This window comes from Mesorhizobium carmichaelinearum, from assembly GCF_900199455.1.
Taxonomy (GTDB): domain Bacteria; phylum Pseudomonadota; class Alphaproteobacteria; order Rhizobiales; family Rhizobiaceae; genus Mesorhizobium; species Mesorhizobium carmichaelinearum.
Map to the genome: position 1 here is coordinate 1 of NZ_FZQR01000016.1, position 54,298 is coordinate 54,298.

The following is a 54,298-nucleotide window of genomic DNA, read 5'->3' on the forward strand; positions in this document are numbered from 1 at the left end:
TGATGCCTGGCGACAACATCACGGTCGATGTCGAGCTGATCGTGCCGATCGCCATGGAAGAGAAGCTGCGCTTCGCCATCCGTGAAGGCGGCCGCACCGTCGGTGCCGGCATCGTCGTCACCATCAAAGAGTAATTTGGACTTAAACCGATCTGTCGCGGGCGCGGAAGTTGCCCGCGCCGCGCCAGAACAAGGAAGTGACGCATGAACGGACAGAATATCCGCATCCGCCTGAAGGCGTTTGATCACCGCGTGCTCGACGCCTCGACGAAGGAAATCGTGTCGACCGCCAAGCGCACCGGCGCAAACGTCCGCGGCCCCATTCCGCTGCCGACGCGGATCGAAAAGTTCACGGTGAACCGGTCGCCCCACGTCGACAAGAAGAGCCGCGAGCAGTTCGAGATGCGCACGCACAAGCGTCTGCTCGACATCGTCGATCCGACCCCGCAGACCGTCGATGCTTTGATGAAGCTCGATCTGGCCGCCGGCGTCGACGTCGAGATCAAGCTCTAAGGGAATGAGAGCGCGGTAAGGGGCGGTGCCCCTGGCCCGGAACTCTAAAGGAATTGAACCGATGCGTTCAGGTGTGATTGCAAAGAAGGTGGGAATGACCCGCATCTACAACGATGCCGGGGAACATGTTCCCGTCACCGTTCTCCAGATGGAGAACTGCCAGGTCGTGGCGCAGCGCACGCAGGAGAAGAATGGCTACACTGCTGTTCAGCTCGGCGTTGGCCTCGCCAAGGTGAAGAACACGTCGAAGGCGTTGCGCGGCCATTTCGCGACCGCTTCCGTCGAGCCGAAGGCGAAGGTCGCCGAGTTCCGCGTCTCCGCCGACAACATGATCGATGTCGGCGCCGAGATCACCGTCGAGCACTTCGTCGCCGGCCAGAAGGTCGATGTGACGGGCACGACGATCGGCAAGGGCTTCCAGGGCGTCATCAAGCGTCACCACATGGGTGGTGGCCGCGCGACGCACGGTAACTCGGTCTCGCACCGTACGCACGGTTCGACCGGCCAGCGCCAGGACCCCGGCAAGGTGTTCAAGGGCAAGAAGATGGCCGGCCACATGGGCGACACCCGCGTGACGACGCAGAATGTCGAGATCGTCTCGACCGATGCCGACCGCGGCCTGATCCTGATCCGCGGAGCGGTTCCCGGATCGAAGGGCGCCTGGATCCTGGTCCGCGATGCGGCCAAGGTGGCACTGCCGGCCAATGCGCCGAAGCCCGCCGCGATCCGCGCCGTTGCTAAGAACGAGGCTCCGGCCACAGAGGGAGCGGAATAATGGATCTCAAGATCACAACGCTTGGCGGCAAGGACGCCGGCAAGGTGAAACTCTCCGAGGAGATTTTCGGCCTTGATCCGCGCGAGGACATCCTGCAGCGCGTCGTGCGCTGGCAGCTTGCCAAGAAGCAGCAGGGCACGCACAAGGCCAAGGGCCGCGCCGAAATCGCGCGCACCGGCGCCAAGATGTACAAGCAGAAGGGTACGGGCCGCGCCCGTCACCATTCGGCACGCGCTCCGCAGTTCCGCGGCGGCGGCAAGGCTCACGGCCCGGTCGTTCGCAGCCACGAGCACGACCTGCCGAAGAAGGTGCGCGCTCTGGGCTTGAAGCATGCTCTCTCGGCCAAGGCCAAGAGCGCGTCGATCATCATCATCGACGAGCTGAAGCTGACCGAGGCCAAGACCAAGGCGCTGATCGCGAATTTCGCGACGCTGGGCCTGAGCAACGCCCTGGTGATCGGTGGCGCCGAGCTTGACAAGAACTTCAAGCTGGCCGCGACCAACATTCCGAACATCGACGTGCTGCCCATCCAGGGCATCAACGTCTACGACATTCTGCGCCGCGGCACGCTGGTCCTTTCGAAGGCCGCCGTCGAGGCTCTCGAGGAGCGCTTTAAATGACCGACCTTCGTCACTACGACGTGATCGTCAGCCCGGCGATCACCGAAAAGTCGACCATGGCTTCCGAGCAGAACCAGGTCGTCTTCAACGTCGCCAAGAAGGCGTCGAAGCCGGAAATCAAGGCCGCCGTCGAAGCGCTGTTCGGCGTCAAGGTGATGGCCGTGAACACGCTTGTCCGCAAGGGCAAGATCAAGCGCTTCCGCGGCACGATCGGCCGCCAGAGCGACGTCAAGAAGGCGATTGTGACGCTGGCCGACGGCCAGTCGATCGACGTCGCGACGGGTCTCTGAGCAAGGCCGCGAGGACAGAACAATGGCACTGAAAAAATTCAACCCGGTAACGCCGAGCACCCGCCAGCTGGTCATCGTCGACCGCTCGGGCCTCTACAAGGGCAAGCCCGTCAAGGGCCTGACCGAGGGCCTGACCAAGTCGGGCGGCCGCAACAATTACGGCCGCATCACCGCCCGCTTCATCGGCGGTGGTCACAAGCGTTCGTACCGCATCATCGACTTCAAGCGCCGTAAGTTCGACGTCGTCGGCACGGTCGAGCGCATTGAATACGATCCGAACCGCACCGCCTTCATCGCGCTGATCAAGTACGACGATGGCGAGCTGTCCTACATCATCGCCCCGCAGCGTCTTGCCGCCGGCGACAAGATCGTGGCTGGCGAAGCGGTCGACGTGAAGCCGGGCAATGCGATGCCGCTGGCATCGATGCCGGTCGGCACGATCGTCCACAACATCGAGCTGAAGCCGGGCAAGGGTGGTCAGGTTGCCCGTTCGGCTGGCGGCTACGCCCAGCTCGTCGGTCGCGACCAGGGCATGGCGATCCTGCGCCTCAACTCGGGCGAGCAGCGGGTCGTTCACGGCTCCTGCATGGCCACCGTCGGTGCCGTGTCGAACCCCGACCACGGCAACATCAACGACGGCAAGGCCGGCCGCACGGTGTGGCGTGGCAAGCGCCCGCACAATCGCGGCGTGACCATGAACCCGGTCGACCATCCGCACGGCGGTGGTGAAGGCCGCACCTCCGGTGGCCGTCATCCGGTCAGCCCGTGGGGCAAGCCGACCAAGGGCAAGAAGACGCGGTCCAACAAGGCGACCGACAAGTTCATCCTGCGCTCGCGCCATCAGCGCAAGAGCTAAGAAGAGGTAACGCCAAGTGACTCGTTCTATTTGGAAAGGCCCCTTCATCGACGGCTACCTTCTCAAGAAGGTGGACAAGGTTCGTGAAGGTGGTCGCAATGAGGTGATCAAGATGTGGAGCCGTCGCTCCACCATCCTGCCGCAGTTCGTCGGCTTCACCTTCGGTGTCTACAACGGCCAGAAGCATGTTCCCGTCTCGGTGAACGAGGACATGGTCGGTCATAAGTTCGGTGAATTCGCTCCGACCCGGACCTATTACGGTCACGGCGCGGATAAGAAGGCGAAGAGGAAATAATCATGGGCAAGGCCAAAGCTCCGCGCAGGCTTGCTGATAACGAAGCGCGCGCCGTATTGCGCACGATCCGTATCAGCCCGCAGAAGCTGAACCTCGTTGCCGCGCTGATCCGCGGCAAGAAGGTCGCGACAGCGCTTTCCGATCTCGAATTCTCGGCCAAGCGGATTTCCGGCACGGTCAAGAAGACGCTGGAATCGGCGATCGCCAACGCGGAAAACAACCACGACCTCGATGTCGATGCGCTGGTGGTGGCGGAAGCCTATGTCGGCAAGTCGATTGTCATGAAGCGGTTCCACGCTCGTGGCCGTGGTCGCGCCAGCCGTATCGAGAAGCCGTTCTCGCACCTCACGATCGTCGTTCGTGAAGTCGAAGAAAAAGGGGAGGCCGCATAATGGGCCAGAAAGTCAATCCGATCGGTCTTCGCCTCGGCATCAACCGCACCTGGGATTCGCGCTGGTTCGCGAACACCGGCGAGTACGGCAAGCTGCTGCATGAGGACATCAAGATCCGCAAGTATCTTGAGAAGGAACTCAAGCAGGCCGCGATCTCCAAGGTCGTGATCGAGCGCCCGCACAAGAAGTGCCGCGTCACCATCCATGCCGCGCGCCCGGGTCTGATCATCGGCAAGAAGGGCGCCGACATCGAGAAGCTTCGCAAGAAGCTGATGGAGATGACGAAGTCCGAGACGCACCTCAACATCGTTGAAGTGCGCAAGCCGGAAATCGACGCGACCCTGGTCGCCCAGTCGATCGCCCAGCAGCTCGAGCGCCGTATCGCGTTCCGCCGCGCCATGAAGCGCGCCGTGCAGTCGGCGATGCGCCTCGGTGCCGAAGGCATCCGCATCAACTGCTCGGGCCGTCTCGGCGGCGCCGAAATCGCCCGCATGGAGTGGTACCGCGAAGGTCGCGTGCCGCTGCACACGCTGCGCGCCGATGTCGACTACGGCACGGCCGAGGCGAATACGGCGTACGGCATCTGCGGCGTCAAGGTCTGGGTATTCAAGGGCGAGATCCTCGAGCACGATCCGATGGCTTCGGAACGTCGCGCGACCGAGGGTGATGCTGCGCATGGCGGTGGTGGTGATCGCGAACGCGGTCGTCGTCGCGAAAACGCCTGAGACATTTAGGAATTTGGAGTTAGAACGATGCTGCAGCCAAAGCGCACAAAGTTCCGCAAGCAGTTCAAGGGCCGTATCCATGGTACCGCAAAGGGCGGCACCAACCTGGATTTCGGTGGTTTCGGGCTGAAGGCGCTTGAGCCGAACCGCGTCACAGCGCGTGAGATCGAGGCGGCCCGCCGCGCGATCACTCGCGAAATGAAGCGCGCTGGCCGCGTCTGGATCCGTATTTTCCCGGATCTGCCGGTCACGTCGAAGCCGACCGAAGTCCGCATGGGCAAGGGCAAGGGTGCCGTCGACTACTGGGCGGCGCGCGTCAAGCCGGGCCGCATCATGTTCGAGATCGACGGCGTCAGTGAAGAAACCGCCCGTGAGGCGCTGCGTCTCGGCGCGGCCAAGCTCTCGGTCAGGACGCGCTTCGTACAGCGCATCGCAGAATAAGGACGGGCTGATCATGAAAGCCGAAGACATCCGGACCAAGACCCAGGACCAGCTGACCGACGATTTGGCCAGCCTGAAGAAGGAGCAGTTCAACCTGCGCTTCCAGAAGGCCACCGGCCAGCTCGAGAAGACCGCGCGCGTGAGGCAGGTCCGTAAGGACATTGCGCGTATCAAGACCATCGCTGCGGAAAAGTCCGCGGCCAAGAAGGCTTAAGGACGAAAACCATGCCAAAGCGCATTCTGCAGGGCACCGTCGTCAGCGACAAGAACGAGAAGACGGTTGTCGTCAAGGTCGAACGGCGCTTCACGCATCCCGTGATGAAGAAGACCGTGCGCATGACCAAGAAGTACAAGGCGCACGACGAGAACAACGCCCACAAGGTTGGCGATCAGGTGTTCATCCAGGAATCGAAGCCGATTTCCAAGGACAAGCGCTGGATCGTCGTGTCTTCGGACCAGGCGTAAAACAACGAATTTTGGACAGACCGGGGAGGGGTGAAAAACCCGTCCCGCTAGAAAAGAAGAAGGCGGCCAGTCATGATTCAGATGCAAACAAACCTCGACGTGGCGGATAATTCCGGCGCGCGTCGTGTCATGTGCATCAAGGTGCTGGGCGGCTCGAAGCGGAAATACGCTTCCGTGGGCGACATCATCGTGGTGTCCATCAAGGAAGCCATTCCGCGCGGCCGCGTTAAGAAGGGCGATGTGATGAAGGCGGTCGTGGTTCGCACGGCCAAGGACATCCGCCGCCCGGACGGCAGCGTGATCCGTTTCGACAAGAACGCGGCCGTTCTCGTCGACAACAAGAAAGAGCCGATCGGCACGCGTATCTTCGGACCGGTTCCGCGCGAACTCCGCGCCAAGAACCACATGAAGATCATCTCGCTCGCGCCTGAAGTGCTGTAAGGAGCCGGACCAATGCAAAAGATTAGAAAAGGCGACAAGGTCGTCGTGCTGGCCGGCAAGGACAAGGGCCGTTCGGGCGAAGTCCTCTCGGTTCAGCCGAAGGATGACACCGCGCTGGTGCGCGGCGTCAACATGATCCGTCGTCACCAGAAGCAGTCCCAGTCCCAAGAGGGCGGGATCATCACCAAGGAAGCGCCGATCCAGCTGTCGAACATCGCGCTGGCCGACCCCAAGGATGGCAAGCCGACCCGCGTCGGTTTCATCTTCCAGAAGGACGGCAAGAAGGTGCGCGTCGCCAAGCGCTCGGGAGAAGTCATCAATGGCTAAGGCTCAAAGCAAGCAGGCGACTGCCACCAACACGCCGCGTCTGAAGCAGGTCTACAACGAGACCATCCGCAAGGCGCTGCAGGAGCAGTTCGGCTACGCAAACGACATGCAGGTTCCGCGCCTCGACAAGATCGTGCTGAACATGGGTGTTGGCGAAGCGACCGCCGATTCCAAGAAGCCCTCGGTTGCCGCCGAGGACCTGGCGATGATCGCCGGCCAGAAGGCCGTCGTCACCCGCGCCCGCAATTCGATCGCTGGCTTCAAGGTCCGCGAGAACATGCCGATCGGCGCCAAGGTCACGCTGCGCAAGGAACGTATGTACGAGTTCCTCGACCGCCTCGTGAACATCGCGCTGCCGCGCGTCCGCGACTTCCGCGGACTGAACCCCAAGAGCTTCGATGGCCGTGGCAATTACGCCATGGGCATCAAGGAGCACATCGTGTTCCCGGAGATCAACTACGACAAGGTTGATCAGATCTGGGGCATGGACGTCATCGTTTGTACGACTGCGAAGACGGACGACGAAGCCCGGGCATTGCTCAAGGCTTTCAACTTCCCCTTCCGCCAGTAACGGCAGCGAGAAAAGGAAAAATCTGAAATGGCAAAGACCAGCTCAGTCGAGAAGAACAACAGGCGCCGCAAGCTTGCCGACCAGTACGGTCCCAAGCGCGCTGCCCTGAAGGCGATCATCATGGATCAGTCAAAGCCGATGGAGGAGCGCTTCCGCGCTCAGCTCAAGCTTGCTGCCATGCCGCGCAACTCGGCCAAGATCCGCATCCGCAACCGCTGCGAAGTCACCGGCCGTCCGCGTGCCTACTATCGCAAGCTCAAAGTATCGCGCATCGCGCTTCGTGATCTCGGCAACAACGGCCAGATCCCGGGCCTGGTCAAGTCGAGCTGGTAAGGAGGACATAACATGTCATTGAGCGATCCTCTCGGCGATATGCTGACCCGCATCCGCAACGCCTACGGCCGCAAGAAGTCGAGTGTCTCGACGCCGGCCTCGCGTCTGCGCACCCGCGTCCTCGACGTGCTGAAGGCTGAAGGCTATATCCGCGACTACAGCCAGACCGACTTCGACAACGGCAAGTCCGAAATCGAAATCGAGCTGAAGTATTTCGACGGTGCGCCGGTCGTGCGCGAAATCGCCCGCGTCTCGAAGCCGGGCCGCCGCGTTTACGTTTCGGCCAAGTCGATCCCGCACGTCGCCAACGGCCTCGGCATCGCCATCCTTTCGACGCCGAAGGGCGTGATGGCCGATCACGAAGCCCGCGAACAGAACGTCGGCGGCGAGATCCTCTGCCAGATCTTCTGATCTGGCAGCTGACCGCAAATTGGAATCCGGTCTTCGGATCGTTCCGAAGACAGAGACCTGAAACAAGAGAAGTGACGAGGACAACAAAATGTCTCGTATTGGAAAGAAACCCGTTTCGCTGCCGCAGGGCGTGACCGCGACCGTCAACGGCCAGACCGTGACGGCGAAGGGCCCCAAGGGCGAGCTGAAGTTCGTGGTGAACGACGAAGTCCTGGTCAAGATGGAAGGCAGCGAGATCGCTGTCGAGCCGCGCGACCAGACCAAGACCGCTCGCTCGAAGTGGGGCATGTCGCGCACGCAGATCGTCAACATCCTGCAGGGCGTCAAGGACGGTTTCGAGAAGAAGCTCGAGATCACCGGCGTCGGCTATCGCGCCGCACTTCAGGGCAAGAACCTGCAGTTGGCACTTGGCTTCAGCCATGACGTCGTTTACGAGACGCCGGCCGGCATCACCATCACCGTGCCGAAGCCGACCGAGATCACCGTTGCCGGCATCGACAAGCAGCAGGTTGGCCAGGTGGCTGCCGAGATCCGCGAGTACCGCGGCCCCGAGCCTTACAAGGGCAAGGGCGTCCGCTACGCTGGCGAGAAGATCGTCCGCAAGGAAGGCAAGAAGAAGTAGTGGGCTTGGCCCCGAAAGTTTCAGACTTTTCGGAAAGGGCCAAACCAAAGGATGTAACGCCGCGGGGAGCGGTCGCGGGAGGCGCTTTCGCCTACCGCATATGGCGGCCCCCGTTTTTTGAAGGCAAGGAACTATCATGGCTAGCAAAGAATCCATCCAGCGCCGTGCGCAGCGCGTCCGCCGCCAGATCAAGAAGGTCGCCGGCGACCGTCCGCGTCTGTCGGTCCACCGCACGTCGAAGAACATCTACGTCCAGGTCATCGACGACGCCAAGGGTCACACCATCGTTGCAGCCTCGACGCTCGAGAAGGACCTCAAGGGTTCGCTCAAGACCGGCGCCGACACCGCGGCCGCTGCTGCGATCGGCAAGCTGATCGCCGAGCGCGCCACCAAGGCCGGCGTCAAGGAAGTCGTCTTCGATCGCGGCGCCTACATCTATCACGGCCGCGTCAAGGCGCTGGCAGAAGCCGCCCGCGAAGGCGGTCTTAGTTTCTAAAAAACTTTCGCCCCCGGTGACCCACAGAGGCGCCGGATCTCATCATCAACCGTGCTTCCGGAAAAAAACAAGGAACAGGATATGGCACAGGAACGTAGGGAAGGCGGCCGCGGCCGCGAGCGTGAAGAGCGCGATGACGGCATGGTGGACAAGCTGGTCCACATCAACCGCGTCGCCAAGGTCGTCAAGGGTGGCCGCCGCTTCGGTTTCGCCGCACTCGTCGTCGTCGGCGACCAGAAGGGCCGCGTCGGCTTCGGTCATGGCAAGGCACGCGAAGTGCCGGAAGCCATCCGCAAGGCAACCGAATCGGCAAAGCGCGACATGATCTTCGTGCCGCTGCGCTCGGGCCGTACGCTGCATCACGACGTCGAGGGACGTTGGGGCGCCGGACGCGTTCTGCTGCGCGCTGCCAAGCAGGGTACCGGCATCATCGCCGGCGGCCCGATGCGCGCTGTCTTCGAGACGCTCGGCATGCATGACGTGGTTGCCAAGTCGATGGGTTCGTCGAACCCGTACAACATGGTTCGCGCCACCTTCGACGCGCTGAAGAGCCAGATGCATCCCAAGGATGTGGCTGCCGCTCGCGGCATCAAGTATTCGACCCTTCAGGCCCGCCGCGGCACCGCCGTTGCGGCTGAAGAATAGTCGATCTGACCAGGGATTTTGACCATGGCCAAGAAAGCAACCAAGACCATCACCGTTGAGCAGATCGGTTCGCCGATCCGCCGTCCGAAGGAACAGCGCGCGACGCTGGTCGGCCTCGGCCTCAACAAGATGCACAAGCAGCGCACCCTGGAAGATACGCCTTCCGTGCGTGGCATGATCGCCGCCGTTCAGCATCTCGTCCGCGTCGTGGACGAGGGCTGAGCCAAAGCGCAGGAGAACCCAGATGAAACTCAACGATCTGCGTGACAAGGACGGCGCGACGCATTCCAAGAAGCGTCTCGGCCGTGGCATCGGTTCCGGCTCGGGCAAGACCGCCGGTCGCGGCGTCAAGGGCCAGAAGGCGCGCTCCGGCGTTGCCATCAACGGCTTCGAGGGTGGCCAGATGCCGCTCTACCGGCGTCTGCCGAAGCGTGGCTTCAACAACATCTTCGCCAAGAGCTTCGTTGTCGTGTCGCTGGCCCGCATCCAGGAAGCCGTCGATGCCAAGAAGCTCGACGCCAAGGCAACCGTGACGGCCGAGGCGCTTGTCGCCGCCGGCGTCATCCGCCGCGTCAAGGATGGCGTGCGCGTGCTGTCCGATGGCGAACTCAAGGCTAAGCTTGCCTTCGACGTGGCCGGCGCTTCCAAGGCCGCGATCGAGAAGATCGAAAAGGCCGGTGGCTCGGTCAAGTTGCCGGAAAAGGCAGCTGCCGAGTAACGGCAATTTGAAGCGCGATCGGCAAGAGTGGGATCCCGTTTTTGCTCACGATTGCGCTTTGATCTGCTCAATTAAGCGGCCGCGTCAACGCGGCCGCTTGCATGTTTAGAGCCCGGAGCTTATCTCGTGAGCTTCGGTGAAACGCACCGCCTGACCTCACGGGCCATCAAGCGTTACCAAGCGGAGAATCAGGCATGGCTTCGGCTGCTGAACAACTAGCCTCGAATCTGAATTTCTCGGCCTTCGCCAAGGCGGAGGACCTGAAGAAACGCATCTGGTTCACCATTGGCGCGCTGCTCGTCTACCGCCTCGGCACCTACATCCCGCTTCCCGGAATCAACCCCGACGCCTTCGCCCAGGCCTTCTCCTCGCAGAGCAAGGGCGTGCTCGGCATGTTCAACATGTTTGCCGGCGGCGCCGTGCAGCGCATGGCGATCTTTGCGCTTGGCATCATGCCTTACATCTCCGCCTCCATCATCATGCAGCTGATGACTTCGGTCATCCCGTCGCTGGAAGCGCTGAAGAAGGAAGGCGAACAGGGCCGCAAGGTCATCAACCAGTACACGCGCTACGGCACCGTGCTGCTGGCACTGGTGCAGGCCTACGGCATTTCGGTCGGGCTAGAAAACGGCAACGGCATCGTCAGCGATCCCGGCATGTTCTTCCGCATCTCCACCGTCGTCACGCTGGTCGGTGGCACCATGTTCCTGATGTGGCTTGGCGAGCAGATCACCGCGCGCGGCATCGGCAACGGCATTTCGCTGATCATCTTCTCCGGCATCGTCGCCGGCCTGCCGCATGCCATTTCCGGCACGCTGGAACTCGGCCGCACCGGCGCCCTGTCGACCGGCCTGATCCTGGCGATCATCGTGCTCGCCATCGTCGTCATCGCGCTCATCGTGTTCTTCGAGCGCGCCCAGCGCCGCCTGCTGATCCAGTATCCGAAGCGCCAGGTCGGCAACCGCATGTTCCAGGGCGACACTTCGCATCTGCCGCTGAAGCTCAACACGTCGGGCGTCATCCCGCCGATCTTCGCGTCGTCGCTGCTCCTGCTGCCGGCCACCGTCGCCGGCTTCTCGCAGACGACCAACATGCCGGCCTGGGCGAGCACCATCCTGGCCTCGCTTGGCCACGGCCAGCCGCTCTACATGCTGTTTTATGCGGCGATGATCGTGTTCTTCGCCTTCTTCTACACAGCGATTGTCTTCAACCCGAAGGACACCGCCGACCAGCTCAAGAAGCATTCGGGCTTCATTCCGGGCTATCGTCCGGGCGAGCGCACCGCCGATTACATCGATTACGTTCTCACCCGCATCACCGTCATCGGCGCCATCTATCTGGTGCTGGTGTGCCTGCTGCCGGAGTTCCTGATCTCGGCGACTGGCGTACCATTCTACCTTGGTGGCACATCGCTTCTGATCGTGGTCAGTGTCACGCTCGATACGGTTGCGCAGATTCAGGGCCACCTGATCGCGCACCAGTATGAAGGCCTGATCAAGAAGTCGAAGCTGCGCGGGGGGAAGAAAGCCAGATGAGGTTGATATTGCTTGGGCCGCCAGGGGCGGGCAAGGGGACACAAGCACAAAGACTGGTAGACAAATACGGCATACCCCAGCTTTCAACGGGCGACATGCTGCGTGCAGCCGTTCAGGCCGGGTCCGAAGTCGGCAAGCGTGCCAAGGCGGTGATGGATGCTGGTGAGCTGGTGTCCGACGCCATCGTCAACGCCATCGTCGCCGAACGCATCGATCAGGCCGACTGCGCCAAGGGGTTCATCCTTGATGGCTACCCACGCACGCTGGTGCAGGCCGATGCGGTTGAATCGATGCTTTCGCAGCGTGGCATCGGCCTCGACACGGTCATCGAACTGGTCGTCGACGACAGGGCCCTGGTCGGCCGCATCGTCAAGCGCGCCGAGGATGCCAAGGCGGCCGGGCAGCCGGTGCGCAAGGACGACAATCCGGCGGTGTTCGAAGAGCGCCTGCGTGAGTACTACAAGAAGACCGCTCCGCTGACCGGCTACTACTACGCCAAGGGCAGGCTCAAGACGGTCGACGGCATGGCCAGCATCGACGCGGTGACTGCCGAGATCGAAGCCGTGCTGGAGGCGGCCGCCAAGGCGCGGTAACGGAATCTAAAGATTAGGCTTGACGGGAGCGGCCCGCTGCGGTATGGCGGCCCGTCTTCCTATCAGGTGCGAACTTTGCTTGTCCGCAAGGGCAAGGCAGTCGCTTTGAACTGGAAACTCCCGCAAGGGCCGGCCTCCACCGGACGCGGGGCAACTTTGACAGCGCCAGGCCTGCCTTGTTTGAAAGGTTGGTCGGCCCACATGGAGAAGGAAAGAACATGGCTCGTATAGCCGGCGTCAACATTCCGACCAACAAGCGCGTCGTCATCGCGCTTCAGTACATTCACGGCATTGGCAAGAAGTTCGCCCAGGAGATCGTCGACAAGGTCGGCATCCCGGCCGAGCGCCGCGTCAACCAGCTGACCGACGCGGAAGTGCTGCAGATCCGCGAGACCATCGACCGCGACTACCAGGTCGAAGGCGACCTGCGCCGCGAAGTGTCGATGAACATCAAGCGTCTCATGGACCTCGGCTGCTACCGCGGCCTGCGTCATCGCCGCTCGCTGCCGGTTCGCGGCCAGCGCACGCACACCAATGCACGCACCCGCAAGGGCCCGGCCAAGTCGATCGCCGGCAAGAAGAAGTAAGCGAGCGAATAGCGAGTAGCCATTAGCGAGTAGGGGTCCCCTATTCGCTATTCCCTACTCACTACTCGCTCTCAAAGGTGGAGCCGCTGGCATTACGGCGGTGTAGAGATCAACTGAAAGGACTATCATGGCCAAGGAAGCCGCTCGTGTTCGCCGTCGCGAACGCAAGAATATCTCGTCGGGCGTTGCCCACGTCAATTCGACTTTCAACAACACGATGATCACCATCACCGACGCGCAGGGCAATTCGATTGCCTGGTCGTCGGCCGGTGCCCAGGGCTTCAAGGGTTCGCGCAAGTCGACCCCGTTCGCCGCCCAGATGGCTGCCGAGGACGTTGCCAAGAAGGCCCAGGAACACGGCATGCGCATGCTCGAGGTCGAGGTCTGCGGACCTGGCTCGGGTCGTGAATCGGCGCTGCGCGCGCTGCAGGCGGCCGGCTTCACCATCACCTCGATCCGTGATGTGACACCGATCCCGCACAATGGCTGCCGCCCGCGCAAGAAGCGCCGCGTCTAAGAAATTACCGAACGCCGCGCGAACGCCCACAGGGGCGTTCCTCCGCGGTATTCCAGGTCGCCCGCCACGATTGGATGGTGGCGGGTCAACGGAAGGAAAGCATCATGATCCAGAAAAATTGGCAGGAACTGATCAAGCCGAACAAGATCGAGTTCTCGTCGAAGAAGAAGACGCTGACCACGCTAGTCGCCGAGCCGCTAGAGCGCGGCTTTGGCCTCACGCTGGGCAACGCGCTGCGCCGCGTGCTTCTGTCTTCGCTGCGCGGTGCGGCTGTCACCGCCGTGCAGATCGACGGCGTTCTGCATGAATTCTCGTCCATCGCCGGCGTGCGCGAGGACGTGACCGACATCGTCCTCAACATCAAGGAAATCGCCATCCGCATGGAAGGCGATGGCCCTAAGCGCATGGTCGTTCGCAAGCAGGGCCCGGGTGCGGTTCTTGCCGGCGACATCCAGACGGTTGGCGATGTCGAGATCCTCAACCCCGACCACGTCATCTGCACGCTGGACGAAGGCGCTGAAATCCGCATGGAATTCACCGTCGACACCGGCAAGGGCTACGTGCCGGCCGAGCGCAACCGCGCCGAGGACGCGCCGATCGGCCTGATCCCGGTCGACAGCCTCTATTCGCCGGTCAAGAAGGTCTCCTACAAGGTCGAAAACACCCGCGAGGGCCAGGTTCTCGACTATGACAAGCTGACCATGACCATCGAGACCGACGGTTCGATCTCGGGCGAGGACGCGGTGGCTTTCGCCGCCCGCATCCTGCAGGACCAGCTTGGCCTGTTCGTCAACTTCGACGAGCCGCAGAAGGAAGTCGCGGCGGAAGCCGTCACCGAGCTCGCCTTCAACCCGGCGCTGCTCAAGAAGGTCGACGAGCTCGAGCTTTCCGTGCGTTCGGCCAACTGCCTGAAGAACGACAACATCGTCTACATCGGCGATCTCATCCAGAAGACCGAAGCCGAGATGCTGCGCACCCCGAACTTCGGCCGCAAGTCGCTGAACGAGATCAAGGAAGTGCTCGCGGCGATGGGCCTGCACCTCGGCATGGAAGTGCCGGACTGGCCGCCGGAAAACATCGAAGACCTCGCCAAGCGTTACGAAGATCAATATTGAGCATGAATTCCAAGGATCGGCGGCGTGGGCCGCTCGATCCGACGGTCATGCAGAAAACCATCAGAGGCCGCGGCCTCTTGAGTAACTGAAGAAGGAAAAGAGCCATGCGCCACGGTTTCAAAGGCCGTCGCTTCGCCCGAAGCATTAGCCATCGCAAGTCGATGTTCGCCAACCTCGCCGTGTCGCTGCTCGAGCACGAGCAGATCGTCACCACCCTGCCGAAGGCGAAGGACCTGCGTCCGATCGTCGAGAAGCTGGTGACGCTCGGCAAGCGCGGCGACCTGCACGCCCGCCGTCAGGTGATCGCGCAGATCGGCAATGAAGGCGTCGTCAAGCGTCTGTTCGACACCATCGCCCCGCGCTACGCCACCCGCAATGGCGGCTATCTGCGCATCATGAAGGCAGGCTTCCGTCACGGCGACAACGCCGCGATGGCCGTCATCGAGTTCGTCGATCGCGACACGGATGCCAAGGGCGCCGCCGACCGCGCTCGCCTCGAAGCCGGAGGCACCGAAGCGGACGCCGCAGCCGCATAAGGCTCGGTCTTCCCAGAATGAATCGAAGGGGCCTGCGGGCCCCTTTTTCTTGTTCTGCGTGCGCCAAAGCGTCTCCAAAACGATCGGCAGGCGCGAAAATAATCGGATTTCAGCGGCTTAGCCTTTCATTTTGCACAATCGTCGGGACAATGCCCCCGAACTTGCCTTGGAGGATTCGCGAATGCGCGCCAAAAGACTGTCCCTTGTCCTGCTCTGCGCCTTCATGGTGTTCGCAGCCGCACCGGCAGTCCGCCAGGCGCTGGCCGAGGACGCCGCAAAGCCAGCCGATCCGGGCCTTTCGGACGTGCTGACCGATCTGTTGCATGGCGTTGAAGGCGAGAATTCCACCTCGGGGCCAGACAAGCGCGTGCCCTTCGGTCGCGAGGAGGTGCAGCTTTCGTTCGCGCCGCTGGTCAAGCAGACCGCGCCGGCCGTGGTCAACGTCTATGCCTCGCAGACGGCCAAGGTCACATCGCCTTTTGAAGGCGATCCGTTCTTCGAGGAGTTTTTCGGCCGCGCCCAGCCGCGCGCGCAGTCCTCGCTCGGCTCGGGCGTGCTCGTCGATCCGAGCGGTGTCATCGTCACCAATTTCCACGTCATCAAGGATGCCGACGAGGTCAAGGTGGCAACCGCCGACGGCCGCGAATTCACCAGTAAGGTGATGCTGAAGGACGAGACTCTCGATCTCGCCGTGCTCAAGATCGAATCCGACAAGCCGTTCCCGGTCATCGCCATCGGCGATTCCGACGCGCTCGAGGTCGGCGACCTGGTGCTGGCCATCGGCAACCCATTCGGCGTCGGCCAGACCACCACCAGCGGCATCGTTTCGGCACTCGCCCGCAGCCACATCGGCGTCTCGGATTCGGGCTATTTCATCCAGACCGACGCCGCCATCAATCCCGGCAATTCCGGCGGCGCGCTGATCAACATGGGCGGCCAGCTGGTCGGCATCAACACCGCCATCTACAGCCGCAGCGGCGGCTCGATCGGCATCGGCTTTGCCATCCCGGCCAACATGGTGCGGGCTTTCGCCGATGCCGCCAAGGCCGGCCTCGACTTCTTCGAACGGCCCTATATCGGCGCCGAGTTCGAGGCGGTGACGCCGCAGATCGCCGAATCGCTCGGCATGGAGAAGCCGACCGGGGCGCTGGTTTCTTCGGTTGAAGCAACGGGACCCGCGGGCAAGGCCGGGCTGAAGGCTGGTGATGTCGTCCTGCAGATCAACGGCAAGCCCGTCGAGAGCATCGAGGCGCTGGACTATCGCATGGCGACGCTGTCGATCGGCACCAAGGCCAATTTCGCAATCCTGACGAAAGGCAAGCAAGCGGCCATGGACATCGCGCTGGAGCGCGCGCCGGAGGGGGCGAAAGCCTCGGAAGTGACGCTGCATGGCCGCAGCCCGTTCTCGGGCGCCAAAGTCGCGGAATTGTCGCCGCGGCTTGCCCAGAAGCTTGGCCTGCGCACCGACCTCAAGGGCGTGACGGTGATCGATATCAACCGCGATTCGCCGGCCGCCGATTTCGGCTTCCAGCCGGGCGATATCGTGCGCGAGGTCAATGGCACCACCATCGACACCGCCGCAACGCTGGCGCAGGTAGCCCAGCAGGACACGCGCTGGTGGCGCTTTACCGTCGAGCGCGGCGGGCAGATACTGCGCCAGGTGTTGCGTTACTGAGTTCGATCTGAAGGGATCGCGCTCCAAACCAAAAGAAGTGCATGGCCGATCTGTTCAGCGTCGATGAACCGGAAAAAGCGCCGCCCGGGCGGCCGCTGGCCGACAGGCTGCGGCCGAAGAATCTTGGCGAAGTCGTCGGCCAGGAGCATCTGACCGGCCCCGATGGCGCGCTGACCCGGCTGATCGGGTCCGGCTCGCTCGGTTCGATGATTTTTTGGGGCCCGCCGGGCACCGGCAAGACCACTGTGGCGAGGCTGCTCGCCGGCGAAACAAGCCTTGCCTTCGAGCAGATATCGGCGGTGTTTTCCGGCGTCGCCGACCTCAAGAAAGTGTTCGAGACGGCCAAGCTGCGCCGCGCCAACGGTCGCCAGACCCTGCTTTTCGTCGACGAGATCCATCGCTTCAACCGTGCCCAGCAGGATTCCTTTCTCCCGGTCATGGAAGATGGAACGGTGGTTCTGGTCGGCGCCACGACCGAAAACCCGTCCTTCGAGCTCAACGCGGCCTTGTTGTCGCGCGCGCGCGTCATGGTCTTTCATTCGCTCGGTGAGGAGAGCATCGCCAAGCTGATGGTGCGGGCGGAGGACACGGAGGGTAGGGCGCTGCCGCTCGACGACGAGGCGCGGGCGATGCTGATCCGCATGAGCGATGGCGACGGCCGCGCATCGCTGACGCTCGCCGAGGAAGTCTGGCGTGCCGCCAAGCCCGGCGAGGTCTTCGATCCCGAAGGGCTGCAGCGCATCGTCCAGCGCCGTGCGCCGATCTACGACAAGGGCCAGGACGGCCACTACAATCTGATCTCGGCGCTGCACAAATCGGTGCGCGGCTCCGATCCCGATGCCGCGCTCTACTATCTCGCGCGCATGTTCGATGCCGGCGAGGATCCGCTCTATCTCGGTCGCCGGCTGGTGCGCATGGCGATGGAGGACATCGGCCTTGCCGATCCGCAGGCGCTGGTCGTCGCCAATGCCGCCAAGGACGCCTACGACTATCTGGGCTCGCCGGAGGGCGAACTGGCCTTTGCCGAGGCCACCGTCTATCTCGCCACCGCGCCCAAATCCAATGCCGTCTACACCGCCTTCAAGGCAGCCACACAGGCAGCCAAGCAGCATGGCTCGCTGCTGCCGCCAAAGCATATCCTCAACGCGCCGACCAAGCTGATGAAGGAAGAGGATTACGGCGCCGGCTATCGCTACGATCATGACGAGCCCGACGCTTTTTCCGGCCAGGACTATTTTCCGGAAAAGATGGGCCGGCAGACCTTCTATGATCCGCCTGAGCGTGGCTTCGAGCGCGATATCCGGAAGCGGCTCGATTATTGGGCGAAGCTGCGCAAAGAGCGGGAATAGCTGATTTGCGTCGGCCGGTGGTCGTCACGCTGCGAAACGAGGCTTCGCGTTGGGGTATTTCCGCCTCGGTTGTTCTCCACACGCTGCCCGCCGCGACGCTGGCGCTTATGCCGCTGCCAAAGCGGCCGAAGCGGCTGGAAGAGGAGCGGGTGTCGGTCGCCATTCTGACGCCACAGCAGTTCGAGGCCGCGACAAGGCCACCGCCGGCGCCAGCATCGCCTTCGGCACCCGAGGCACAAACGCCGGCGCCGGCACGAACATCAACACCAACACCATCGCCGAGTACTCCTCCAGCTCAACCGCCCACCGCGCCGGCCATGATCCGGCCGACCGAAATGCTATCGGCCAAGACGCTTGCCGATCCGCGCAGCCGGCAGGCGCGCGCCGATCTCGCGACCTTCGCCTCCGATGAGCGCATGGTGCAATTGTGCAATCTCAAGGCCATGGACCAGATCCGGCGATGGCGCGCGGATTTTCAGCCGGAACGCGTCGTGCCCTACGCAACGGCCGAAGAGAAGATCAGCGGCACCACGATCGCCGCCGATGGCGCGGCTTTCCGCAGTCGCAAAAACTGGTATAGTCTGAAGTTCAACTGCCAGCTCGCACGAGACGGCGAAAGCGTCATCGGTTTTGAGTTCCTGGTCGGCGATCCCGTGGCCAGGGAGAAATGGGACGAGTTCGGCTTGCCAGCGGTGCATTGACCCCAGCGATGCATTGGCCGAGGTCTGGCAAATTCCACCAGGCAGCTGCGGGCCACGACGTCGTGGCGTTGTGCGGCGACCCAAAAAACCTTATCAAGGCGCACGGCCGGGCGGTGGTCGTTGCCGTGATTTGGCACACTCATTCGCAACAGGATCGCGCTCCGCGCGTGGAAAAATGACAAAAACCCTTCGCAAATCCCTTCGCAAATTCGCCATCGCCATCCCGCTTCTCGCCCTTGGCTTCTACTTCATCCCCATCCTGACGACGATCTTTATCGTCTGCGGCCTGATCGACGTGCTGCGCAACGACAGGAAGGATCTGTCGCTGTTCTCAGGCTATTTCCTCGGCAACGGTCTTTTCACCTGGCTGCTGTCGCCCTTCAACCTTCTGGTCGATCTGCTCTGCTACAGGAACCCCGGCGTGTGGAAGCTGGAACAGTTTCCGGAGGACTATCAGCGCGAGGTCAATGAGGTCCTGGACATCTTCAAGGCGCGCAAGGACGAGATCATCGCCGACATCGACGCCAATTTCGGCGCCGGCCGGCGCGGCATGTATGTCTACCAGTGGTATGGCAAGCACAGGATCGACAACGTCGCCGAGTTCAACAAGGATTTCAAATACATCAAGACCATCGCCGTATCGGTCTTCAGCAAGCGCGAATCGACCTCCTGGCATTTCGGCCCGCTGCGGCTCAGCCTGCGCATCCTCTACAATCTGATCCCGGTGAAAGCCGAAATCTTCGTCGAATGCGGCAACGTCAAGAACTACTGGTACGACAACCCGCAGTTCATTTTCGACGACACGCTGCTGCACCGCTCGGTCAATGAATATGACGGCCGCCGCTACTGCGTGTTCATGGACATTATCAGGCCGTCCCCGTTCCCGAGGTTAATCGCCGGCATGCTCGCGGTTGTCTCCGTCAGCGTCGAGCGCATCAATTCGATGTTCTACAAGAACTGGAAGATGATCGGCTCGACCAAGCCGAAAAAGGTCGAAACCACCTGATCTGAAAGCTTCGCGGCGCTGCTGGCAGCGTTCTGGCGCGCTTTTAGCGGTCGGTCGCCTCCCGCAAATGCTGTTGGACCATTGTCTTATAGCGCCAACAGTCGCTGATCCCCTACAACTCGATGCAGCGGATATATCTGAACGGATATAGCGCTGCTTGAGTTGGAAGCGCCTTGGGAGGATGAGGTGAGCGGACAGCCGGCCCATCATGCCGATATCGTCCAGGCGGCCATTGCCACCAGCGATGCCGCCCGATCGGCGTTGGTTGCCTCCTGGAGGCGCTCGCTCACGGTGCATGGGCTGGATCCTGGCCAACGACAGGCGCCTCGTCGGCTGACCGAAGGCGAGTTCAGGCTGGCGCGGCAGCGGGTCGAGCAGCTGCTGCGGGCTGCGAATGCGAGCCTAGATCGTCTCTATCTTGCGGTCGGCGGCATTGGCTGTTGCGTCCTGCTTGCTGATCGCGACGGTATCCCGGTCGAACGCCGCGGGGCTTCCGCCGATGACGAGACCTTCGACGAATGGGGCCTGTGGACCGGGACAGTATGGAGTGAGGACTCCGAGGGCACCAACGGCATCGGCACATGCCTCGCCGACCAGCGCGCGCTGACCATCCACCGCGACCAGCACTTCTTTTCGAGCAACACGCTGCTCAGCTGCACCACGGCGCCGATTTACGACCACGTGGGCAATCTGGCTGCCGCGCTCGATGTCTCGTCGTGCCGGTCGGATCTGACCGAAGGCTTTGTCGGCCTGATCGCCATGGCGGTCGGTGATGCCGCTCGCCGCATCGAGGCCGAGAATTTTCGCCTGTCTTTTCCCAATGCCCGCATTCTGCTTGCCTCGGCGGCCGAGCGCAGCGCCGGCGCGTTGATTGCGGTCAACGGCGATGATCTGGTCGTCGGTGCGACCCGCTCGGCGCGGCAGAGCCTCGGCATCACGCAACAGGCTCTGGCCAGGGGGCTGCCCGCCGCCGACATCCTTGGTGACGTCGCCAAGGCCGCGGAGGAACTCGAGGAAGCGGAGCGCGGAGTAATCCAGCGGGCGATCGCGCGCGCCGATGGTAACGTCTCTGCCGCCGCGCACAATCTCGGCATTTCGCGAGCCACTCTGCATCGCAAGCTCGCCCGCTTCGGCATCCGCCGGCCACATTGAGTTTCGGCGTCAAACCTGTCGCAATCTTGCGACAGTCGGCCTTGGGTGGATGACTTGCCCGGGCCGACAAAGCCCGAGGCTGTCCGCAATCTCCCTGGCAGCGCAGTACATCCCGTACCGCTGTTTCCTGGGAGGAAGACGATGAACAAGGTGGAATTTTCCCGCACGGCCAAGGTTCCCTTCGCCAAGCGCTACGACAACTACATCGGCGGCAAATGGGTGGCGCCGCATTCAGGAAAGTATTTCGACAACACCTCGCCGGTGAACGGGAAGCCGCTTGGCGAAATCGCCCGTTCGGATGCGAACGACATCGAGGCGGCGCTTGATGCCGCGCACAAGGCCAAGGACGCCTGGGGCAGGACCAGCCCGGTTGCGCGCGCGTTGATCCTCAACCGTATCGCCGACCGCATGGAAGACAATCTCGACCTTCTGGCGCTCGCCGAGACCTGGGATAATGGCAAGCCGATCCGCGAGACGACCGCGGCCGACCTGCCGCTCGCCATCGACCATTTCCGCTATTTCGCTGGAGCCGTACGCAGCCAGGAAGGCGGCATCTCCGAGATCGACCACGACACCGTCGCCTATCATTTCCATGAGCCGCTTGGCGTCGTCGGCCAGATCATTCCCTGGAATTTCCCGCTGCTGATGGCGGTATGGAAACTGGCGCCGGCCCTTGCCGCCGGCAATTGCGTGGTGCTGAAGCCCGCCGAACAGACGCCCGCCACCATCATGCTGTGGGCGGACCTGATCGGCGACCTGTTGCCCGATGGCGTGCTCAACATCGTCAACGGCTTTGGTCTGGAGGCCGGCAAGCCGCTCGCTTCCTCGAACCGCATCGCCAAGATCGCCTTTACCGGTGAGACGACGACCGGTCGGCTGATCTCGCAATATGCCAGCCAAAACCTCATCCCGGTGACGCTCGAACTCGGCGGCAAGTCGCCCAACATCTTCTTCCAGGACGTGACATCGGAGGACGATGATTTCTTCGACAAGGCGATCGAAGGCTTCGTCATGTTCGCGCTCAACCAGGGCGAGGTCTGCACCTGCCCCAGCCGCGCGCTGGTGCATGAGAAGATCTATGACAAGTTCATGGAAAAGGCGCTGAAGCGCGTGAAGGCGATTGTCCAGGGCGATCCGCTCGACCCGGCAACCATGATCGGAGCACAGGCATCAAGCGAGCAGCTGGAAAAGATCCTCAGCTACTTCGATATCGGTCGCAAGGAAGGCGCCGAAGTGTTGGCCGGTGGCGAACAAAACCACCTGCCGGGCGATCTGGCCGGCGGCTACTACGTCAAGCCGACCGTGTTCAAGGGTCACAACAAGATGCGCATCTTCCAGGAGGAGATTTTCGGGCCGGTTGTCTCGGTGACGACCTTCAAGGATGACGACGAGGCATTGTCGATCGCCAACGACACGCTCTATGGCCTCGGTGCCGGTATCTGGAGCCGTGACGCGAATCGCTGCTATCGCTTCGGTCGCGCCATCCAGGCCGGCCGTGTCTGGACAAACTGCTACCACGCTTATCCCGCGCACGCGGCGTTCGGCGGCTACAAGCAGTCCGGCATCGGCCGCGAAAACCACAAGATGATGCTCGACCACTATCAGCAGACCAAGAACATGCTGGTCAGCTACAGCCCGAAGAAGCTCGGCTTCTTCTGATCGCCTCCCAAGGCAAGCGCATGGTCCTTTCCGAGGGATCATGCGCGCTCTGTTCATGCGGCCAGGCTGCCAGCCGCGCCTGAGGTTTCTTCATGGAGGACGGCATGCCAGACAAGGTTTCCCTGGGAAAGGTCTCGGCCACGCCGGAAGCCATCGCTTTCCTGGCGGAGATCATCGCCGATCACGGTCCGGTGCTTTTCCACCAGTCCGGCGGCTGTTGCGACGGCTCCTCGCCAATGTGCTACCCCCGCAGCGATTTCATCGTCGGCGACAATGACGTCATGCTGGGCGAGATCGGCGACACCCCGGTCTACATCAGCGCTTCGCAATATGAGGTGTGGAAGCACACCGACCTTCTCATCGATGTGGTGCCGGGCAGGGGTGGCATGTTCTCGCTCGACAATGGACGTGAGAGGCGGTTTCTGACACGTTCAACTATGTGTGCGATCCCATCGCCCTCGGCGTGAAGGGATTGACGACACCGCCTTCGCAGGGGCAGTAGACGGCGATGTTCAATCTGCTTCTCGTGGTCGTCGGCGGCGGCATCGGCGCCGGCATCCGCCATCTCACCAATATGGGCGCGCTGCGCCTCGTCGGCCCCAACTATCCCTGGGGCACGATGGCCATCAACATTGTCGGCTCCCTTGCCATGGGCCTGTTCATCGCCATACTGGCGCGTCGCGGCGGATCGAACGAAGTCAGGCTGTTTGTCGCCACCGGCATCTTTGGCGGCTTCACGACGTTCTCCGCCTTTTCGCTCGATTTCGCGACACTGTGGGAGCGGGGAGCCACGCTGCCGGCGTTCGGATATGCGCTGGCCAGTGTCATTGGCGCCATCATCGCCCTGTTTCTGGGACTTTGGCTCGCAAGAAGCCTGCCTTAATGCTATTGCCGCGCCAAGCGCAGGCCGAGCCCTGCTTTGGAAACGGATAAGCGAAGACAATATGGCAGGCGTTGAACAGATCACGGTGGAGGCCGGCGAGGCGGGCATGCGGCTCGATCGTTGGTTCAAAACCCATTTCCCGGGCCTTGGTTTCGGCCATTTGCAGAAGCTGCTGCGCTCCGGCCAGATCCGCGTCGATGGCGGCCGCGTCAAGGCCGACAGCCGTGTCGAGCCTGGCCAGGTGGTGCGCATCCCGCCACTCGAGGTCGACAAGAAGGGCGAGAGCGCGCTGACCGGCCATTCGATCCGCAACCAGGGCGATGCCGACGTTCTGGCAAAAATGCTGATCCATGAGGATCCGAATGTTTTCGTCTTCAACAAGCCCGCGGGTTTGGCGGTGCAGGGTGGCTCGGGCGTCACGCGCAATGTCGACGACATGCTGGAAGCCTGGCGCAACCAGAAGGGCGAGAAGCCACGGCTGGTCCACCGGCTCGACCGCGACACGTCGGGCGTGCTGGTCGTCGCCCGCACCCGGCTCGCGGCAATGAAGCTTTCCGAAGCGTTCCGCGCCCGCGAGACCAAGAAAACCTATTGGGCGCTGGTCAAGGGCGTGCCGCCAAAGCGCGAGGACAAGATCTCGACCTGGCTGATCAAGGAGCCGACCGAGGACGGCGACCGTGTGCGGGTGGCTGCGCATGGTGAAAAAGGCGCCGATCACGCCGTATCCTACTACCGCATCATCGAGCAGGCGGCGCAGACCATGACCTGGCTGGAGATGGAGCCTTATACGGGCCGCACCCACCAGCTTCGCGTCCATGCCGCCTATATCGGCTGCCCGATCATCGGCGACCCGAAATATTTCGAGGCCGACACCAACTGGGATTTCCCGGGCGGCATTCAAAACCGCCTGCATCTGCATGCGCGCCGCATCATCATTCCGCACCCGGACAAGGGCGTCATCGACGTCACCGCACCGATGCCGCCGCATATGCGCCAGAGCTGGAACCTGATCGGCTTCGACGACGCCAGCGCGGAGGATTGAGCTTGAGCGGCGCCACCGACGCGCTCGATCGGCGCGACGCAGTCGACATGGCCGCCGCCGCCATCATGGTCGGCCTGACCTTTTCCTGGAGCCTGAACTACGTCGCCGCCAAAATCTCCTACGCCGGCTACGACCCTGTCTTCCTGTCGATCGCGCGCTCGATCATCGGCGGCTTCTGCGTCTTCCTCTGGTGCCGCTGGCGCGGCATCGCGCTGTTCACGCGCGATGGCACATTGCTGGCCGGCATAGCCGTCGGCGTGCTTTTCGGCATCGAGTTCCTCTGCCTCTATGTCGGCCTGGAGCACACGACCGTTGCCCGCAACACGCTGCTGCTCAACACCATGCCGTTCTGGATGCTGATTGGCGGGCACTTCCTGCTTGGCGAACAAATCACCATGCTCAAGTTCCTTGGCCTGCTGCTGGCCTTCGCCGGCCTTGCCACCGTCTTTTCCGACAAGCTTGGCGGCGGGGACATGCTGTTCGGCGATCTGCTCAGTCTCGGCTCCGGATTTTTTTGGGCTTGGACCAATATCCTCATCAAGCGGTCGAAACTGGTCGAGGCGAGCGCGGAGAAACTGCTGCTCTATCAGCTCGCCGGCGCGGCGATCGTCGGCATATTGGTGCTGCCTCTCGCCGGGCCGCCAGTACGTGACCCGTCCTTGTTGCCGACATTGGCGCTGCTTTTCCAGGCGATCTACATCGTCGCCTTCACCTATGTCCTGTGGTTCTGGCTGCTGCGCCGCTATCCAGCCTCCGGCCTGTCCAGCTTCACCTTCCTGTCGCCGGTTTTCGGCGTTTTGTGCGGCGCGATCATCTTGAACGAGCCGCTGACCATTCGCATTTTTCTGGCACTTGGCTTGATTGCGGCGGGGCTGATCATGGTCAACCGGCAGGCACGCAAGCTGACACCGGTGTGAGAGAGACTTTTCATGCGTGACATCCTCAAAGACCTCGAAGCCGGAAAATATCTTTCCGATCCGGATCCGGTGCGCCGCGCCCAGATCCAGATGAAGACGCCGCTGCCCAAGCGCTTCTACAAGACCGCTTCGGTTGCGCCGGTGGAGGAAGGTTTCGCCGTGCATCTCGACGGCAAGCCGGTGCGCACGCCGGGCAAGGCGCTGCTGGCGCTGCCGACCGAGGCGGCTGCAGCGCTGGTTGCCGACGAATTCGCCGAGCAGGGCGAGACGATCAATCCGGTGACGATGCCGGTGATGCGCCTGGTCAACACCGCCATCGACGGCGTTGCCAGCGATCCGCAGGCGGTGCTGGAGGACATACTGCGTTTTGCCTCGTCCGATCTGCTCTGCTACCGCACTGATGCGCCAGAAGGGCTGGTCGACCGGCAAAACGAGCAGTGGGATCCGGTCATCGATTGGGCGCGTGCCACACTCGGAGCCCGCTTCAACCTTGCCGAGGGGATCATCCATGTCGAGCAGCCGCGCGAGACGATCGCCATTCTTGGCAGTCATCTTGCTCAGCGCGCCGAGCCGCTGCGGCTGGCCGCCATCCACCTCATGACCTCGCTGACCGGTTCGGCGCTGCTGGCGCTGGCCGTCGATTTCGGCGAGCTCGACGTAGAGGCCGCCTGGGCGGCCGGCCATGTCGACGAGGACTGGCAGATCGAGCATTGGGGACAGGACGCCGAAGCGCTCGCGCGCCGCGCCGCCCGCAAACGCGACATGATGGCTGCCGTCGGCCTTCTCGAAGCGCTCAAGGCCTGATCTCAGGTCCTTACCGCAGCGCACCTAATACCAAAGTCATAATCCCATCGTCGCTCTGCCGTTGGCGGGCGCTTTCTGTCATTTTTTCCGCGATGGCTGTCGTGAGTCCGTGTTCGGAGGAGAACGCTGACACCGCCACGCGGCATCGAGGACAAGGGTCTCACGGGAGGACAACTCAATGGCAATGGCATCGACCGCCGGCGGAACGAGCCGCGGCATGACGCGGGAAGAGAAGAAGGTCATCTTCGCTTCCTCGCTCGGCACCGTTTTCGAATGGTATGATTTCTATCTCTACGGCTCACTGGCGGCCTTCATCGGTTCGACCTTTTTCAGCCCGGCCATTCCCGAGGCGACGCGCAACATCTTCGCGCTGCTGGCCTTCGCTGCCGGCTTCCTTGTCCGCCCGTTCGGGGCGCTGTTGTTCGGTCGCATTGGCGATCTTGTCGGCCGCAAATACACATTCCTCGTCACCATGACGATCATGGGCCTGTCGACCTTCCTGGTCGGTCTGCTGCCCGGCTATGCGACCTTGGGCATCGCCGCTCCGGTGATCTTGATCGGCCTGCGCATGCTGCAGGGCCTGGCGCTCGGCGGCGAATACGGTGGTGCGGCGACCTATGTTGCCGAGCACGCACCCGATGATCGCCGCGGCTTCTACACGTCCTGGATCCAGACGACGGCGACGCTCGGCCTGTTCCTGTCGCTGATCGTCATCCTGATTGTCCAAGGGTCGTTGAGCAAGGAAACCTACGCCAATTGGGGCTGGCGCATTCCTTTCATCGTCTCTTTCCTGCTGCTCGCCGTTTCGATCTGGATCCGGTTGTCTCTCTCGGAGTCCCCGACCTTCCAGAAGATGAAGGACGAAGGGAAGGGCTCCAAGGCGCCGCTCTCGGAAGCCTTTGGCCAGTGGAAGAACGCCAAGATCGCCCTGCTGGCATTGCTCGGCCTCACCGCCGGTCAGGCCGTCGTCTGGTACAATGGCCAATTCTACGCACTGTTCTTCCTGCAGAACGTGCTGAAGGTCGACGCGCAGTCCGTCAACATCATGATCGCCGCCGCGCTGGCGCTTGGCTCGATCTTCTTCGTCGTGTTCGGCTGGCTGTCCGACAAGATCGGCCGCAAGCCGATCATCATGGCTGGCCTTGCGCTGGCCATCGTCTGCACCTTCCCGCTGTTCAAGGCATTGACCTGGGCCGCTAACCCGGCGCTCGCCAAGGCACAGCAGAGCACACGGGCAACGGTGACGGCAGCTCCTGGCGACTGCAAGTTCCAGTTCAATCCGGTCGGTACGGCGAAGTTCACGACGTCCTGCGACATCGCGACGTCATTCCTGACCAAGAACTCGGTCCCCTATGACGTGGTGTCGACCGCTGCGGCCGGAACGGCTGCGTCGGTCAAGATCGGTACGGAGACGGTGGCATCCTACGATGCGGTCGCCGCAGGCGATCAGGCCAAGGCCAAGGACGCTGCCTTCGTCAAGGCCGTCAACATGTCGCTGCAGGACGGCGGTTATCCGCTGAAGCGCGCGGCGATCAAGGTTGCCGATCAGAAGCTCGATGCCTTCATCGCAGCCAATCCGGAACTCAAGCTCGACGCCGCTGCCATCCGCGGCGGCGAAAAGGCAGCCGTGCCAACCGACCAGGCGGTCAAGGACAAGCTTCTGACCGCTGACGAGGCAGCGGGAGCGCCTGAGGTCACCGTCTACAACATACCGGGCGGCGGCGCCTTCGCCATGTTCGCTGATCCGGCGGCAGTGAACTGGCCGATGACGATCGGTATCCTGTTCATCCTGGTTCTGTTTGTGACCATGGTCTATGGGCCGATCGCGGCGATCCTGGTCGAGATGTTCCCGACCCGCATCCGCTACACCGGCATGTCGTTGCCCTATCACATCGGCAATGGCTGGTTCGGCGGCCTGCTGCCGGCGACCGTGTTCGCGCTCAGTGCCTACAAGGGCGATATCTATTATGGCCTTTGGTATCCGGTGGTGATCGCCGCGATCACGCTGGTTATTGGCATGATCTTCGTCAAAGACACGCTCGGAACCGATCTGCACGCTAAGCAGTAGCCGATCGGATCGGCGTGGAAATGAAAAGCCCGGCGTGAGTGATCACGCCGGGCTTTTTCGTGTGTGAAAACGATGCGGTAGGTTCAGCTTTTGCGCTGATTTTCTTCCTCGACGGCTGCTTCGTGATACCAGCCGTCAAAATCGGCGTGCGTGTAACGCAGCGAGGCGACCTCTGCCGCGAATTTCGCCTTCGCGCCTAAATTTGAGGCAGATTTGCGCGGTGCCAGAGGGAACATCAGAATTTTTGCCGACGGACGGGAGGGGACGACTTCCATGGGCGGTCTCCTTTCTTTTTCAGGAGCTTGTCGATTCAGCTTTCCTACAAGATAGGTCCTGCGATTCATTTAGGCAATATGCCTACGAAAAGATCAGTAATTGCCTAATATTTATGCATAATCCTGGTTTGACCGATATGGGCCCAGTGATGAGGCGGCTCAGCAAATTCGACGCGATATCACGGCCATTTTGCCGCACCCGCCGAAGCCGGAGTGGCACACGAATTGCATTTTAGGGATCGGCAGCGCCGGCTGCCGACGGCAGACGCATGTCGACGCCGTTTGGTGTTCGGTGAACAAGCAACGAGAGGCTAGAATGACGAAATATAAGCTCGAGTACATTTGGCTCGATGGTTACACCCCGGTTCCCAACCTTCGCGGCAAGACGCAGGTCAAGGAATTCGCCGAATTCCCGACGCTCGAAGAGCTGCCGCTGTGGGGCTTCGACGGTTCCTCCACGATGCAGGCCGAGGGCCACAGCTCCGATTGCGTGCTTAAGCCGGTCGCGGTTTATCCGGACCCGACCCGCACCAACGGCGTGCTGGTCATGTGCGAAGTCATGATGCCTGATGGTGTCACGCCGCACGCATCCAACAAGCGCGCCACTATCCTCGATGACGAGGGTGCGTGGTTCGGCTTCGAGCAGGAATATTTCTTCTACAAGGACGGCCGCCCGCTCGGCTTCCCGGAGAGCGGCTATCCCGCGCCGCAGGGCCCTTACTACACCGGCGTCGGCTACAAGAACGTTGGCGATGTCGCGCGCCAGATCGTCGAGGACCATCTCGACCTTTGCCTCGCCGCCGGCATCAACCATGAAGGCATCAACGCCGAAGTGGCCAAGGGCCAGTGGGAATTCCAGATTTTCGGCAAGGGCTCCAAGAAGGCCGCCGACCAGATGTGGATCGCCCGCTATCTGCTTCTGCGCCTCACGGAAAAGTACCGCATCGACATCGAGTTCCACTGCAAGCCGCTCGGCGATACCGACTGGAACGGCTCGGGCATGCATGCCAACTTCTCGACCGCCTATATGCGCGAAGTCGGCGGCAAGGCGTATTTCGAATCGCTGATGGCGCAGTTCGACAAGAACCTGATGGACCACATCGCCGTCTACGGCCCGGACAACGACAAGCGTCTGACCGGCAAGCATGAGACCGCACCGTGGAACAAGTTCAGCTACGGCATCGCCGACCGTGGTGCGTCGATCCGTGTGCCGCACTCCTTCATCAAGAATGACTACAAGGGTTATCTGGAAGACCGCCGCCCGAACTCGCAAGGCGACCCCTACCAGATCGCTTCGCAGATCCTGAAGACCATCTCGGAGGTTGCGACCGACGCGAAGGTCTCGGCCGCTGCCTGATTGTTTTCACGGCGGGCCACGAGACGGCTCGCTATTGAAGAAAGCAAAAAGCCCCGGCGGGAAAAACGCCGGGGCTTTTTGCATATGCTCGCGGGATCCGAATGCGCTGGCCGCTCTCAGCCGGAGACAACTCCACGAGCCTTCAGCGTTGCTAAAACCTTGGCATGCGGCAAAGCAGGGCTGCGGTTGCCGTCACGGCCGATCATGTCGCTGTTGGCGAGGAGCGCGTTGAGCACAGCCTCCTCGGTCGCCTGCACGACGGCCGTGTAGAAATCGTCCATGCGTCCCCATGGGATGAAGTCCATGTGGCTGTAGCTCTCTTCACTGGCCGGGCCTTTGGGAAAGCGGCCGTTGAGCGCATCGCGGTTTGCGGTCGAAAAGGCGAGAAAAATATCGCCGGAAAAATGCGAGCCGGTGGTGCCCGTCCGCGCCAAGCCGAGCGGCACACGCCGGGCCAGCGCCTTGCACTGGCCGGGCAGAAGTGGCGCGTCGGTGGCGACGATACCGATGCAGGAGCCGGCGCCCGTCGGGCCGCCGCGGAAATACGACTCCATCGGGTTGTCGTCCGCCAGCTGATCGCCGAGCGGTACGCCGGCGATGGTGAGTTCATGGCGCGAGCCGAAATTGGCCTGCAGGAAGACGCCGACCGTGTAGGAGCGATGGCCGTAGTCGACGATCCGCGAGGCGGTGCCGGAACCGCCCTTGAAGGCGTAGCAGTTCATGCCCGTGCCGCCGCCGACCGAGCCTTCCTCGATGTGCCCGCCCGCCGCATTGTCGATCGCGGCGATGGCGTGATCGACCGTGACATGCGAGCCATTGATGTCGTTGAGATAGCCATCCCAGGTTTCGGCCACCACCGGCAGCAGCCACTGGTTGGCGACATCGGGCTTGTGGCGCGCCACCCAGTCGATGATGCCGCGATGGCAAGGGCCGATCGCATGGGTGTTGGTGATCAGGATCGGCAGGCTGATGCTGCCGGCCTCCTCAATCCACGATGCGCCGGTCATCTCGCCATTGCCGTTGAAGGAGTGGTAGCCGGCCGCACAGGCGACACCGACGCCGTCATGGCCGAACGGCAGGATGGCCGTCACGCCGGTGCGCGCCGGCCCCTGTCCGAGGTTGAGCTTGCCTTCGCCTTGGATGATTGTGGAATATCCGACCAGGACACCGTCGACATCGGTGATGGCATTGGCGCGGCCGGGCGTGCCTTGCAGGGGAATGGCGAGCGCCCGGGCTCGTGCTTTGCCGGCTGGCGTGGTGGTCTGCGTCGGCAGTTGGTCCATGCTTGGGGTTCGCTCCGTTGATGTAAGCCGGCTCAGCGAAGGCTGCAGCCGGTGGCAAGCTCGGCATAGCTGGTCAGGATTGCCAGCGCCGAAGGCTGATCGACCGCGGGCACGACGTTGACGAGATGCAGCCCCAGGCCGTCCTCGAGCACCACCAGGCTGCGCGCGATCGTCTCGCTGCCCGCCGCCAGTTTGAAGATGCCGGTGGCGGCACCCGCTTCCAGGATGCCGACATAGATCGACACCTGCCGTTCGAACAAAGTGATGTGGCGGGCGGCGTAGCTCGCATCCGAGCGCGAATAGGCGCCGAGCTCGAGCAGCAGCCGGCAGAGCTGGTCGTCCGCGTCGGTCGGCAGCCCGCTTTCGATCATCGTCTTCAGCCGCAGCCGCGGATCGGCGGTCTCGGCGACCGACGCCGCGCGCAGTGTGCAGAACCGCTCGACGGCCTTGCGCTGCACATCGTCCAGCAGGTCCTTCAGGCCGGGATAGTAGTAGAGCAGGGCGCTCGAACTCATCCCTGCCTCATTGGCGACGTCGCGCAGCGTGACGCCGGCAAGGCCGCGCCTGGCGATCATCGATTCTGCCGCCGCGACCAGGGTGAGGCGGCGATCGGTCTGGGTTTTGGGTCGTCCCATTTCTGTTTCCTGAATTGGATTCAGTTTAAAACTGGCGTGCGAAATTTTGCAAGCACCAATGCGCCATATTTGTTGACGATATCTGACTCGATCGATAGGTTCCGCAGCGGAGGATAATTTTTATCTGATTAAAAAAAAGGGGGAGGACGATGTCTACAAACGAAGCAGCAACAGGGGCGGTCGACAAGGCCGCGCCAACCGCCAAGGGACTGGACCGGGCACTCAATGCGCTGGGCACGCTGATGATCGTGCTCTCGGCGGTGACGCCGGCATCCTCGGTGTTCATCATCGTGCCGGGTGTCATCGCGCTGGCCGGCACGGGCTCATTCCTGAGTTTCGTTATCGCTGCGGTCATCGGCCTGTTCATGGCCTTCGTCTATGCCGAACTGTCGTCGGCCTATCCGATGGCCGGCGGCGAATACACCATGATCGGTCGCACGCTTGGCCGCTTCTGGGGCTTTGTCACGCTGGTGCTGGTGTTCGTCTCGATCGTGCTGATCGTCGCTGTCATCGCGCTCGGCGTCGGCACCTATCTCGGCGTGCTCATTCCCAACCTCAGCCCGCAATGGGTCGGCGTGGTGACGATCGCGCTGGCCGGTACGGTCGCGGCCATGCGCATCAAGCTCAACGCCTTTGTCACCGGCATCTTTCTCGGCATCGAGATGCTGGCGCTGCTGATCCTGACCGGTCTCGGCTTTGCTCATGTCGAGCGGCCGCTCTCCAGCCTGTTCACATCGCCGCAATTGCTCGATGGTACCAACACGCTGGTCCCGGCCTCGGCCGGCATCATCCTTGCGGCCACCGCCGTTTCGCTCTTCGCCTATAATGGCTATGGCGCCGCCGCCTATTTCGGCGAGGAGACGCAGGACGCCAAACGCAATATCGGCAAGGTCGTGGTCTGGGCGCTGTTGATCACCGTCGCCGCCGAGCTCATTCCGCTGACCGCAGTGCTGCTCGGCTCCCCGGATCTGGTGGGCCTGCTAGCAGCGCCGCAGAAGATCGAGTACTTCCTCGAGGCGCGGGGCGGTCATGCGCTGACCGTGCTGATCAGCCTTGCCATCGCCGTCGCCATCTTCAACGCGGTCATCGCCATCATCCTGCAGGCGGCACGGCTGCTGTTCAGCTCCGGCCGCGACAAGACCTGGTTCGGTCCGATCAACGCCGCGGTCGCCTCTGTCCATGGCAGCTATGCGTCGCCGTGGATCGCCACCATCGTCGTGTCGGTGCTGGCAGCGGTCGCCTGTTTCATCGACATCAACCTGTTGCTGGTGGTCAGCGGCACGTCGCTGGTGGTGATCTACGCGCTTCTATGCGTGTCGGTGTTTGCCGGGCGCCGCAACGGCAGCACGGCCGGCGGACACTACCGCATGCCGTTGTTTCCAGTGCCGGCCATTCTGGCCTTCGTGGCGCTGGTCTATGTCGCCTATCAGAACCTGCTCGACGCCGCCTTCGGCCGCCCGAGCCTGATCGCCACGCTGCTGATCATGGTCGTCGCGGCGATCTATTATGTGCTGGTGCTCGCCAGGCGAACGGACTGGAATCTGCACGGCCCCGACGAGCTTGCCGGATAGGCGTCACCCTCCGACTCTTGTCCCTGCAAGAACCCCGGCTTCGGTCGGGGTTCTCTCTTTTTGCAGTGATGGCCTGACGGGACGAATACCCCCAAAAAAAGTCAGGTTGAAAAGGATCGAACAAATTCACCGGACGGGGAGGCTTTTGGCAGACGCTCGTCGTTACCACTGGTGTCGTGCGTTTCCGAGTTCGTTGAAAAAGCCCGGAAAACGGCCTGTTCCGGCTCATCCGTACACCAACGATCCTCTCTATAAGCCTCTGTTCATACATCGAAATCGGCGATTTATGCCTCCGGCCGGCGGCGTTGACAGATCACGCTGCGGCATGCGTATTCACGGGCCATGGGGTTACGCCAAAGCGATGCTGTTCGAACGGGGCGGGGTTTCTTGAACGACGGCATTGGCGGGGGCGCCGGACGAGCGGGCATTGCAGCCTGAGGCAGTGTGCCGCTCGCTCCTGGCGTTTTGTTGCGCTGGAAATGGCTGCGCGTTAGCCTTCCTTTGAAGCTTCTGCCGGGGCACTGGCCCGGGCAAGTCCGACCATCAAACAATCCTTAAGAACCAAAAGAGCTCGCCACGCTGTTGGGCGGCCACGCGATTCATCGCGAAGCGTTGAGACAGCAAAAAGCCCTTGAAGGGGAAATCCTTCAAGGGCTTTTCAACGCTATCCGAGGGGTTCTTACACCGAATAGTACATGTCGTATTCGACCGGATGCGGGGTCATTTCGAAGCGCATCACTTCGGCCATCTTCAGCTCGATGTAGCTGTCGATCTGGTCGTCGTCGAAGACGCCGCCGGCCTTCAGGAAGCCGCGGTCCTTGTCGAGGCTCTGCAGCGCTTCACGCAGCGAACCGCAGACGGTCGGGATCTTCTTCAGCTCCTTCGGCGGCAGGTCGTAGAGATCCTTGTCCATCGGCTGGCCGGGATGGATCTTGTTCTTGATGCCGTCGAGGCCGGCCATCAGCATGGCGGCGAAGGCGAGGTAGGGGTTCGCGCCCGGATCGGGGAAGCGGACCTCGACGCGCTTGGCCTTCGGCGACGAGCCGAACGGGATGCGGCAGGAGGCCGAGCGGTTGCGTGCCGAATAGGCGAGCAGCACCGGCGCTTCGTAGCCGGGCACCAGACGCTTGTAGGAGTTGGTCAGCGGGTTGGTGAAGGCGTTGATCGCCTTGGCGTGCTTGATGATGCCGCCGATGTAGAACAGGCAGCTTTCCGACAGGCCGGCATATTCATTGCCGGCGAAGGTTGGCTTGCCGCCCTTCCAGATCGACTGGTGGACGTGCATGCCCGAGCCATTGTCGCCGAAGATCGGCTTCGGCATGAAGGTGGCCGTCTTGCCGTAGGCGTTGGCGACCTGGTGCACGACATACTTGTAGATCAGCATCTTGTCGGCGTTGCGGACCAGCGTGTCGAACTTGATACCGAGCTCGTGCTGAGCGGCGGCGACCTCATGGTGATGCTTTTCGACACGCACGCCCATTTCGGCGAGCACGGTCAGCATCTCGGAGCGCATGTCCTGCGCGCTGTCGATCGGCGGCACCGGGAAATAGCCACCCTTGACACGCGGACGGTGACCGAGGTTGCCGGTCTCGTAGTCAGTGTCGTCATTCGACGGCAGTTCGGTGGAATCGAGCTTGAAGCCGGTGTTGTAGGGGTCGGCCTTGTACTTGACGTCATCGAACACGAAGAACTCGGCTTCCGGGCCGACGAAGATCTGGTCGCCGATGCCTTCGGCCTTCATGTAGGCCTCGGCCTTCTTGGCGGTGCCGCGCGGGTCGCGGTTGTAGGATTCGCCCGAAACCGGATCGAGGATGTCGCACAGGATGACCATGGTCGACTGGGCGAAGAACGGGTCCATGTGAACGGTATCCGGATCGGGCATCAGCACCATGTCGGACTCGTTGATGGCCTTCCAGCCGGCAATCGAAGAGCCGTCGAACATGACGCCATCGGCAAACATGTCTTCCTCGACCTCGACGACATCCATCGTTACGTGCTGCAGCTTGCCCTTCGGGTCGGTGAAGCGCAGGTCGACGAATTTCACGTCGTTGTCCTTGATCTGCTTCATGATGTCTTTGGCTGTCGTCATGTCATGTATCCCTGTTTGATGACGTTTTTTGATGGATGACGTTTCTTAGAGGATGGTCGCGTCAGACGGCGTCCATTCCGGTTTCGCCGGTGCGGATGCGCACGACTTCCTCGATATTGGAGACGAAGATCTTGCCGTCGCCGATACGGCCGGTCTGGGCCGCCTTGCGGATGGCCTCGATCGCGCCTTCGACCGCATCGTCGCCGAGCACGACCTCGATCTTCACCTTGGGCAGGAAATCGACGACATATTCGGCGCCACGGTAGAGTTCGGTATGGCCTTTCTGGCGTCCGAAGCCCTTGGCCTCGGTCACGGTGATGCCTTGCAGTCCGGCCTCCTGAAGCGCTTCCTTCACTTCGTCCAGCTTGAATGGCTTGATGATCGCTTCGATCTTTTTCATGTAAAAAGTGGCCTCCACTGCCAAAAAAACGGGTTGTGAGCCCCCGCTTGCGCCTCCATCAAGCACGAACTGTGCCAGATAGCTGGATTCGAAGCGGTTTCATACGATTTCCAAGTCACGTCGCGCCGAGGTGCAAATTCGCGTCATCCGATGCATCGGATGCGGCATGAGCTGCTGAAGCCTACACAGTGCCAGCACTTGCATCCGCATAATAATTGGGCAGATCGCCCATTGATTGTGCATCTTTGCGCCTTGATACCCTCCTGGCGACATGGCCGCAGCTGAGATGAACTCCTCTTCGTTTGCTTCGGCCCGAAAACTGGACAATGCTTGATCGAATGCGGATCGGCAATCCATGAGCGATGAACTTCTTACCTCCGCCGAAATGGGCGAGGCGGATCGACTGACCATTGCCGCCGGCCCGCTCGACGGCTATGGCCTGATGCGGCGAGCCGGCGAGGCGGTCGCTGCCGTCGTCCTGGCACGCTATCCCGCCGCTAGCCGTGTGCATGTGCTGTGCGGCCCTGGCAACAATGGCGGCGACGGCTATGTCGTGGCGCGCCTGCTGGCCGAGGCTGGCGTCAATGTCGCCGTCTGGGCGGAGGGCAAACAGAAGCCTGGAAGCGACGCGGCGCTGGCTTCCGAGGCCTGCAATCTGCCGGTCAACCATCTGAATGATTTTCATCCTACGGCAGGCGAGGTTGTCGTCGACGCGCTTTATGGCGCCGGACTTTCGAAGAACCTTTCTCCTTACGCTCAGGCGGCTTCGGGGATCAGCGGAGCGGAGAAAGTGCCAGTCGTGTCGATCGATCTGCCGTCGGGCGTGTCCGGTGACACCGGATTGACCAAGGCCTATTTCGAAGCCGCCGTGACGGTGACTTTTGTGCGGAAAAAGCATGGCCATCTGTTGATGCCCGGGCGCAGCCTGTGCGGCGAGATTATCGTTGCCGACATTGGCATACCGGATACGATCGTTGACCAGCTCAAGATCACGACGTTTGAGAACACGCCGGACCTCTGGCTGCGATGGCATTTCCCGAGAACGGCACTCGACACGCATAAATATAAACGTGGCCATGTCGGCGTCTTTTCCGGCGGACCATCGGCGACCGGTGCGGCGCGGCTGTCAGCGATGGCTGCCGCCAGAACAGGGGCAGGGGCAGTGACCGTGCTATCGCCCGCCAATGCCATGCAGGTCAACGCTACACACCTGACCTCAATCATGCTGCGCGCGGTAGATACGGTGGCTGACGCAGGCGAATTCATCGACGACAAGCGGCATACGGCGTTCGTTCTTGGCCCCGGATTCGGAGTCGGCGAGAAAGCCCGCAATTTTGCCTTGCGATTGCTCAAACAGGACAAAGCCTATGATTTCGAACGCATGGGCTTGTTTGGAGGCATTGTGCTCGACGCCGACGGTCTGACTTCGTTTCGCGACGCTCCAGATGCTCTCTTCGACGCGGCGCGCCGTGTCGGGGCGCCGTCATTGGTGCTGACACCCCATGAGGGCGAATTCGCTAGGCTTTTTCCCGACATTGCCGATGAGAAGAAGCAGTCAAAACTTGCCAAGGCGCGTGCGGCGGCGGCGCGCGCCAATGCCGTTGTTGTCTACAAGGGCGCCGACACAGTGATCGCGGCGCCGGACGGCCGAGCAGCGATTAACGCCAATGGAGCACCCTGGCTTGCTACAGCCGGCTCCGGCGACGTGCTGGCAGGCGTTCTTGCCGGATTGCTGGCACAAGGCATGCCGCCTTTCCAAGCCGCCAGCGCCGCGGTCTGGATCCACGCTGAAGCTGGCCGCCGGTTCGGACCAGGCTTGATTGCCGAGGATCTGCCGATGGCTCTGGTGCCTGTGCTGCGCGAATTGATCGAAAGCCAGCCGGACCTTCGATGAGACGCCTTGCTGTCCTTTTCACCGCGCTTGTCATAGCCGCATTGGTGGCAAGGTCGGCGAATGCCGCCGAGCAGCCTGTAACCATCGTCGACGATCCGGCGGTTCTCGCCGCGCTCGATGCCAAGGGCTTCGGCTTCGCCGGCATTTTCAGCGTCGATGGCGCGGACGATTTGAAAACGCTCTATGACAAGGCGCCGGCCTATCATGCGATCGTCGACACAGTGGCGGCCGATATTGCCGCGCTGCGGGCCGAGATGAAGGCCGGCGGGCGCACGCTCTACGAGGTGACCGACGCCAATGTCGGCCGCATCATGGATATGCGCTGGCTGAAGACGGAGGCGGCGCGCTTCCGACTGGTCGGCGTCGTCAACCGGCTCGACCGGCATGATTTTGCTGCCCTGGAAGGCGACAAGAGCTGCGGCGAGGTGCGTTTCATCTATCGCCTTGCCTACAGTTTCAAGAAGGGCGGCAAGGTCCTGGCCTCGCGGCTGCCGTTCAACTTCAACGCCGTCTACAGTGCGGCACCCGACGCCGATGGCGGCTGCGTCGGCGTTGCCGGACGCTGGACGCCGCAGCTGGATGAAAGCGTCGACGCCGGCTGGCTGACCGGCGGGCCGTTGGAGCGCGCCGGGCTCACCTTCAAGCAGCTTGAACTCAATGCGCAGGTGGTGCGCTTTCCCTCCGGTCAGGAGACCGAGTTCGGCGGGCAGGCGGCCTATCTCATGCGGATCTTCGGCATCGAAGGCGCTACCGTCAGCGAGAAGCCGCTGGAGAACACGCCGGACACAGCGCGGCTCTCGCAAGATGCGGCGCTGAAGAAAGAGCTCGCCGATTACGTCAGCGCCAATGTCGCGGCGGTCGATCTCGGCGTCTACGAAATCCCCGACGCATTCCTGGCGAAGAAGGTCATCTCGTGGTCGACCTTCGGCAGCGCAAGACAGGCCAACCATCCGTTTACGCAATTATTCCAATCCAAGGAATTCGCATCGCTCGATTATTCCACGCCGAAACTGCTGCGCACGCCGGAGGCGCTGGTCGAGCGGCTGGACAATGGCGCCTGCCAGGGCTGTCACCAGGCGGGGTCCACCGCCGGCTTCCACTTCATAGGCCTCGACGACAAGACGACATCGCCGCTCAACCGCATCGAGGTCGGCATCTCGCCGCATCTTCACGCCGAAATTCCCCGGCGCCAGGCCTGGCTGCGCGCAACGCAAGAGGCCAAGGAGCCGAACCGCTACCGGCCGCTGTCCTTCGCGCCGCCTGCGACATGGACCGATACCGGCGACGTCGATTACGCGCCGGCCGAGATGGCGATGCCATGCCTGATGCCGGACGACACCAAACGTTTTGGAGAGACCTGGCAGTGCGGCGGCGGCACGATCTGCACACCGCTGGCAACCGCATCGGGCGTGCGCACCACTCTGGCGCAATGTCTGCTGCCCAAGGACAGCCCAAAAATGTTCTCCGGCCATCCCTGTCTGACCGGGTCGATCGCCAGCAACGCGGCGCAGCCTTTCAACGACCGCTACAGCATCACGGGTCAGTTCGCGGCCTTTGCGCCGGATGTCTCGCGCACCGCCTACACCTGCCGGCCCCCGAAGATCGGCGTGCCGGCCGGCATTGCCTACCGCGCTTGCGACGACAAGGACCGCAGCTTTGCCGCCTTCAAGAAGGGCAAGCCGATGCCGAACGAGATTTGCGGGCTGGTCGGCGGCAAGAAATTCGACGTCTGCGTGGCGACCAACAATTTCGACCAGTGCCTCGGCGGCGCCGTCAATCGCGGCAACCGGCCGGCCTGCTCGGCCGATCACTTCTGCCGCGAGGACTATATGTGCCAGTCGCTGCCGCCGGACACGCCGGGTGCAGCCAAGGTCAAAGGCATCGGCTTCTGCTCGCCGACCTATTTCATCTTCCAGATGCGCATCGACAACCACGCAACGCCCTGGGCGAGCCCTACCAGCGCCACCATGGACGCGGGATTCGGCGCTGCGGAGGAGGAGTAGGCGTCTCGCGGGGTCGTCTGGAAGTATTACAACGGGATGTTGTCGTGCTTCTTCCAAGGGTTCTGCATGTCCTTGTTGCGCAGCATGCGCAGCGCCCGCGCAATACGCCGGCGGGTCGAGTGCGGCATGATCACCTCATCGACATAGCCGCGTTCGGCGGCGACGAAGGGCGACAGGAAGCGATCCTCGTAAGTCTTTGTATGGGCTGCGATCTTCTCCGCGTCGCCGATATCCTTGCGGTAGATGATTTCGACCGCGCCTCTCGCCCCCATCACCGCTATCTGCGCCGTCGGCCAGGCATAATTCATGTCGCCGCGCAGATGTTTCGACGCCATCACGTCATAGGCGCCACCATAGGCTTTTCTCGTGATGACGGTGATCTTCGGCACGGTCGCCTCGGCATAGGCGAACAAGAGCTTGGCTCCATGCTTGATCAGCCCGCCATACTCCTGCGCGGTGCCGGGCAGGAAGCCCGGCACATCGACGAAGGTGACGATCGGGATCGAAAAACAGTCGCAGAAGCGCACAAAGCGCGCCGCCTTGCGGCTGGCGTCGGAATCAAGCACGCCGGCCAGCACCATCGGCTGGTTGGCGACGAAGCCGACGGTGCGGCCTTCGACGCGTCCGAAGCCGGTGACGATGTTTTTAGCGAAGCTTTGCTGGATCTCGAAGAAGTCGCCTTCATCGGCGACCTTCAGGATCAACTCCTTGATGTCGTATGGCTTGTTGGCGTTGTCGGGGATCAGCCGGTCGAGCGACAAATCATGGTCGGTGACCGACTGGTAGCATTCGATCTCGGGAAGCTCCGACGTGTTCGAAGCGGGCAGCAGATCGACCAGCCGGCGCATCTGCAAGAGCGCCTCGACGTCATTGTCATAGGCGCCGTCCGCGATCGAGGATTTGGTCGTGTGCACCGAGGCGCCGCCGAGGCTTTCTGCGGTCACCGTCTCGTTGGTGACGGTCTTCACCACATCCGGTCCGGTGACGAACATGTAGGAGGTGTCGCGCACCATGAAGATGAAGTCGGTCATCGCAGGCGAATAGACGTCGCCGCCGGCGCACGGCCCCATGATCACGGAAATCTGCGGAATGACGCCGGAGGCCAGCACATTGCGCTGAAAGATTTCGGCATAACCGCCAAGCGCGGCCACGCCCTCCTGGATGCGTGCGCCGCCGGCATCGTAGAGTCCGATGATCGGCGCGCGGTTGCGCAGCGCCATCTCCTGGACCTTGATGACCTTTTCGGCATGGGCCTCCGACAGCGAGCCGCCGAACACGGTGAAATCCTTGGCGAAGAGATAGACCGGGCGGCCATTGACCGTGCCCCAGCCGGTGACGACGCCATCGCCGGCGATCTTGGTCTTCTCCATGCCGAAATCGGTCGAGCGATGCTCGACATACATGTCGAATTCTTCGAACGAGCCTTCGTCGAGAAACACCTCGATGCGTTCCCGCGCCGTCAGCTTGCCCTTCTTGTGCTGAGCGTCGATGCGCGCCTGGCCGCCGCCCATGCGGGCGATCTCGCGCCGGCGCTCGAGTTCCTTCAGCACGTCCTTCATCGCTCGGTCCCCAAAATAGAAGCTGCATTTGTGGTAATGATGCCCGTCGGGGAGCGCAAGCGTCGGCTTTTGGCTGGTTTTTGCTGCGCTGCAACATGCCGCCCCTTGCATTCCGGGGCGAAGTCAGCCATATGCAGCCCATAGGCGCTTGGGCCGGGAGATTCCGGCCTTCTCGACAAATGAGACTGGTTGCGTCTGTTTTCCCTCTTTCCGGCAAATCGGTAAGGCGGCGAAAAAGCCCCGTGGCATGACGCCTGCGGGCACGACAGCGCAGCCGAGTGGACGATACCGTCCGCCCGCCTTGTCGTTTCATATCAAATTTTTCGACGGCAGGTTGCGCCCTGCCGCCATTGATGTTTGCGGCCAAGAGGCCGCTTGAAAGAAGATTATTTTGACCAACGAAAACACATTGCCCGGCAACAACACCGCGGAACTCACCGGTTTCGCAGCGCTGGGAATTACGGGTGCGCTGCTCAAGGCCACCCACAATGCCGGCTTCACAGAACCGAAGCCAATCCAGATGCAGGCCATCCCGCCGCAGCTGGAAGGCCGTGACATTTTCGGCATCGCGCAGACGGGCTCCGGCAAGACTGCGGCCTTTGCGCTGCCGATCCTGTCGAAGATCATCGCGCTCGGCACCAAGCGGCGCGCCAAGACGGCCCGTGCACTCATCCTGGCACCGACGCGTGAACTTGCCGTGCAGATCGAAGACACCATCAAGATCCTCGCAAAAGGCCAGCATGTCTCGACCGCACTCGTGCTGGGCGGCGTCTCGCGCTTCAGCCAGGTGAAGAAGGTTGCTCCCGGCGTCGACATCCTGATTGCCACGCCCGGCCGCTTGACCGACCTGGTGCGCGAAGGCGACCTCATCCTCTCCGACACCAAATGGCTGGTGCTGGACGAGGGCGACCGCATGCTCGACATGGGCTTCATCAACGACGTCAAGCGCATCGCCAAGGCGACCGCGCCTGATCGCCAGACAGCCCTGTTCTCGGCCACCATGCCGGATGAGATCGCCGAACTGGCCAAGGGCCTCTTGAAGAACCCCGTCCGCATCGAAGTCTCGCCGCAAAGCACCGCGGCGGTCGAGATCGTGCAGGGTGTCGTCTTCGCCCGCACCAAGCAGAAGCGTCAGGTGCTGTCGACCATGCTCGCCGACGAGGCGATGAAGTCCGTCATCATCTTTTCGCGCACCAAGCATGGCGCCGACCGGGTGACCAAGGACCTCGAACGCGACGGCTTCAAGGCCGCCGTCATTCACGGCAACAAGTCGCAGAACGCCCGTCAGAAGGCACTGAACGATTTCCGTGAGGGCTCGGTGCGCATTCTCGTCGCGACCGATATCGCGGCGCGCGGTATCGACGTTCCCGGCATCAGCCATGTCGTGAATTTCGACCTGCCGGACGAAGCCGAGAGCTACGTCCACCGCATCGGCCGCACCGGCCGCAACGGCATGGACGGCATCGCGATCACGCTTTGCGATCCTTCGGAAAACAGCAAGCTGCGCCAGGTCGAGCGCATCATCCGCACCAAGCTGCCGATCGTTGCCGACCATCTCGGCAGCCCCGATCCGCAGCGCAATCCGGCTGAAAAGAACGAGCGCTTCGAGCCCGCCAACGATCGCAACGACCGCAATGGCCGTCGCGACGGCAGGCGTCCGGGCGGCGAAAACAAGGGCAACGGCTTCGGCAAGAAGCGCTTCGGCGACAAGCCGGCCTTTGCCGGCGAGCGCAAGCCGGAAGGCGCAAAACCCTTCAAGGGCAACAACAAGCGCCGCTTCGGCGGCAAGCGTCCGGCGGCGCGCGCTGCCTAACTAAGCCTCGTGGCGGTCGGCCAAGCCTTGGCGCTTGGCTGGTTGCATGACTGACAGAGAAGAGGGCGGTTGAAGCGATGCTTCGGCCGCCCTTTTTGTCTCCGAACCTTACTTCGTCACCGCCTCGACCCAGACAGCAATCCGTTGCGCCAGGAAAGCCGTGGTCGACGGCGACAGCGCGTCGCCGGCGATGACGTGATTGTCGGGATCGCCTGTGCTTTCGATCGGGACCAGTTCATGGGCGCCACCCCAGCGTCCGGCGATCTCACGCGTGCGGTCAGGCCGCACCACTTTGTCCATATCCGAGAAGATGAATAGGGCAGGGATATCAGCCTTCTCCACCGGCGCACCATAGGCGAGTTCTGTCAGTGCCTGCATCGGCAGCGTAGCGGCAACCGGATATTTGGTGGTCCAGAATTTTTCGTGCAGCGCGTTTCGCGGCGCGAAGCTGCGCTCCTTGCCGATGACCAGTTCGGCGATCTGCTTGCCCCATGGCATGGTCAGGAGCTCGGCGCCGGATGCCTTCACGCCGAAATTGGGCGAGATGAACGTAATGGCCGCCACCCCGTCCGATGCGCCCGGCTGCGTTGCCGCCCACGCAGCCAGCGAGCCGCCGGTCGAGGTCGAGATGACGATCACCTTGTCGCCGATCGCCCGGCCGATGGCGAGCGCTTCCTCATAGTCGTTGATCCAGGCATTGATGCTGCCTTGCGCCATCGCCGCGCCGTCCTGCCCGTGACCGGTAAGGCGGGTGTAGAAGAGGTTGGCGTCGAGCTGGTCGGCCACGTCGTCGGGCAGGGGGCGGACCTCGCCCTTTGAAGCCGAGAAGCCGTGGATGTAGACGATCGACAGCGGCGTCTTGGTATGCACCAGAGGGTTGGCCCAGACGATCTCCTTCTCCAGCCCATCGCGGATACCAGGTACGGCGGCTTCCACCCTTGCCACATACGCCTGCGGATCGTCACCAATGACGGAAGGATCGAAGCGGATCGTGGTGTCGACGGGAACGCGTGGACCGAAGACGAAAGCCAGAGCAAGAACGGCGATCAGGCCCAGCACAGCAAGCACGATTCGTCGCCCCATTGCAGACTCCACGCAACAAAAACAAACCTATGGTGGTGGCCATGAACAGGCAACGGCCGTCCAGGCAACCACACCACCAATCCTGTGGGCATCCTATTTGTTGGGGGGCTTGCGCTCGTAATGCAGCGGCCTTGCCTTCCAGCTGGTCGTCAAGATGATCACCCACCGGGTGATCGGCCTGGGCAACAGGCTGAGAAATTTCAGAGGCCAGCTCGTGCGGTAGGGAAAGGTGACTTCGAAGCCACCGGATTTGATCGCCTTCACCATGCGGCGCGTCGCCCGGCTGACCGGCATCAGGCCCGGCATTGGCAGCATGTTCTTTTCGGTCAGCGGCGTGTCGACAAAACCGGGGTTTATCACCTGGACGCGGATGTTCATCTTGTCGAAGTCATATTTCAGCGACTCGGCGAGGATGTTGATCGCCGCCTTGGTTCCACCATAGGCGGCCGTGGTCGGCCAGCCGAAATAGGCGGTGACCGATCCGACGAGCACGACATGGCCGCGCGATCGCACGCGCATATGCTCCACGACCGGCACCAGCCCGTTGATGATGCCGAAATAGTTGACCTCGAAGGACTTGCGAAAGTCGCTAACGACGAGAGCCTCTCCAGGCGTCGAGATGTAGTTCCCGGCATTGAAGACGGCGAGCACGATCGGGCCGAGCTCCTTCTCGATCGCGGCGACCGTTCTTGCCATGCGCGGCTCGTCGGTGACATCGCAGGGAAAGGCGGTGACGCTGCCCGGCATCTGCGCGGTCTCGACGATAAGCGTGTCGATCGGATCGTCGTCCAGTGCCGTTACCGCCACCGCGTAGCCCCGGGATGCCAGATCCCTGGCCAGCGAGCGGCCAATGCCGCTGCTGCCGCCCGTGACCCAGGCGACGCCGTGTTTCGGATCGGCCCGATAGAGTGTCATGCTGCGCCCTGCCGAGTTGTTGGTGCCTTGCTCTAGCGGTCAGGAAATCGAATGAAAAGAGTGCTTTTCGACGTCGAGTGCAAATGAACTGTGCGACATCGAGCCCGGCCTGGAGGGTGCACATGCACCGCAGTGCCTGAAATGCGACTGGACCAGACGAATTCTTGCCTTGAAACCGAAGCTTCGGGTTTCTAGGGTTTCGGCGCACGCACACAAGGAATCCTGAATGCCCCGTTCTGTGATCGACGCGATCGGCAACACGCCTCTGATCCGCCTCAACAAAGCTTCCGAAGAAACCGGCTGCGAGATCCTGGGCAAGGCCGAATTCATGAATCCGGGGCAATCGGTCAAGGATCGCGCCGGCCTGTTCATCATCCGTGACGCCGAACAGCGCGGCCTGTTGAAGCCGGGCGGTGTCATCGTCGAGGGGACGGCCGGCAACACCGGCATCGGGCTGACGCTGGTCGCCAAGGCGCTGGGCTATCGCACGGTCATCGTCATTCCCGATACGCAGAGCCAGGAAAAGAAGGACACCATCCGGTTGCTCGGCGCCGAGCTGATCGAGGTGCCGGCCGTGCCCTACAAGAACCCCAACAACTACGTGAAACTGTCGGGACGGCTGGCCGAGCAGATGGCCAGGAGCGAGCCGAACGGTGCCATCTGGGCCAACCAATTCGACAATGTCGCCAACCGCGATGGACATATCCGCACCACCGCGGAGGAAATCTGGGACCAGACCGGCGGCAAGGTCGATGGTTTCGTCTCGGCGGTCGGTTCCGGCGGCACGCTGGCCGGCGTTGCCTTCGGGCTGAAGGCCAAGAGCAAGGACGTGAAGATCGCGCTCGCCGATCCGCTCGGGGCCGCGCTCTACAGTTTCTACACCAGCGGCGAATTGAAGTCTGAGGGCAGTTCGATCACCGAAGGCATCGGGCAGGGGCGCATCACCGCCAATCTCGAAGGATTCACACCGGACTTCTCGTTCCAGATCAAGGACGAGGACGCACTGCCGATCGTCTTCGACCTGATCCAGGAAGAAGGCCTGTGCGTCGGCGGCTCGACCGGTATCAACATTGCCGGCGCCATCCGTCTGGCCAGGGAATTGGGTCCCGGCCACACCATCGTGACCATTCTTTGCGACTACGGTACGCGCTATCAGTCGAAGCTGTTCAACCCGGAATTTTTGCGTGAGAAGAATCTGCCTGTACCGGGCTGGATGGAACTGCAGAGCAAGATTTCGGTGCCGTTCGAAAAGGTCGCGTGATGGCGCACAAGACGGAAGCGCTGTTTCGCGACGATGCTTATCTGCGCACAGCGGACGCGACGGTCGTTGCCGTCAACGAGCGCGGCGGCATCATTCTCGACCGGACCATATTCTACGCCACCTCGGGCGGCCAGCCCGGCGATACCGGCTATCTCGAACGTGCCGATGGCAGCCGCATCGCCATTGCCGCCACCATCACGGGTGAGACCAAGGACGAGATCATCCATGTACCGGCGCCGGAGCAGGCGGCCCTGACGGTAGGCGAGAAGGTCAAACTCGCGATCGACTGGGAGCGCCGGCATCTTCTGATGCGCATGCACGCGGCTTGCCACCTGCTTACAGTCGTTTGCCCGTTTCCGATCACCGGTGCGGCGGTTTCCGAGGACGACAGCCGTGTCGATTTCGACATTCCGGACGCCAGCTTCACCAGGGAAGAGGTGACGGCCGGCCTGATGGATCTGGTGCGGGCCGATCATCCGATTTTCACCAGGCTGATCAGCGACGAGGAACTCGCCGCGAATCCCGGTCTGGTGAAGTCGAAGAACGTCCGGCCGCCGGTCGGCACCGGCAAGATCCGCCTTGTCTGCATCGGTGACAACGCCTCGATCGACAGCCAGCCCTGCGGCGGCACGCATGTCAAAAGCACCGGCGAAATCGGTGAAATCCACATCGGCAAGATCGAGAAGAAGGGCCGGGAGAACAGGCGCTTCCGCATCCGCTTCGGCCCGCCGGCGGCCTGACACGCAACCCCTTTGCTTTACCCGGGATAGAGAGAACCAGAATGGCCGAAGACAGTCCTTTTATCGTCGATGCGGACTGGCTGCAGGCGCGCCTGGGCGAGCCGGGCCTGACGATCGTAGACGCATCCTGGTACCTGCCGGCGCAAAAGCGCGACGCGCGTGCCGAATACGAGGCAGCGCACATTCCAGGCGCCCGTTTCCTCGACCAGGACGCGGTTTCGGATCCCGACGCCGCTTTGCCGCACACGCTGCCTTCGCCCCAGCATTTCGCGCAGTATGTCGGCGCGATGGGCGTCTCCGCAGACGACACCATTGTCGTCTATGACGGTCCGGGGTTCTTCTCGGCACCCCGAGCCTGGTGGATGTTCCGCATCATGGGCGTTTTCCAGACCTATCTTCTGGACGGCGGTTTCGACGGCTGGAAAGCGGCCGGCCGGCCGGTAACGGCCGAACCGACGAAGATCGCGCCAAGTGTGTTCCATGCCGATTTCGACGCCGGTCGCGTCGCCAGCCTGGCCGACATGCGCCGGATCGTGGGCACCGGCGCCAGCCAGATTGCCGATGCCCGCGGACCCGGCCGCTTCACCGGCGCCGAGCCCGAACCCCGCGCCGGTATCCGCTCCGGCCATATGCCGGGCGCGCGCAATGTGCCGTACTCCGCACTGTCGGAAAACGGCAAACTGCTGTCGAAGGACCGTTTGCGCAAGGTGATCGAGGAGGCCGGCATTGACTTGTCGAAGCCCGTCGTCACATCTTGCGGCTCTGGTGTCACTGCCGCGGTCATCACCCTGGCGCTGGAGACGCTTGGCCACACCGACAACAGGCTCTATGACGGCTCGTGGACCGAGTGGGGCGGGCTCTCCGACACGCCTGTCGTGACCGGCCCCGCTACCGGCAAGGAATGAAGACGATGGAAAACGGTGTGCTGCAGGACATCGAAGTCACGGTGACTTTTCTCGAAATGGATGCCCCTCCTGCCGTCTCGCCGCCGGTACCCTACAACCGCCAGGTCGCGCTGCTGAAGACCAAGGACATCCCCTTGCATTTCTACCGCTATCTGATGGACCGGGTGGGCCGCAAATGGCATTGGGTGAATGTTCTGAGGCTGGACGACGACGAGCTTTCGGCCGGCATTCACCGTGAGGATCGCGACATCAGGGTGCTTTATCTCGACGGCGCGCCGGCCGGCTTCTTTGACCTCAAGCCGCATCTGCCAGATGAAGTCGAACTCGCCTATTTTGGCATGATGGAACATGCCACCGGGCAAGGCATTGGCCGCTGGTTCCTGGGCTCGGCGATTTCAGCCGCCTGGTCGCATGGGCCGAAACGGGTGACGGTGCAGACCTGCACGCTTGACCATCCGGCGGCTCTGCCGCTCTACCAGAAGCTCGGTTTCAAGCCGGTCGCGCAGAAGAAAGAGGTCGTACATCCGCTGCCTTTCGCCGAGCGCTCGGCCAGCGTCATGCGGCCCTGATTTCAGCCGGAATCCGACGCCAGCGCGAACCTGAACCGCTCGTTCATCGGCGCTTCAGCCTGCCTTTGGCATCTTGCCCGCATCATCAATGCGGCAGAGGCCGAAGGAGAAAAGACATGCTGACCCGCCGTACACTGGCCGCCGCGCTGATCGCAGCGATTGCCATGCCGAGTCTTGCCGCCGCCCAGGCGACGACGCCCTCGGCGGCGACGATCGAGCGCAAGCTCGAGGCAGCGCCGCGGGTGAAGTTGCGACCAAACGAGCGCGTCACCATCCGCGAATTCAAGCGCCGCCCGGATTTGCGCCGCATGGCGCGCTCGATCGATATCCAGTCGATCAATTTCGCCTTCGGCTCGGCAGCCATCTCCGATTCGCAATATGACAAGATCGAGACCATCGCCGACGCACTGCGGCGCATCCTGCGCCGCGATCCCGGTGCCCGCGTGCTGATCGAAGGGCACACCGATGCGGTAGGCTCCTTCCAGTCGAACCAGATCCTGTCCGAACAACGCGCGGCTTCGCTGAAACGCACGCTGGTGCGCGAATTCGGCGTGCCCGGCTATGCCTTGGAAACCGTGGGGTACGGCGAGGAGTTCCTGCTCGTGCCGACGCAGAACGAAAACTGGCAGAATCGTCGAGTGACGTTGCGGCGCTTCGACGATTTCATCCGCTGATTCGCAAGTGTCGGCACGCTATAATTAGCCGGCTTATTTAATTGGGCTGACGCATCTGTGAGGATGCGTTCGCAGCTCGTTTGAGTCCCATCGCTGATATCAGATCGGTTCTCGACACTTCGCAGGAATCGGGTGGGAAGCGTGGGAACAAGCAAATAATTTCCGGTCAACAGCACCGGAGATTTTCACGATGACCATTCAGTTCAAAGCGCTGTCCACCGAACCTGTCAGAGCCCTGCAGCGTGGTGGCCCCGATGCTTATGGCCAGACGCCCGAGCGGAAGATCTCCGACGGTGACGGCATGCCTTGCCGGCATTGTCTGAAGAACATCGCCGACGGTGATGCCTACCTCATTCTCGCCTACCGGCCATTCCCAAACTTTCAGCCCTATGCCGAAACCGGGCCGATCTTCCTGCATGCGCAAGAATGCGAGCGCGCTGCCGAGATCGAAGGGCTTCCCGAGATCCTCGAGAGCCCGGACTACATCGTGCGCGGCTATGGCAGGGATGATCGCATCGTCTATGGCAGCGGCGGGGTCATCCCGACCGAGGCAATCGCAGCGCGGGCCGAGACGCTGTTCGAACGCGACGACATTGCCTATGTGCATGTCCGCTCGGCGCGCAACAACTGCTACCAGTGCCGGATTGAGCGCGCGTGAGGTGCAAAGATTGCCGGCAGAAATTCTGTCGTACTCCCGTCGCATAGATACGGTAAAACGTGATTGTCGATCGATTGGCCGACCGCGGATGAACCGGCGGCAATCTCGATATCGAGGAAGCGGGGCTTTGGCTCCGCTTTTTTGTTGCCTGCATCTTCGCGAAGATTACTGACGCACAAAGAAAAAGCCCGCCGGCCAGGCCGACGGGCTTCGACTGTTTGCCTGGAGGGCTTCTTAGTTGAACTTGTACTTCGCGCCGATGCGCACAGTCTGGAACGAAGCCTTGTCGGTCAGCGTGCCATCCGGAGCACCGAATTCGGACGAGAAGTCCTTCTTGCCGGCACCCAAAAGGAAAGATTTCGCAGAAACGCGAAGAAACATTGCCCAAACCCCTAATCAATAAACCCACCATGTCTCTAGCAGGGACTCGGCCAGATTTGGAATGGTAAATATGCAACAGTTGTGGGTAAACCCACCCCTGCAACTGACACCGATCCACCCAGTAACCAGGCTTGCCACCCTAGATCAACCAAGAAAAAGCCGGCCGGAACGAACCGGCGGGCAACAATGGCAAGTTGACTTTTTCTGGGTGTATTAGGCGGCCAGAACAGCTTTCGGCTCGACCAGTTCGTAGCCCAGTGCTTCGGCCACCGCGCGATTCGTGATCTTGCCTTTGTGGACATTGAGGCCGTTGCGCAAATGATGGTCGTCGACCAGCGCCTTGAGGCCCTTGTCGGCGAGCTGCAGGCCGTAATGCAGTGTCGCATTGTTCAGCGCATGGGCCGAGGTGACCGGCACGGCGCCCGGCATGTTGGCGACGCAATAGTGGATGACGCCGTCGACCTCGTAGGTGGGTTCGGCGTGGGTCGTCGCATGCGAGGTCTCGAAGCAGCCGCCCTGGTCGATGGCGACGTCGACCAGCACCGAGCCCTTCTTCATGCCCGACAGCATTTCGCGGGTGACGAGCTTCGGCGCGGCAGCGCCCGGGATCAGCACGGCGCCGACGACGATGTCGGCCGAGAAGCATTCTTCCTCGAGCGCCTCGACGGTCGAGTAGCGGGTGTGCACACGGCCGGCGAAAAGGTCGTCGAGCTGGCGCAGGCGCGGGATCGAACGGTCGATGATGGTGACGTCGGCGCCAAGGCCGGCGGCCATGCGGGCCGCGTGCAGGCCAACGACGCCGCCGCCGAGCACGGTGACTTTACCGGGCAGCACGCCGGGCACGCCGCCGAGCAGCACGCCGCGGCCGCCATTAGCCTTCTGCAGCGCCGTGGCGCCGGCCTGGATCGACAGGCGGCCGGCGACTTCCGACATCGGCGCGAGCAGCGGCAGGCCGCCACGATCGTCGGTCACGGTTTCGTAGGCGATCGCGGTCACGCCCGAAGCGAGCAGGCCCTTGGTCTGTTCCGGATCCGGAGCCAGGTGGAGATAGGTGTACAGGATCTGGCCATCGCGCAGCTGAACCCACTCATTGGGCTGGGGCTCCTTGACCTTGACGATCATGTCCGACTTGGCGAACACGTCGGCGGCGGTCTTGGCGATGGTGGCGCCGGCGGCACGATAAGCGTTGTCATCGGCGCCGATGCCGGCACCGGCTCCAGCCTCGACCAGCACTTCGTGGCCATGCGCCACATATTCGCGGACCGAGCCTGGCGTGAGGCCGACGCGATATTCGTGGTTCTTGATTTCCTTGGGGCAACCGACGCGCATTGTCTTCTCCTGATCCGGGCCCTTTTGGGCTCACTCCCTGTATTGTCGGAGTGAACCACGAATCGGCGCGCAGGTGTTTGCGAATGCGCTTGCGCGGATAGGCAGGTTTCGATAATCCTTGCGCGAAATAGCAGGATATTCGCAGGATTCACGAAAAATGCCGCTCGACAGGATTGATATCGCCATTCTCGAGACGTTGCAGAAGGATGGCAGGATACCCAATGCGGCCCTCGCAGAGAAAGTTGGCCTGTCGCAGTCGGCCTGTTCGCGCCGGCTCGACAACCTGGAAAAATCCGGAACTATCCGCGGCTACCACGCCCGGCTGTCCAATGCAGCACTCGGTCATCAGATGACGGCGATCGTGCACATATCGCTGTCGGGCCAGTTCGAGAAGACGCTGTCGGATTTCGAAGCGGCGATCAAGCGTTGCCCCAATGTCTTGTCCTGCCACCTGATGTCGGGCGAATACGATTACATCCTGCGCATCGCGGCAAAAGACCTGGTCGACTATGAGCGCATCCACAAGGAATGGCTGTCGGCCATGCCGCATGTGACCAAGATCAACTCGTCCTTTGCCTTGCGCGAAATCGTCGACCGCACAGCCATGGGCATGAAGCCGGAAATGGCTTGAGCTGTAACTGGAAGCGGCTAGCTGGCACTGAATGCTTCAGTGACGATCCGATCCATCGGAATGTCGTGCGGCTGCGGGTAGATGGTCGGGATGCGCTGCAGTTCGTAGCCGACGCCGATGACCAGCGGCTTGAACGGCATGGCGGCGAGCGTGCGGTCGAAGAAGCCGCCGCCATAACCCAGGCGATAATGTGCCGGATCAATGCCGACGATCGGCGAGATGACGATGTCCGGCAGCACCGGATCGCCCTCGGCCGGGATCGGGATGTTCCAGATGCCCTTTTCCAACCTGTCGCCCGCTTTGTAGGCGCGAAAGATCAACGGCTGCCCTTTCTCGACAACGATGGGCAGCGCGGTGCGGCCGCCGCGCTCGTTGATTGATGCCATCCAGGGACGCAAATCCGGTTCGCCGCGAAACGGCCAGTAAAGACTGACCATGCGGCCGCTGATCTCGCCGACAATTGTGTCGAGCCCTTCGGCAATGCGCTGGGACATGGCCGTCCGCGCGTCGGCCGAAACAGCAAGGCGGGCGGCGATCAGGCGTTCGCGCTCGGCCTTGCGCCAGCGCCGCACATCGGTCCAGTCGGATAGCGGTGCCCGGAATTCCGGATCGAGCTCGTGCATGAAGCAAGGCGGCGAGGAGTACTGCGCCGGGCTGTCGCCGTCATGATCGTTGGCCATGCGTCACCTCATCGCGTGTTCGATGACGCTATACCTCGCGACACGATACAACTTGTGCATTCACGACATGGTACGGCGAGTCCCGGGCACCGTCCTTCTGTTGCTGCATTGCACAAAAATACCTACATCTGGGTCAGGCAATCTCGCCGTCAGGGTGAATGAGATGAACGAAGCCAGCCATCATGTCGTCGTTGTCGGCGCCGGGTTCGGCGGCCTCGAACTCACCCACGCGCTGTCAGGCGCACCGGTGCGCATCACCATGATCGATAAGCGCAACCATCATCTTTTCCAACCGCTGCTCTACCAGGTGGCGACGACGGCGCTGGCAACCTCGGAAGTTGCCTGGCCGATCCGCCATCTCTTGCGCAAACGCAAGGATGTGACCACGCTGCTGGCCAACGTCACCGGCGTCGACCGTGCCGGCAAACGCGTGCTGCTCGATGACGGCAGCACCGTCGCCTATGACACGCTGGTGCTTGCCACCGGTGCCCGCCACGCCTATTTCGGCCACGACGAATGGGAGCCTTTCGCGCCGGGCCTGAAGACGCTGGAGGACGCCACCACCGTCCGGCGCCGCATTCTGCTCGCCTTCGAGCAGGCTGAGCGGGAGACCGACCCCGCCAAGCGTCAGGCGCTGTTGACCATTGCGATCGTCGGCGGTGGGCCGACCGGAGTGGAGCTTGCCGGCACCATCGTCGAGTTGGCGCATGACACGCTGCGCGGCGAGTTCCGCAACATCGACACGCGGCAAACGCGTGTGGTGCTGATCGAGGCCGGTGACCGCATCCTTGCCAATTTTGCGCCAAAACTCTCCGATTACGCCAGCAGGGCACTCGAGCGGCTCGGCGTGACGGTCGAACTCGGACGTGCGGTGACACGCTGCGATGCCGAAGGGGTCGTCTTTGGCGACAAGCAATTGGCGGCGAAGACAATCTTGTGGGCAGCCGGCGTTGCCGCTTCGCCCGCCGCCGAATGGCTGGGAGCCAAGGCGGATCGCGCGGGCAGGGTGCTCGTAGAGCCCGACCTCAGCGTGCCCGGCAGCCCGGAGATTTTTGTCATCGGCGACGCCGCCCTTGTGCTGCGGCCGGATGGACGGCCAGTACCCGGCGTGGCGCCTTCCGCCAAGCAGGAGGGCCGGCATGTCGCGGCCACCATCAAGGCCAGGCTCGGCGGGGATAACACCACGCGGCCATTTCACTACAAACATGCCGGCGATCTGGCGACGATCGGCAAACGCGCCGCCGCGATCGATTTCGGCTGGATCAAGCTCACCGGCTGGCTCGCCTGGTGGCTGTGGGGCATCGCGCACATCTATTTCCTGATCGGCTTCCGCAACCGGCTTGCGGTTTCCCTGAGCTGGCTATGGATCTACGTCACAGGCCAGCGCAGCGCCCGGCTGATCACCCAGGGCGACGACGACAAGACCTGACTTTTCTCCACTGTCCCATTCATCCGCGCGTCATCAGGCGCTGATGGATTGATGTCCGGATGCGCGCGAGTTCTTGAGTGGACTTGAGCC

At 62.3% G+C, this 54,298-nt stretch carries 64 protein-coding genes; 53 read left to right on the forward strand and 11 right to left on the reverse strand.

The genetic code is table 11. From position 1 onward, the window contains the following. The 40 genes from CKW40_RS29085 to CKW40_RS29280 form a co-directional block, all read left to right on the forward strand. Window positions 1-134 (forward strand): EF-Tu C-terminal domain-related protein (locus CKW40_RS29085; protein WP_477422135.1); only part of this gene is annotated, 134 nt, incomplete at its 5' end. Between the two features lie 69 nt (window positions 135-203). Further along, window positions 204-512: a 30S ribosomal protein S10 gene (rpsJ, locus tag CKW40_RS29090; RefSeq protein WP_010909272.1), complete on the forward strand. Its 309-nt coding sequence runs from the start codon at window positions 204-206 to the stop codon at window positions 510-512. A gap of 61 nt (window positions 513-573) precedes the next feature. After that, on the forward strand, window positions 574-1,287 hold the full coding sequence (gene rplC / locus CKW40_RS29095) for a 50S ribosomal protein L3 (RefSeq protein WP_095203282.1): 714 nt from the start codon (window positions 574-576) through the stop codon (window positions 1,285-1,287). Further along, a complete protein-coding gene (rplD, locus tag CKW40_RS29100) occupies window positions 1,287-1,907 on the forward strand; it encodes a 50S ribosomal protein L4 (RefSeq protein WP_008875667.1) in 621 nt (206 codons plus the stop codon). The genes rplC and rplD overlap by 1 nt, the downstream gene beginning before the upstream one ends. Beyond that, complete coding sequence (locus CKW40_RS29105) at window positions 1,904-2,197, forward strand: 50S ribosomal protein L23 (RefSeq protein ID WP_010909275.1); 294 nt, start codon at window positions 1,904-1,906, stop codon at window positions 2,195-2,197. Before rplD ends, CKW40_RS29105 begins: the two co-directional genes overlap by 4 nt. A gap of 22 nt (window positions 2,198-2,219) precedes the next feature. Next, window positions 2,220-3,053: a 50S ribosomal protein L2 gene (gene rplB, locus CKW40_RS29110; RefSeq protein ID WP_010909276.1), complete on the forward strand. Its 834-nt coding sequence runs from the start codon at window positions 2,220-2,222 to the stop codon at window positions 3,051-3,053. A gap of 16 nt (window positions 3,054-3,069) precedes the next feature. After that, window positions 3,070-3,348 (forward strand): 30S ribosomal protein S19, encoded by a 279-nt coding sequence (gene rpsS, locus CKW40_RS29115; protein WP_006205463.1) that lies wholly within the window; start codon window positions 3,070-3,072, stop codon window positions 3,346-3,348. A 2-nt stretch (window positions 3,349-3,350) separates the two neighbouring features. Next, complete coding sequence (gene rplV / locus CKW40_RS29120) at window positions 3,351-3,740, forward strand: 50S ribosomal protein L22 (RefSeq protein ID WP_010909277.1); 390 nt, start codon at window positions 3,351-3,353, stop codon at window positions 3,738-3,740. Next, entirely contained in the window at window positions 3,740-4,465 is a 726-nt protein-coding gene (gene rpsC, locus CKW40_RS29125; RefSeq protein WP_010909278.1) for a 30S ribosomal protein S3, read from the forward strand. The genes rplV and rpsC overlap by 1 nt, the downstream gene beginning before the upstream one ends. A gap of 27 nt (window positions 4,466-4,492) precedes the next feature. Further along, window positions 4,493-4,906 carry a 50S ribosomal protein L16 gene (gene rplP / locus CKW40_RS29130; RefSeq protein WP_010909279.1) on the forward strand — a complete coding sequence of 138 codons (414 nt, stop codon included), beginning with the start codon at window positions 4,493-4,495 and terminating at the stop codon, window positions 4,904-4,906. 13 nt (window positions 4,907-4,919) lie between these two features. After that, the gene (gene rpmC, locus CKW40_RS29135; RefSeq protein ID WP_006205459.1) at window positions 4,920-5,120 is read left to right on the forward strand and encodes a 50S ribosomal protein L29; all 201 of its coding nucleotides are present in this window, start codon (window positions 4,920-4,922) and stop codon (window positions 5,118-5,120) included. An 11-nt stretch (window positions 5,121-5,131) separates the two neighbouring features. Next, a complete protein-coding gene (gene rpsQ, locus CKW40_RS29140; RefSeq protein ID WP_010909280.1) occupies window positions 5,132-5,371 on the forward strand; it encodes a 30S ribosomal protein S17 in 240 nt (79 codons plus the stop codon). 72 nt (window positions 5,372-5,443) lie between these two features. Continuing rightward, window positions 5,444-5,812: a 50S ribosomal protein L14 gene (rplN, locus tag CKW40_RS29145; RefSeq protein ID WP_006205457.1), complete on the forward strand. Its 369-nt coding sequence runs from the start codon at window positions 5,444-5,446 to the stop codon at window positions 5,810-5,812. A gap of 12 nt (window positions 5,813-5,824) precedes the next feature. After that, on the forward strand, window positions 5,825-6,139 hold the full coding sequence (gene rplX / locus CKW40_RS29150) for a 50S ribosomal protein L24 (RefSeq protein WP_006205456.1): 315 nt from the start codon (window positions 5,825-5,827) through the stop codon (window positions 6,137-6,139). Beyond that, window positions 6,132-6,710 carry a 50S ribosomal protein L5 gene (rplE, locus tag CKW40_RS29155; protein ID WP_095203283.1) on the forward strand — a complete coding sequence of 193 codons (579 nt, stop codon included), beginning with the start codon at window positions 6,132-6,134 and terminating at the stop codon, window positions 6,708-6,710. Before rplX ends, rplE begins: the two co-directional genes overlap by 8 nt. Window positions 6,711-6,737: 27 nt before the next feature. After that, window positions 6,738-7,043 carry a 30S ribosomal protein S14 gene (gene rpsN / locus CKW40_RS29160; RefSeq protein ID WP_013895695.1) on the forward strand — a complete coding sequence of 102 codons (306 nt, stop codon included), beginning with the start codon at window positions 6,738-6,740 and terminating at the stop codon, window positions 7,041-7,043. 12 nt (window positions 7,044-7,055) lie between these two features. Further along, the gene (gene rpsH / locus CKW40_RS29165; protein ID WP_006205453.1) at window positions 7,056-7,454 is read left to right on the forward strand and encodes a 30S ribosomal protein S8; all 399 of its coding nucleotides are present in this window, start codon (window positions 7,056-7,058) and stop codon (window positions 7,452-7,454) included. Window positions 7,455-7,542: 88 nt separating this feature from the next. Then, window positions 7,543-8,076 (forward strand): 50S ribosomal protein L6, encoded by a 534-nt coding sequence (rplF, locus tag CKW40_RS29170; RefSeq protein ID WP_095203284.1) that lies wholly within the window; start codon window positions 7,543-7,545, stop codon window positions 8,074-8,076. A gap of 136 nt (window positions 8,077-8,212) precedes the next feature. Then, the gene (gene rplR, locus CKW40_RS29175; RefSeq protein ID WP_095203285.1) at window positions 8,213-8,572 is read left to right on the forward strand and encodes a 50S ribosomal protein L18; all 360 of its coding nucleotides are present in this window, start codon (window positions 8,213-8,215) and stop codon (window positions 8,570-8,572) included. A gap of 81 nt (window positions 8,573-8,653) precedes the next feature. Continuing rightward, window positions 8,654-9,217, forward strand: a complete 564-nt coding sequence (gene rpsE, locus CKW40_RS29180; protein WP_032933400.1) for a 30S ribosomal protein S5 — start codon at window positions 8,654-8,656, stop codon at window positions 9,215-9,217. Between the two features lie 24 nt (window positions 9,218-9,241). Then, the gene (gene rpmD, locus CKW40_RS29185) at window positions 9,242-9,439 is read left to right on the forward strand and encodes a 50S ribosomal protein L30 (protein WP_006205449.1); all 198 of its coding nucleotides are present in this window, start codon (window positions 9,242-9,244) and stop codon (window positions 9,437-9,439) included. 22 nt (window positions 9,440-9,461) lie between these two features. Next, the gene (gene rplO, locus CKW40_RS29190; RefSeq protein ID WP_010909286.1) at window positions 9,462-9,935 is read left to right on the forward strand and encodes a 50S ribosomal protein L15; all 474 of its coding nucleotides are present in this window, start codon (window positions 9,462-9,464) and stop codon (window positions 9,933-9,935) included. Between the two features lie 194 nt (window positions 9,936-10,129). Next, window positions 10,130-11,470 (forward strand): preprotein translocase subunit SecY, encoded by a 1,341-nt coding sequence (secY, locus tag CKW40_RS29195; RefSeq protein ID WP_095203286.1) that lies wholly within the window; start codon window positions 10,130-10,132, stop codon window positions 11,468-11,470. Further along, window positions 11,467-12,063 (forward strand): adenylate kinase, encoded by a 597-nt coding sequence (locus tag CKW40_RS29200; protein WP_095203287.1) that lies wholly within the window; start codon window positions 11,467-11,469, stop codon window positions 12,061-12,063. The genes secY and CKW40_RS29200 overlap by 4 nt, the downstream gene beginning before the upstream one ends. A 218-nt stretch (window positions 12,064-12,281) precedes the next feature. After that, window positions 12,282-12,650 carry a 30S ribosomal protein S13 gene (gene rpsM, locus CKW40_RS29205; RefSeq protein ID WP_006205445.1) on the forward strand — a complete coding sequence of 123 codons (369 nt, stop codon included), beginning with the start codon at window positions 12,282-12,284 and terminating at the stop codon, window positions 12,648-12,650. A 127-nt stretch (window positions 12,651-12,777) separates the two neighbouring features. Next, window positions 12,778-13,167, forward strand: a complete 390-nt coding sequence (rpsK, locus tag CKW40_RS29210) for a 30S ribosomal protein S11 (RefSeq protein ID WP_006205444.1) — start codon at window positions 12,778-12,780, stop codon at window positions 13,165-13,167. Window positions 13,168-13,271: 104 nt separating this feature from the next. Next, complete coding sequence (locus tag CKW40_RS29215) at window positions 13,272-14,282, forward strand: DNA-directed RNA polymerase subunit alpha (protein ID WP_006205443.1); 1,011 nt, start codon at window positions 13,272-13,274, stop codon at window positions 14,280-14,282. Window positions 14,283-14,386: 104 nt separating this feature from the next. Beyond that, entirely contained in the window at window positions 14,387-14,818 is a 432-nt protein-coding gene (gene rplQ, locus CKW40_RS29220) for a 50S ribosomal protein L17 (RefSeq protein ID WP_095203288.1), read from the forward strand. A 181-nt stretch (window positions 14,819-14,999) separates the two neighbouring features. After that, window positions 15,000-16,493 carry a DegQ family serine endoprotease gene (locus CKW40_RS29225; protein WP_095203289.1) on the forward strand — a complete coding sequence of 498 codons (1,494 nt, stop codon included), beginning with the start codon at window positions 15,000-15,002 and terminating at the stop codon, window positions 16,491-16,493. Window positions 16,494-16,534: 41 nt separating this feature from the next. Then, window positions 16,535-17,842, forward strand: coding sequence for a replication-associated recombination protein A (locus CKW40_RS29230; protein WP_095203290.1), 1,308 nt, complete (start codon window positions 16,535-16,537; stop codon window positions 17,840-17,842). 5 nt (window positions 17,843-17,847) lie between these two features. Next, on the forward strand, window positions 17,848-18,543 hold the full coding sequence (locus CKW40_RS44695; protein WP_244571326.1) for a DUF930 domain-containing protein: 696 nt from the start codon (window positions 17,848-17,850) through the stop codon (window positions 18,541-18,543). Between the two features lie 175 nt (window positions 18,544-18,718). Further along, window positions 18,719-19,549, forward strand: coding sequence for an aspartyl/asparaginyl beta-hydroxylase domain-containing protein (locus tag CKW40_RS29240; protein WP_095203291.1), 831 nt, complete (start codon window positions 18,719-18,721; stop codon window positions 19,547-19,549). Between the two features lie 186 nt (window positions 19,550-19,735). Further along, window positions 19,736-20,701: a helix-turn-helix domain-containing protein gene (locus CKW40_RS29245; protein ID WP_095203370.1), complete on the forward strand. Its 966-nt coding sequence runs from the start codon at window positions 19,736-19,738 to the stop codon at window positions 20,699-20,701. Window positions 20,702-20,842: 141 nt separating this feature from the next. Beyond that, window positions 20,843-22,360 (forward strand): aldehyde dehydrogenase, encoded by a 1,518-nt coding sequence (gene adh, locus CKW40_RS29250; protein ID WP_095203292.1) that lies wholly within the window; start codon window positions 20,843-20,845, stop codon window positions 22,358-22,360. 104 nt (window positions 22,361-22,464) lie between these two features. Then, complete coding sequence (locus CKW40_RS29255) at window positions 22,465-22,827, forward strand: DUF779 domain-containing protein (protein WP_095203371.1); 363 nt, start codon at window positions 22,465-22,467, stop codon at window positions 22,825-22,827. Between the two features lie 41 nt (window positions 22,828-22,868). After that, window positions 22,869-23,243, forward strand: a complete 375-nt coding sequence (gene crcB, locus CKW40_RS29260; RefSeq protein WP_095203293.1) for a fluoride efflux transporter CrcB — start codon at window positions 22,869-22,871, stop codon at window positions 23,241-23,243. A 61-nt stretch (window positions 23,244-23,304) separates the two neighbouring features. Next, window positions 23,305-24,285: an RluA family pseudouridine synthase gene (locus CKW40_RS29265; RefSeq protein WP_095203294.1), complete on the forward strand. Its 981-nt coding sequence runs from the start codon at window positions 23,305-23,307 to the stop codon at window positions 24,283-24,285. 47 nt (window positions 24,286-24,332) lie between these two features. Beyond that, window positions 24,333-25,202, forward strand: a complete 870-nt coding sequence (locus tag CKW40_RS29270; RefSeq protein WP_179298160.1) for a DMT family transporter — start codon at window positions 24,333-24,335, stop codon at window positions 25,200-25,202. A 12-nt stretch (window positions 25,203-25,214) separates the two neighbouring features. Next, window positions 25,215-26,006 (forward strand): ATP12 family chaperone protein, encoded by a 792-nt coding sequence (locus tag CKW40_RS29275; RefSeq protein ID WP_095203296.1) that lies wholly within the window; start codon window positions 25,215-25,217, stop codon window positions 26,004-26,006. A gap of 178 nt (window positions 26,007-26,184) precedes the next feature. Then, complete coding sequence (locus tag CKW40_RS29280) at window positions 26,185-28,074, forward strand: MFS transporter (protein ID WP_095203297.1); 1,890 nt, start codon at window positions 26,185-26,187, stop codon at window positions 28,072-28,074. An 83-nt stretch (window positions 28,075-28,157) separates the two neighbouring features. On the opposite strand, the gene CKW40_RS29285 is transcribed toward CKW40_RS29280, so the two are convergent. Further along, window positions 28,158-28,349: a DUF2735 domain-containing protein gene (locus tag CKW40_RS29285; protein WP_095203298.1), complete on the reverse strand. Its 192-nt coding sequence runs from the start codon at window positions 28,347-28,349 to the stop codon at window positions 28,158-28,160. A gap of 316 nt (window positions 28,350-28,665) precedes the next feature. Here CKW40_RS29285 and CKW40_RS29290 point away from each other — a divergent pair, with 316 nt between their 5' ends. Then, on the forward strand, window positions 28,666-29,706 hold the full coding sequence (locus CKW40_RS29290; protein WP_095203299.1) for a glutamine synthetase beta-grasp domain-containing protein: 1,041 nt from the start codon (window positions 28,666-28,668) through the stop codon (window positions 29,704-29,706). A 116-nt stretch (window positions 29,707-29,822) separates the two neighbouring features. Here CKW40_RS29290 and CKW40_RS29295 read toward each other — a convergent pair whose 3' ends face one another. Together CKW40_RS29295 and CKW40_RS29300 are read right to left on the reverse strand one after the other, a co-directional pair. After that, window positions 29,823-30,989: a DmpA family aminopeptidase gene (locus tag CKW40_RS29295; protein WP_095203300.1), complete on the reverse strand. Its 1,167-nt coding sequence runs from the start codon at window positions 30,987-30,989 to the stop codon at window positions 29,823-29,825. A 32-nt stretch (window positions 30,990-31,021) separates the two neighbouring features. Next, on the reverse strand, window positions 31,022-31,624 hold the full coding sequence (locus CKW40_RS29300) for a TetR/AcrR family transcriptional regulator (RefSeq protein ID WP_095203301.1): 603 nt from the start codon (window positions 31,622-31,624) through the stop codon (window positions 31,022-31,024). Between the two features lie 149 nt (window positions 31,625-31,773). Between CKW40_RS29300 and CKW40_RS29305 the strand changes: the two genes are divergently transcribed. After that, window positions 31,774-33,195: an APC family permease gene (locus tag CKW40_RS29305; RefSeq protein ID WP_095203302.1), complete on the forward strand. Its 1,422-nt coding sequence runs from the start codon at window positions 31,774-31,776 to the stop codon at window positions 33,193-33,195. A gap of 679 nt (window positions 33,196-33,874) precedes the next feature. On the opposite strand, the gene glnA is transcribed toward CKW40_RS29305, so the two are convergent. Both glnA and CKW40_RS29315 read right to left on the reverse strand, forming a co-directional pair. Next, a complete protein-coding gene (glnA, locus tag CKW40_RS29310) occupies window positions 33,875-35,284 on the reverse strand; it encodes a type I glutamate--ammonia ligase (protein WP_095203303.1) in 1,410 nt (469 codons plus the stop codon). A gap of 61 nt (window positions 35,285-35,345) precedes the next feature. Further along, window positions 35,346-35,684, reverse strand: a complete 339-nt coding sequence (locus CKW40_RS29315; RefSeq protein ID WP_006205430.1) for a P-II family nitrogen regulator — start codon at window positions 35,682-35,684, stop codon at window positions 35,346-35,348. A gap of 355 nt (window positions 35,685-36,039) precedes the next feature. Here CKW40_RS29315 and CKW40_RS29325 point away from each other — a divergent pair, with 355 nt between their 5' ends. Together CKW40_RS29325 and CKW40_RS29330 are read left to right on the forward strand one after the other, a co-directional pair. Next, window positions 36,040-37,578 (forward strand): NAD(P)H-hydrate dehydratase, encoded by a 1,539-nt coding sequence (locus CKW40_RS29325; protein ID WP_095203305.1) that lies wholly within the window; start codon window positions 36,040-36,042, stop codon window positions 37,576-37,578. After that, entirely contained in the window at window positions 37,575-39,581 is a 2,007-nt protein-coding gene (locus CKW40_RS29330; protein WP_095203306.1) for a hypothetical protein, read from the forward strand. The genes CKW40_RS29325 and CKW40_RS29330 overlap by 4 nt, the downstream gene beginning before the upstream one ends. 26 nt (window positions 39,582-39,607) lie before the next feature. On the opposite strand, the gene CKW40_RS29335 is transcribed toward CKW40_RS29330, so the two are convergent. Continuing rightward, window positions 39,608-41,140, reverse strand: coding sequence for an acyl-CoA carboxylase subunit beta (locus tag CKW40_RS29335; protein ID WP_095203307.1), 1,533 nt, complete (start codon window positions 41,138-41,140; stop codon window positions 39,608-39,610). 391 nt (window positions 41,141-41,531) lie between these two features. Here CKW40_RS29335 and CKW40_RS29340 point away from each other — a divergent pair, with 391 nt between their 5' ends. After that, complete coding sequence (locus CKW40_RS29340; RefSeq protein WP_095203308.1) at window positions 41,532-42,953, forward strand: DEAD/DEAH box helicase; 1,422 nt, start codon at window positions 41,532-41,534, stop codon at window positions 42,951-42,953. A gap of 108 nt (window positions 42,954-43,061) precedes the next feature. Here the strand turns inward: CKW40_RS29340 and CKW40_RS29345 are convergent, their stop codons facing one another. Both CKW40_RS29345 and CKW40_RS29350 read right to left on the reverse strand, forming a co-directional pair. Further along, a complete protein-coding gene (locus CKW40_RS29345; protein ID WP_095203309.1) occupies window positions 43,062-44,036 on the reverse strand; it encodes an alpha/beta hydrolase in 975 nt (324 codons plus the stop codon). Between the two features lie 93 nt (window positions 44,037-44,129). Then, a complete protein-coding gene (locus CKW40_RS29350) occupies window positions 44,130-44,951 on the reverse strand; it encodes an SDR family oxidoreductase (RefSeq protein WP_095203310.1) in 822 nt (273 codons plus the stop codon). Window positions 44,952-45,177: 226 nt separating this feature from the next. On the opposite strand from CKW40_RS29350, the gene CKW40_RS29355 reads away from it, so the two are divergent. The 6 genes from CKW40_RS29355 to CKW40_RS29380 all read left to right on the forward strand — a co-directional run bounded on the left by CKW40_RS29355 (window position 45,178) and on the right by CKW40_RS29380 (window position 49,758). After that, window positions 45,178-46,212, forward strand: a complete 1,035-nt coding sequence (locus tag CKW40_RS29355; protein WP_095203311.1) for a cysteine synthase A — start codon at window positions 45,178-45,180, stop codon at window positions 46,210-46,212. Further along, entirely contained in the window at window positions 46,212-46,952 is a 741-nt protein-coding gene (locus CKW40_RS29360; RefSeq protein ID WP_095203312.1) for an alanyl-tRNA editing protein, read from the forward strand. Before CKW40_RS29355 ends, CKW40_RS29360 begins: the two co-directional genes overlap by 1 nt. A 41-nt stretch (window positions 46,953-46,993) precedes the next feature. After that, window positions 46,994-47,857: a 3-mercaptopyruvate sulfurtransferase gene (gene sseA, locus CKW40_RS29365; protein WP_095203313.1), complete on the forward strand. Its 864-nt coding sequence runs from the start codon at window positions 46,994-46,996 to the stop codon at window positions 47,855-47,857. A 5-nt stretch (window positions 47,858-47,862) separates the two neighbouring features. Then, window positions 47,863-48,426 (forward strand): GNAT family N-acetyltransferase, encoded by a 564-nt coding sequence (locus CKW40_RS29370; RefSeq protein ID WP_095203372.1) that lies wholly within the window; start codon window positions 47,863-47,865, stop codon window positions 48,424-48,426. A 116-nt stretch (window positions 48,427-48,542) separates the two neighbouring features. Continuing rightward, complete coding sequence (locus CKW40_RS29375) at window positions 48,543-49,100, forward strand: OmpA family protein (RefSeq protein WP_095203314.1); 558 nt, start codon at window positions 48,543-48,545, stop codon at window positions 49,098-49,100. Between the two features lie 190 nt (window positions 49,101-49,290). Then, window positions 49,291-49,758 (forward strand): DUF1203 domain-containing protein, encoded by a 468-nt coding sequence (locus tag CKW40_RS29380; protein WP_095203315.1) that lies wholly within the window; start codon window positions 49,291-49,293, stop codon window positions 49,756-49,758. Window positions 49,759-49,992: 234 nt separating this feature from the next. Here CKW40_RS29380 and CKW40_RS43950 read toward each other — a convergent pair whose 3' ends face one another. Together CKW40_RS43950 and ald are read right to left on the reverse strand one after the other, a co-directional pair. Continuing rightward, complete coding sequence (locus tag CKW40_RS43950; protein WP_179298156.1) at window positions 49,993-50,139, reverse strand: hypothetical protein; 147 nt, start codon at window positions 50,137-50,139, stop codon at window positions 49,993-49,995. 213 nt (window positions 50,140-50,352) lie between these two features. Beyond that, window positions 50,353-51,468, reverse strand: coding sequence for an alanine dehydrogenase (ald, locus tag CKW40_RS29385; protein WP_010909316.1), 1,116 nt, complete (start codon window positions 51,466-51,468; stop codon window positions 50,353-50,355). 157 nt (window positions 51,469-51,625) lie between these two features. Here ald and CKW40_RS29390 point away from each other — a divergent pair, with 157 nt between their 5' ends. Beyond that, window positions 51,626-52,099, forward strand: coding sequence for an Lrp/AsnC family transcriptional regulator (locus CKW40_RS29390; protein WP_010909317.1), 474 nt, complete (start codon window positions 51,626-51,628; stop codon window positions 52,097-52,099). Window positions 52,100-52,116: 17 nt separating this feature from the next. Here the strand turns inward: CKW40_RS29390 and CKW40_RS29395 are convergent, their stop codons facing one another. Further along, the gene (locus CKW40_RS29395; protein ID WP_095203316.1) at window positions 52,117-52,779 is read right to left on the reverse strand and encodes a 5-formyltetrahydrofolate cyclo-ligase; all 663 of its coding nucleotides are present in this window, start codon (window positions 52,777-52,779) and stop codon (window positions 52,117-52,119) included. 163 nt (window positions 52,780-52,942) lie between these two features. On the opposite strand from CKW40_RS29395, the gene CKW40_RS29400 reads away from it, so the two are divergent. Continuing rightward, window positions 52,943-54,208, forward strand: coding sequence for an NAD(P)/FAD-dependent oxidoreductase (locus CKW40_RS29400; RefSeq protein WP_095203317.1), 1,266 nt, complete (start codon window positions 52,943-52,945; stop codon window positions 54,206-54,208). The last annotated feature ends 90 nt before the right edge of the window (window positions 54,209-54,298 follow it).

Excerpts from the sequence above, each read along its gene's own strand:
- rpsJ (WP_010909272.1), top strand. The coding sequence starts at position 204 with ATGAACGGACAGAATATCCGCATCCGCCTGAAGGCGTTTGATCACCGC.
- rplC (WP_095203282.1), top strand. The coding sequence starts at position 574 with ATGCGTTCAGGTGTGATTGCAAAGAAGGTGGGAATGACCCGCATCTAC.
- rplD (WP_008875667.1), top strand. The coding sequence starts at position 1,287 with ATGGATCTCAAGATCACAACGCTTGGCGGCAAGGACGCCGGCAAGGTG.
- CKW40_RS29105 (WP_010909275.1), top strand. The coding sequence starts at position 1,904 with ATGACCGACCTTCGTCACTACGACGTGATCGTCAGCCCGGCGATCACC.
- rplB (WP_010909276.1), top strand. The coding sequence starts at position 2,220 with ATGGCACTGAAAAAATTCAACCCGGTAACGCCGAGCACCCGCCAGCTG.
- rplV (WP_010909277.1), top strand. The coding sequence starts at position 3,351 with ATGGGCAAGGCCAAAGCTCCGCGCAGGCTTGCTGATAACGAAGCGCGC.
- rpsC (WP_010909278.1), top strand. The coding sequence starts at position 3,740 with ATGGGCCAGAAAGTCAATCCGATCGGTCTTCGCCTCGGCATCAACCGC.
- rplP (WP_010909279.1), top strand. The coding sequence starts at position 4,493 with ATGCTGCAGCCAAAGCGCACAAAGTTCCGCAAGCAGTTCAAGGGCCGT.
- rpmC (WP_006205459.1), top strand. The coding sequence starts at position 4,920 with ATGAAAGCCGAAGACATCCGGACCAAGACCCAGGACCAGCTGACCGAC.
- rpsQ (WP_010909280.1), top strand. The coding sequence starts at position 5,132 with ATGCCAAAGCGCATTCTGCAGGGCACCGTCGTCAGCGACAAGAACGAG.
- rplN (WP_006205457.1), top strand. The coding sequence starts at position 5,444 with ATGATTCAGATGCAAACAAACCTCGACGTGGCGGATAATTCCGGCGCG.
- rplX (WP_006205456.1), top strand. The coding sequence starts at position 5,825 with ATGCAAAAGATTAGAAAAGGCGACAAGGTCGTCGTGCTGGCCGGCAAG.
- rplE (WP_095203283.1), top strand. The coding sequence starts at position 6,132 with ATGGCTAAGGCTCAAAGCAAGCAGGCGACTGCCACCAACACGCCGCGT.
- rpsN (WP_013895695.1), top strand. The coding sequence starts at position 6,738 with ATGGCAAAGACCAGCTCAGTCGAGAAGAACAACAGGCGCCGCAAGCTT.
- rpsH (WP_006205453.1), top strand. The coding sequence starts at position 7,056 with ATGTCATTGAGCGATCCTCTCGGCGATATGCTGACCCGCATCCGCAAC.
- rplF (WP_095203284.1), top strand. The coding sequence starts at position 7,543 with ATGTCTCGTATTGGAAAGAAACCCGTTTCGCTGCCGCAGGGCGTGACC.
- rplR (WP_095203285.1), top strand. The coding sequence starts at position 8,213 with ATGGCTAGCAAAGAATCCATCCAGCGCCGTGCGCAGCGCGTCCGCCGC.
- rpsE (WP_032933400.1), top strand. The coding sequence starts at position 8,654 with ATGGCACAGGAACGTAGGGAAGGCGGCCGCGGCCGCGAGCGTGAAGAG.
- rpmD (WP_006205449.1), top strand. The coding sequence starts at position 9,242 with ATGGCCAAGAAAGCAACCAAGACCATCACCGTTGAGCAGATCGGTTCG.
- rplO (WP_010909286.1), top strand. The coding sequence starts at position 9,462 with ATGAAACTCAACGATCTGCGTGACAAGGACGGCGCGACGCATTCCAAG.
- secY (WP_095203286.1), top strand. The coding sequence starts at position 10,130 with ATGGCTTCGGCTGCTGAACAACTAGCCTCGAATCTGAATTTCTCGGCC.
- CKW40_RS29200 (WP_095203287.1), top strand. The coding sequence starts at position 11,467 with ATGAGGTTGATATTGCTTGGGCCGCCAGGGGCGGGCAAGGGGACACAA.
- rpsM (WP_006205445.1), top strand. The coding sequence starts at position 12,282 with ATGGCTCGTATAGCCGGCGTCAACATTCCGACCAACAAGCGCGTCGTC.
- rpsK (WP_006205444.1), top strand. The coding sequence starts at position 12,778 with ATGGCCAAGGAAGCCGCTCGTGTTCGCCGTCGCGAACGCAAGAATATC.
- CKW40_RS29215 (WP_006205443.1), top strand. The coding sequence starts at position 13,272 with ATGATCCAGAAAAATTGGCAGGAACTGATCAAGCCGAACAAGATCGAG.
- rplQ (WP_095203288.1), top strand. The coding sequence starts at position 14,387 with ATGCGCCACGGTTTCAAAGGCCGTCGCTTCGCCCGAAGCATTAGCCAT.
- CKW40_RS29225 (WP_095203289.1), top strand. The coding sequence starts at position 15,000 with ATGCGCGCCAAAAGACTGTCCCTTGTCCTGCTCTGCGCCTTCATGGTG.
- CKW40_RS29230 (WP_095203290.1), top strand. The coding sequence starts at position 16,535 with ATGGCCGATCTGTTCAGCGTCGATGAACCGGAAAAAGCGCCGCCCGGG.
- CKW40_RS29240 (WP_095203291.1), top strand. The coding sequence starts at position 18,719 with ATGACAAAAACCCTTCGCAAATCCCTTCGCAAATTCGCCATCGCCATC.
- adh (WP_095203292.1), top strand. The coding sequence starts at position 20,843 with ATGAACAAGGTGGAATTTTCCCGCACGGCCAAGGTTCCCTTCGCCAAG.
- CKW40_RS29255 (WP_095203371.1), top strand. The coding sequence starts at position 22,465 with ATGCCAGACAAGGTTTCCCTGGGAAAGGTCTCGGCCACGCCGGAAGCC.
- crcB (WP_095203293.1), top strand. The coding sequence starts at position 22,869 with ATGTTCAATCTGCTTCTCGTGGTCGTCGGCGGCGGCATCGGCGCCGGC.
- CKW40_RS29265 (WP_095203294.1), top strand. The coding sequence starts at position 23,305 with ATGGCAGGCGTTGAACAGATCACGGTGGAGGCCGGCGAGGCGGGCATG.
- CKW40_RS29270 (WP_179298160.1), top strand. The coding sequence starts at position 24,333 with ATGGCCGCCGCCGCCATCATGGTCGGCCTGACCTTTTCCTGGAGCCTG.
- CKW40_RS29275 (WP_095203296.1), top strand. The coding sequence starts at position 25,215 with ATGCGTGACATCCTCAAAGACCTCGAAGCCGGAAAATATCTTTCCGAT.
- CKW40_RS29280 (WP_095203297.1), top strand. The coding sequence starts at position 26,185 with ATGGCAATGGCATCGACCGCCGGCGGAACGAGCCGCGGCATGACGCGG.
- CKW40_RS29285 (WP_095203298.1), bottom strand. The coding sequence starts at position 28,349 with ATGGAAGTCGTCCCCTCCCGTCCGTCGGCAAAAATTCTGATGTTCCCT.
- CKW40_RS29290 (WP_095203299.1), top strand. The coding sequence starts at position 28,666 with ATGACGAAATATAAGCTCGAGTACATTTGGCTCGATGGTTACACCCCG.
- CKW40_RS29295 (WP_095203300.1), bottom strand. The coding sequence starts at position 30,989 with ATGGACCAACTGCCGACGCAGACCACCACGCCAGCCGGCAAAGCACGA.
- CKW40_RS29300 (WP_095203301.1), bottom strand. The coding sequence starts at position 31,624 with ATGGGACGACCCAAAACCCAGACCGATCGCCGCCTCACCCTGGTCGCG.
- CKW40_RS29305 (WP_095203302.1), top strand. The coding sequence starts at position 31,774 with ATGTCTACAAACGAAGCAGCAACAGGGGCGGTCGACAAGGCCGCGCCA.
- glnA (WP_095203303.1), bottom strand. The coding sequence starts at position 35,284 with ATGACGACAGCCAAAGACATCATGAAGCAGATCAAGGACAACGACGTG.
- CKW40_RS29315 (WP_006205430.1), bottom strand. The coding sequence starts at position 35,684 with ATGAAAAAGATCGAAGCGATCATCAAGCCATTCAAGCTGGACGAAGTG.
- CKW40_RS29325 (WP_095203305.1), top strand. The coding sequence starts at position 36,040 with ATGAGCGATGAACTTCTTACCTCCGCCGAAATGGGCGAGGCGGATCGA.
- CKW40_RS29330 (WP_095203306.1), top strand. The coding sequence starts at position 37,575 with ATGAGACGCCTTGCTGTCCTTTTCACCGCGCTTGTCATAGCCGCATTG.
- CKW40_RS29335 (WP_095203307.1), bottom strand. The coding sequence starts at position 41,140 with ATGAAGGACGTGCTGAAGGAACTCGAGCGCCGGCGCGAGATCGCCCGC.
- CKW40_RS29345 (WP_095203309.1), bottom strand. The coding sequence starts at position 44,036 with ATGGGGCGACGAATCGTGCTTGCTGTGCTGGGCCTGATCGCCGTTCTT.
- CKW40_RS29350 (WP_095203310.1), bottom strand. The coding sequence starts at position 44,951 with ATGACACTCTATCGGGCCGATCCGAAACACGGCGTCGCCTGGGTCACG.
- CKW40_RS29355 (WP_095203311.1), top strand. The coding sequence starts at position 45,178 with ATGCCCCGTTCTGTGATCGACGCGATCGGCAACACGCCTCTGATCCGC.
- CKW40_RS29360 (WP_095203312.1), top strand. The coding sequence starts at position 46,212 with ATGGCGCACAAGACGGAAGCGCTGTTTCGCGACGATGCTTATCTGCGC.
- sseA (WP_095203313.1), top strand. The coding sequence starts at position 46,994 with ATGGCCGAAGACAGTCCTTTTATCGTCGATGCGGACTGGCTGCAGGCG.
- CKW40_RS29370 (WP_095203372.1), top strand. The coding sequence starts at position 47,863 with ATGGAAAACGGTGTGCTGCAGGACATCGAAGTCACGGTGACTTTTCTC.
- CKW40_RS29375 (WP_095203314.1), top strand. The coding sequence starts at position 48,543 with ATGCTGACCCGCCGTACACTGGCCGCCGCGCTGATCGCAGCGATTGCC.
- CKW40_RS29380 (WP_095203315.1), top strand. The coding sequence starts at position 49,291 with ATGACCATTCAGTTCAAAGCGCTGTCCACCGAACCTGTCAGAGCCCTG.
- CKW40_RS43950 (WP_179298156.1), bottom strand. The coding sequence starts at position 50,139 with ATGTTTCTTCGCGTTTCTGCGAAATCTTTCCTTTTGGGTGCCGGCAAG.
- ald (WP_010909316.1), bottom strand. The coding sequence starts at position 51,468 with ATGCGCGTCGGTTGCCCCAAGGAAATCAAGAACCACGAATATCGCGTC.
- CKW40_RS29390 (WP_010909317.1), top strand. The coding sequence starts at position 51,626 with ATGCCGCTCGACAGGATTGATATCGCCATTCTCGAGACGTTGCAGAAG.
- CKW40_RS29395 (WP_095203316.1), bottom strand. The coding sequence starts at position 52,779 with ATGGCCAACGATCATGACGGCGACAGCCCGGCGCAGTACTCCTCGCCG.
- CKW40_RS29400 (WP_095203317.1), top strand. The coding sequence starts at position 52,943 with ATGAACGAAGCCAGCCATCATGTCGTCGTTGTCGGCGCCGGGTTCGGC.